Here is a 49157-nt window from a genome sequence, read left to right as displayed (position 1 = left end):
AGATGTGTATAAGAGACAGGTTGTAGCGGGGCTTGCTGCGCCGGCAGCTGCGCCGGGACCTGCTGCGGCAGCGCCTGGACCGGCGCCGAGTCGGCGCCGAGGACGCGGACCATGTACGGCGTCATGCCGTTGGCGCGTACCGGCGAGACCTGCACGACGTCGCCGACCTCGAGCATCTGGTTGTTGCCCAGGTACATCGCCACGCTCTGCGTGCCCTCGGGCCCGTAGAAGATCAGGTCGCCCTTGCGCGCCTGCTGGGGCAGGATTTTCTGGCCGACGCGGTAGATCGCCCCGGACGAACGCGGCAGCTTGATGCCGGCGCCGGCGTAGGCGTACTGCATCAGGCCGGAGGCGTCGAACCCGACGGTGTTGATGCCCGTCCCGGTGCCCCGGGTGGGCCCGTTGATGCCGCCGCCGGCCCAGGAGAACGGCACGCCGCGCTGGGAGAGCCCGCGCGCGATCACCACGTCGGTGGCCTGCTGGTAGTCCATCGGCCGGGTGCCCGGGTCGGCGGACGCGATCAGCGGAGCCGCCACCGGCGCCGCGAGCATCGCCAAACCGATCGCGAAGGCGTAGATGCGTTTCATTGTTCTGGCCTCTCAGGGGCTCACGGGCCTCGGCGCGGTGACTTCACGCCTGGGCCGCCTGTTCATGACCCGGGCGGGACCCCCACGTTGGGGCCGACGCCGCTGCATGACGCTTGCGGATGTGACAGCGGGTCAAAGCCCCTGTTTCACATCAGTCACTAAAGCCACTCTGACAACAGAAGTTATTAGCCGCCAGGCCGCCGGGGGATTTTTTGTCGTACCGTGACCGGACGGTGACTGGGTGACCCAATTCCGTATGCGCCGTTGTGATTTGGGTCTCAGTGAAAGCGGCGAGGCCCGGGCCGCGGCGGCGGTGCGCCTACATCCAATAGCGTTCGCTAAAGGTTGTCAGGATCGAGCCGGCGACGGAGCTGACCATGAGCAGCGTGAGGGCCAGCACCGGCCAGAAGGACATGAACCAGCCCTTCAGGATGGAAACGAGCGGGCCGACGACGGCGGCGGCGATCGCCGCGCCGATGCCGCCCCACACCACCGGGCGGATGTAGTAGTCGACCCCGAACGGCACCGGCCCGCAGGTCTCGTCGGCGCACACGTGCTCGAGGAAGCCGAACAGCCGGGTGGGCCAGGTCGTCGCGGTGGCCAGGACGATGAGCAGGGCCAACAGGGCGACCGTGCAGACGACGTCCCACGCGGCCAGCCGCACCCGAATGACCCGCGGGGCTTCGTCGTCGTAGTCGACCAGCGGGGAATCGGTGTCCGCGGCGGGATTGCCCGGCGGATGCGGCGTAGCCATCGGCTCCCATGCTCCCCGATGGCCGGAATTTGTGCGACTCGGCTGCTTTACCCTCGATCACTATGCCTGCGGCGAGGGCCGGGTTGACGCCCGAGCAGATCAGCGCGATCGACGCTGCGCACGTCTGGCACCCCTACAGCACAATCGGTCGCGAGGCCGTCGCACCGGTGGTGGCGGTCGCCGCCCGGGGCGCCCGGCTGACCCTGATCCGGGACGGCGAGCCGATCGACGCGCTCGACGCGATGAGCTCCTGGTGGACGGCCATCCACGGACACGGCCACCCGGCCCTGGACGCGGCGCTGACCGCCCAGCTGGCCACGATGAACCACGTCATGTTCGGTGGGCTCACCCACGAACCGGCCGCGCGGCTGGCGCAGCTGCTGGTGCAGATCACCCCGCCGGGCCTGGACACGGTGTTCTTCAGCGACTCGGGGTCGGTGTCGGTCGAGGTCGCCGTCAAGATGGCGCTGCAGTATTGGCGCAGCCGCGGCCGGCCCGCCAAGCACCGGCTGATGACCTGGCGGGGCGGCTACCACGGGGACACCTTCACCCCGATGAGCGTCTGCGACCCCGACGGCGGCATGCACTCCCTGTGGACCGACATCCTGGCCCGCCAGGTGTTCGCCCCGCAGGTGCCGCGCGACTACGACCCCGCCTACAGCGCGGCATTCGAACAACAACTGGCGGCGCACGCCGACGAGCTGGCCGCCGTCGTCGTCGAGCCCGTCGTGCAGGGCGCGGGCGGGATGCGCTTCCACGACCCCCGCTACCTGCGCGACCTGCGCGAGTTCTGCCGCCGGCACGGCGTGCTGCTCATCTTCGACGAGATCGCCACCGGCTTCGGCCGCACCGGCGAGCTGTTCGCGGCCGACCACGCCGGGGTGAGCCCGGACATCATGTGCGTCGGCAAGGCGCTGACCGGCGGGTACGTCACGCTCGCGGCCACGCTGTGCACCACCGACATCGCGCACACCATCAGCGCCGGCGAGGCCGGCGCGCTGATGCACGGCCCCACCTTCATGGCCAATCCGCTCGCCTGCGCGGTCTCCGTGGCCAGCGTCGAGCTGCTGCTGGGCCAGGACTGGCGCGCGCGGGTCGGCGAGATCGCCGCCGGGCTGGCCGCCGGGCTCGAACCCGCCCGGGCGCTGCCCGGCGTGACCGACGTGCGGGTGCGCGGGGCGATCGGCGTCATCGAGTGCGACCGCCCGGTCGACCTGGCCGTCGCCACCCCGGCCGCGCTGGATCGCGGCGTCTGGCTGCGTCCGTTCCGCAACCTCGTCTACGCGATGCCGCCCTACATCTGCCCGGCCGCCGAGATCGCCCAGATCACCTCGGCGATGGTCGAGGTGGCCCGGCTCACCGGCTCTCGTAGTCTTTAGGGCGATGAGGGCACCGATCGAGACTTCCCCGCTGGCCTGGCTGGAGGCGGTGGAGCGCCAGCGCCGCGAGGCCGGGCTGCGTCGCTCGCTGCGGCCGCGCCCCGCCGTGGCGACCGAGCTCGACCTGGCGTCCAACGACTACCTCGGCCTGTCCCAGCACCCCGACGTGATCGACGGCGGCATCGCGGCGCTGCGCATGTGGGGCGCCGGGGCCACCGGCTCGCGCCTGGTCACCGGCGACACCGAACTGCACCAGCAATTCGAGTCCGAGCTCGCCGAATACGTCGGCGCCGCTTCGGGATTGCTGTTCTCGTCGGGCTACGCGGCCAACCTCGGCGCGGTCGTCGGTCTGTCCGGCCGGGGTTCGCTACTGGTGTCCGACGCGCTCTCGCACGCGTCCCTGGTCGACGCCTGCCGGCTGTCGCGGGCCCGCGTGGCCGTCACCGGACACCGCGACGTCGACGCCGTGGAGGCGGCCCTCGCCGGACGCGACGAGGAGCGCGCCGTCGTCATCACCGAGTCGGTCTTCAGCGCCGACGGCGCCCTGGCGCCGCTGCGCGAGCTGCACGAGGTGTGCCGCCGCCACCGCGCGCTGCTGCTCGTCGACGAGGCACACGGCCTGGGCGTGCGCGGCGCCGGGCGCGGGCTGCTGCACGAGCTCGGGCTGGCGGGCGCCCCCGACGTGGTGATGACCACGACGCTGTCCAAGGCGCTGGGCAGCCAGGGCGGCGTGGTGCTCGGGCCGGCGGCGGTGCGGGCGCACCTGATCGACGCGGCGCGGACGTTCATCTTCGACACCGGCCTGGCGCCCGCGGCGGTGGGCGCCGCGCGGTCCGCGCTGAACGTGCTGCGGGCCGAACCGTGGCGACCCGAGGCCGTGCTGCGGCACGCCCGCGTCCTGGCCGACGTCTGCGACGTCCCCGAGGCCCCGCAGTCGGCGGTGGTGTCGGTGATCCTGGGGGACCCGGAGGTGGCGCTGGCCGCCGCGACCGCCTGCCTGGACGCCGGCGTGAAGGTGGGCTGCTTCCGGCCCCCGACGGTGCCCGCCGGGACGTCGCGGTTGCGGCTGACCGCGCGCGCGTCGCTGGACGCGGCCGAACTCGACATCGCCCGGCGGGTGTTCGCCGACGTGCTCGCTGTGGCGCGCCCTTGACCGTCCTGGTCATCACGGGGACCGGCACCGGGGTCGGCAAGACCGTCGTCACCGCCGCCCTGGCCTGTCACGCCCGCCGGGCCGGCGTCGACGTGGCGGTGTGCAAGCCGGTCCAGACCGGCACCGCCTCCGGTGACGACGACCTGGCCGAGGTCGCCCGGCTGTCCGGCGTCACCCAACTGGCCGGGCTGGCCCGCTACCCGCAGCCCCTCGCGCCGGCCGCCGCGGCCGAGCAGGCTGGCGCGGCCCTGCCGACCGGCGACGAGTTGCTGCGGCTGGTGGCCGGCCTGGACCGCCCGGGGCGGCTGACGCTGGTCGAGGGCGCCGGCGGGCTGCTGGTCGAGCTCGCCGCCGCGGGTGTCACCCTGCGCGACCTTGCCGTCCAGCTGGGGGCCGCGGCGCTGGTCGCGGTCAGTGCGGAACTGGGCACCCTCAACCACACCGCGCTCACTCTGGAAGCGCTTGCCGCGCACAATGTTTCGTGCGCAGGATTGGTGATCGGGAGCTGGCCGGGCAACCCCGGTCCGGTGGAAACGTCGAATCGCTCCGCCCTGGCCCGGCTGGGTGCGGTGCGGGCCGCGCTGCCGGCGGGCGCCGGATCGATGGGCGCCGCACAGTTCGCGGACATGAGCGCCGCGGCGTTCGACCGCGACTGGGTCACCGCGCTGGTCCGCTGATGGTGCATTCCATCGAGCTGCTCTTCGACGGCGAGACCGAGGCGACCATCCGCGGGCTGTGGGACGCCCTGGCCGACGCCGGGATTCCGAGCCAGGCGCCGGCCGGGCGGCCACACGTCACGCTCGCGGTGGCCGACCGCATCGCCGACGAGGCCGACGCCGCGCTGCGCCCGCTGACCGAGCGGTTGCCGGTGGGCTGCGGGATCGGCGCGTCGTTGCTGCTCGGGCGCTCCAACGCGATCCTGGCCCGGCTCGTCGTGCCGAGCGCCGCGCTGCTCGAGTTCCATGCCGAGGTGCACCGGCTGGCCGGGGAGCACCTGGCCCCCGCGCCGGCGCCCACCAGCCTGCCCGGCCAGTGGACGCCGCACGTCACGCTGGCCCGCCGCGTCGGCGGACCGGCGCTGAGCCGCGCGCTGCGCATCGCGGGGCGCCCCCCGCTCATCGAGGGCAGCTTCGCCGCCCTGCGGCACTGGAACGGGGAAAAGAAGACCGACCACCTGATCGGCTAGCCGCCGAACAGCAGGTACAGCCCGGTGAAGGTGTAGCCCACCATGACCAGCATCATCGTCAACTGCCCGGTGAGCTGATGGCCGCTCGGCAGCAGCCGCAGGGCCTTGTCGTGGGCGGCGATCACCGCGAGGATGTGGCCGGTCACCACGCAGGCCACCTTGATCCCGGCCAGGACCGGCGGATGGGTGGACAGCACGTAGGCCACCTGCTGGTGCGCCAGCCCGCCCCAGCCGCGGCCGAACGGATCGGCCAGCGCGATCACGGCCTGTTGCCCGCGCTCGACGAGGTAGGTCAGGTAGTGGGCGAAGATGTAGCCCACCACGATCGGGATCAGGGAATGCGCCAGCTGGCCCGGCAGCGCGCGGCGCCGCTCGGAGTCGACGCCGCCCGTCGCGCGCGCGGCAAGCGAAAAGGTCACGGCGACAACCGAAATGAAGACGATCAGCCCGAGCGTCCGCAGCAGCGACGACGACGCCGCCGGCGCCAGGCCGATGCCGCGGGAGGCCTTGTCGGCGAAGCCGCGCCACGTCGGCGACGCCGAGAAACTGTCGAACGCCGTGGACCCGAGCAGCACCGCGAGCACCATGACCACGCCGGGGCGCACGGGCAGCGACGGCAGATGGTCGAGGGGGTTCCCGACGACGATGCGCCCGGTTTCGGGGTTGCGGCGAAACGGCGACAGACGCGACACCGCCATGCTGTACACCCCGAACGGGTCGGCGCGGGCCAGCCAGCGCTGGCCGCACAACCAGGCGCCCACCAGCATGACCACGGCGTACCCGGCCAGCCACGCCCGCACCCACGGCAGCGATGCCGGGTTCGGGCTGGCCAATTCCATCCAGACGAACGCGAACAGGCCCAGCGCGGCCGGGCGGTAGCCCCAGCCCTCGGGATAGGACAACCGCGGCGAGTGCAGGCGCTCGGGCGTGGCGCGGCACAGCAGCAGGTACACCGTCCGCATCGGCGAGAGAACCCGCCAGACGGGCCCGAACAGCAGCGACAGCGCCACCAGCCCGACCCACAGCAGCACGTAGAACGCGCCGAGCAGGGCGTTGGTCTCCGATCGCGGACCCCACACCCCGGCCGCCACCGCCCACGCCGCGAACACCAGACCCAGCGCGGCGGCCGTCCACCGCGTCGCCCGGGCGTCGACGACGGCGGTGACCGCCGAAGGCAGCGGGCGGCCCGGCTTGCCCGGATCGAACCGCGGCCGCCGCCACGCGAAGGCGACCAGCGCGAAGGTGAACGTCAGCGCCCACGCCGCGCCGACCATCGCGTACATGTACGGCACTGGAAGGTCGCCGGATCCGCCGAGCCCGTGCGCGAGTACCGCGGTCGCGCCGCCCGCGCTCACGGTTGGACTTGGATGGTCGCGATCGTGCGGTCGAGGTGGTGCAGCTCCACCTCGACGTTGCCGGGTACGTCGACGGCGAACTGGAAGGTTTGGTTGGGCGCCGCGGCCACCGGGAACTTGTGGTCGGGCGTCGAGTGCACGTGCAGTTCGTCGGCGGCGTCACTGGTCACGCGCAGGGTGATCTGCTGGTGCACCTTGGCCTGCAGCGTGGCGTTGGTGGGTGTCACCTGCCCCTTGGCGATCGTGACGTCGACCGTCGGACCCGCGGCCGGGGCCTGCTGCTGCGAACCGCCACAGCCGATCAGCGCCCACGCCAGGATCGCCACCCACGCCGCGGCCAGGGCGCTACGCATTCCCATCGATCACGCCGCCCGGGGCGTATCGGGCACCGGGTGCTTTTGTTCCTCGGGCCGCTTCGGGAGGCTGTCGTAGTTGTTGATCCGGCCCGCGCCCCAGCTCAGGGCGGTGATCACCGCCAGCGTCAGGAACAGCACCACGATCCCGCCGGCGGTGAACAGCCAGGCCGGCGCGCTCTGGTCGCGTTCGCGCTGCAGGATGGTGACCTCCAGGACGAACGGCCGCGTGCTGGACGCGAGCGCGGGGACCTCGGGCGCCGGGATGGCGTCGTCGGCCGGCTCGTAGATCGGCACGGCCGTCATCATCCGGCCGTCCTGCACGCGCAACAGCGTCTTCCAGTCACCCCACACCGGGACCGGCTGGGTGGACCGGTAATGCCCGGGCCCAACCTTGGCGAGCTTGTCGATCATCAGGCCCCGGTGGTTCTGCATCCGCCCCTGCCAGGACAGGATCGTCAGCCAGTCCGGGTTGTCGCTGACCATGGTGGTCGGTGAGATCATCACGTCGGCCGAGACCATGCGCTGCCCGGGCGGGCTCGGCTGGTCCGTCAGGGTCACGGTGGCGGTGTTCTTGCTCGGCACGGTGATGTGCAACCCGTTGGCCACCGCCACGCCGATCACCAGCACCGTCAGCGCGACGACGGAGATGCCGAGCCGGCGGCCCGGCAGGCGCTCGCCGGTGAGGACCATGCCGAACATCGCCCCGCAGGTTCCGGTCAGGACGGCCACCGGCACCGCCATGGCCAGCGCCTCGCCCCACATGCTGGTCGGCCATGGGTAGTTGTAGACCGCCCCGATCCACAGCGACTCCAGCCACAGCCCCACGGTGGCCACCGCGAGGCCGGAGACGGCGCCGAAGGCCAGCGGGCGCTTGATCAGCGGGGTCAGGGCCACCAGCTCGACGACGAGGGCGGGGCCGAGGTACAGCGGGAACCAGTTGATCGGGGCGCCGAGGATGGGCCCGACAATCACCGCAACCGCGCCCCGCAGCGCGATGGCGAACACCGCCGCGATGATCGCGGCGCCGCGGCCCATCGTCAGGCGCGCGGCCACGGCCGCCAGCGCGGACGCCGCCGCGATCAGCATCGGCTGAAACACCAGCCGGAACTGCGGGACCCCGAAGTCGAACTCGATCTGATAGACGGACAGGCCGATGAACAACCCGCCGAAGGACAGGTACCGCAGGAACGTGATGAACGCGCCGTGGAATACCTCCCCGGCTTCGTGCGCCTCGCCTTCACGCTCCAGCATCAGCACCGAGAACAGCGAGAAACACGCCCCGCCGATCATCATCAAATGCGTTGGGCCCCAGAGGGTTACGTCTTGGCCGAAGATCCGGTGCCAGATGTCGTCGAGCGGGAACCCGATCATCGCGTACATGCCGCAGCCGGCCATCAGGATGCCGCCGACGGGCGCGTACCAGTTGCGGGTGATGCGCACCGCCGCGGGCCCCGGCTTGTCGAACGGCAGCACCATCGACACCGCGCCGCCGACGAAGATTCCGAACAGCCCGATGATGATGAAGTAGTGCGCGGGGTTGGCCAGCGGGCCGGGGTCGCGCCCGTTGCCGATGTGCCAGCTGACGTCCCAGATGAACCCGAACAGGGCGCAGATGATGAACGTCGTGAAGATCATGACCGGCAGCGCCACCCAATTGGGCCGGTGGAACTTCTCGCCGAGCTTGTCGGCCACCCGGGTCAGCCACTGGATGCGATGCGTGCGGTGGGCGTAGCCGACCCAGAGCATGACCGCCGCGATCACGACCGCCGCCACTGACAGCCCGATCACCTGGTTGAGGCCGGCGCCGCGCGCCGGCGCCTCGGCAACGAAAGTGAGTTCCGCCGATTTCATCGTCCAACCCTCCCAACAGCGCCCGACCGCCTGGCGAGCTGTGATGCAGCTCGCACGAAGCGGAATGCCCAAATCAGGGGCCGATCAATCACCGATTTTCGTCGGTGCGGCTCTCGGTGTCCTCCGACTCGCCGGGGGAGCGGCGGTCTTTCAGCGCGACGTACAGGATCACGCCGACGACGATGATCGCCGGCAGGAACGCCGGGATCGCCAGCAGGATCATGTGGTGGGCCACATAGGCGACGTGCGGATCGGTCATGGTGGTGAGATACCCCGGCGGACGGCATGTACTGCGGCCGTTACCCTACTTTGAACACTTTTATCCAGGCCACCACGACCGTGGGGCAGGGGGTCGCGCGCGCGGCGCCCGACGATGCAGGGGAGTACTGGTGACTCAAGCGGCAACTCGACCGGTGACCGGCGCCAACGACGCGGACATCCTGGCCGTGGCCCGTGAACAGGTGCTCGAGCGCGGCGAGGGACTGAGTCGGGACCAGGTGCTGCGGGTGCTGCAGCTGCCCGACGACCGGCTCGACGACCTGCTCGAGCTGGCCCACGAGGTGCGGATGCGCTGGTGCGGACCCGAGGTCGAGGTCGAGGGCATCATCAGCCTGAAAACCGGCGGCTGCCCCGAGGACTGCCATTTCTGTTCGCAGTCGGGCCTGTTCGCCTCCCCGGTCCGCAGCGCCCGGCTGGACATCCCGAGCCTGGTCGAGGCCGCCAAACAGACCGCCAAGTCGGGAGCCACCGAGTTCTGCATCGTGGCCGCCGTGCGCGGGCCCGACGAGCGGCTGATGGCCCAGGTCGCGGCCGGCATCGAGGCGATCCGCAACGAGGTCGAGATCAACATCGCCTGCTCGCTGGGGATGCTGACCCCCGAGCAGGTCGAGCAGCTCGCCGAGATGGGCGTGCACCGCTACAACCACAACCTGGAGACCGCCCGCTCGTTCTTCACCAACGTCGTCACCACCCACTCCTGGGAAGAGCGCTGGCAGACCCTGTCGATGGTGCGCGACGCCGGCATGGAGGTGTGCTGCGGCGGCATCCTGGGCATGGGCGAGACGCTCGAGCAGCGCGCGGAGTTCGCCGCCGAGCTGGCCGAGCTGGGCCCCGACGAGGTGCCGTTGAACTTCCTCAACCCGCGCCCCGGCACGCCGTTCGGCGACCTGGAGGTGCTGCCGGTTGCCGAGGCGCTGAAGTCGGTGGCCGCGTTCCGGCTGGCCCTGCCGCGCGCGATGCTGCGCTTCGCCGGGGGCCGCGAGATCACGCTGGGCGACCTGGGTGCCAAGAAGGGCATCCTGGGCGGCATCAACGCCGTGATCGTCGGCAACTACCTCACCACGCTCGGCCGGCCGGCCGAGGCCGATCTGGAACTGCTCGACGACCTGCAGATGCCCATCAAGGCGCTCAACGCCACCCTGTAAGAAGCGTGGAAACCGTGGTTGGGGATCTGGGCGCTCCGGTCAGCGCCGGCGTCTACAACGTCTACACCGGCGAATTGGGGGGCACCGCGGTGCCGACGGCCGCGCAGTTGGGTCTGGAGCCGCCGCGATTCTGTGCCGAATGCGGGCGCCGGATGGTGGTGCAGGTGCGCCCCGACGGCTGGCGGGCGCGGTGCTCGCGGCACGGTGAGGTCGACTCAGTCGACCTGGAGGACCGGCGGTGACCGGGGCCACGGCGGGTAGGCCGCGCTGGCGCGCGATCGCCGGCGCCGGGCTGGGGTCCGCGGCGGCCGGCGCGGTGCTCGGCGGGGTGTGGGGCTGGATCGCCCCGCCGATCCACGCCGTGGTGGCCATGACGCGGGCCGGCGAGCGGGTCCACGACTATCTCGGCACCGAGTCGGAGCACTTCTTCGACGCGCCGAGCCTGATGTTGGGTTTGCTGACCGTGCTGGCGGTGGTGGCGCCGGTGCTGGCGTGGCAGTGGCGCGCGCGCCGCGGGCCGGGGATGGTCGTCGCGCTCACGGCCGGCCTGGTGACCGCCGCCGCGGTCGCGACGGCGGTCGGGGCTGCCGTGGTCCGAATCCGCTTCGGCGCGTTGAACTTCGATGCGGTGCCGCTGGCCAAGGGCCCGTCGGTGGCCTACGTCGTGCAGGCGCCCCCGGTGTTCTTCGCGGACCACCCGCTGCAGGTGGCGCTGACGCTGCTGTGGCCGGCCGCTATCGCGGCGCTGGTGTATGCGGTGTTCGCGGCCGCGGACGCCCGCGACGACCTGGGGGTCCCGCCGGCGGGCGACCGCTCGTCGGCCGCGTTGCCGGTGTCTTCAGGGGGCGCCGCCGAAGCGGCCGTGTCATAGCGGGCGGCGGTGAATGCTGCGGCCGAAGACGACCTTCGCCGCGATCTTGGCCAGCCGGGCCATCCCGACGTAGGTCATCGGATGGAACATCGTGGGCCAGGTGGTGCGGATGAGGTGCTCGGTCAGCGGCCTGCCGTCGAACCGGTCCGTGAGCCAGCGCAGCGTCATCGGCGCCGACAGCGGGTGCAGCAGCATGTGCTCGTTGAACGCGTCCCGGTGGTAGGTGACCCGCGCGCCGCCGGCCGAGTAGGCGTCGGCGAGCACGTCGATGTCGTTGACGTCGATCAGATAGTCGTGGACGGCCTGCACGATCAACACCGGCGGCGTCGGCACGGCGGCGCCCAGCTTGATGCTCTCGAAGACGTGCGTGACCTCGGGCGTCGACAGGATGGTCTCGAGCGGCTCGTCGAGGTAGTCGCCCATGTTCTTGCCGGCCATCTTCACGACCGCCTCCACGGTGGTCATTTTCTCCAGCGACTCGAGCAGGGCGCGGCCCTCCTCGTTGCTGTGCTCCTTGATCACCCGGTCCAGCTCGGGGTAGATGTGGGCGAGCGCGGCGACCACCAGCGCCGGCAGACCCGACAGGAAACTGCCGTTGAGCCTGCGGAAGGTGTTGCCCAGGTCGCCGACGGGCGATCCCAGCACCGCCCCGACGATGTCCAGTTCGGGCGCGTAGTCGGCGCACATCTCGGCCGCCCAGGCGCTGGCCAGGCCGCCGCCGGAGTAGCCCCACAGCCCGATCGGCGCCGCCGGCGACAGCCCGAGGCGTTCCGAGCCCAGGGCGGCCCGGATGCCGTCGAGGACCCGGTAGCCGGGTTCGTACGGCGCGCCCCACAGCCCGCGCAGCCCCTCGTGGTCGGGCACCGAGACGGCCCAGCCCTCGGCCACCGCGGCGGCGATCAGGAACAGCTCGAACTGGCCGATCGATCCGAGGGCCTTCGCCCGGCGTCGCAGCGCGTAGGACGGGAAGCAACGCGACGACACCGCGTCGATCGCGCACTGGTAGGACAGCAGCGGGCAGGGCCGCTCCGGGGCGAGTTCGGCGGGGACGATCACCGTGGTCGCCGCCGCCTCGGGCTCGCCGTGCATGTCCATCGTCCGGTAGAGCAGCTGGACGGCCTTGATCGGCTGCGGGATCAGCCCCAGGAAGGCGAGCTCGACGTCGCGGGAGCGCAGCACCGTCCCGGGCTCGGCGTGCTGGAAGCCGAGCGGCGGCTGGTAGAACGGGTCGTCCGAGGGCAGCAGCGGGCGGATCTTGCGCTGCAGTTCCTCGTGCGGCGGCCGGGCGATCCATTCCGCGCCACGCGTGCCTGCCAGATTGCCGAGCTCAGCCATTGAGGCTCCCTTCTAGGCCATCCGGCATTCTCGCGCACCAACGGCAGGTAACCAAAACGTAATCGCCGTGTGTGAGCGAGTTCGTCTGTGTGCCCGCAGGTAAGACGCGCCACTGATGGCGCCTTAGTAGCGTCCCCCGGAAGACCTTCCGGTCCAGTTTAGTGGAGGCGGCGGCGGGCCCCGGTCGTCAAATCTGGCCCGGCGGCCGCAGCGCGGCGAATTCGTCGGTGACCCGCAGCCTCGAGTCGGTGAAGTGGTAGAGGGCCGCCGGCCGCCCGCCGCTGCGCCCGGACTGCGCGATGGTGCCGGTCGCCGTGATGACCCCGCGGCGGGCCAGCACCCGCTGCAGGTTGGTGGCGTCGACCTGGTAACCCAGCGCGGCGCCGTAGATGTCACGCAGCGTTGAAAGAGCGAATTCCTTTGGCGCCAAAGCGAATCCGATGTTGGTGTACGACATCTTGGCGACCAGCCTGGTGCGGGCGTGCTCCACCATCGGGCCGTGGTCGAACGCCATCGGGGGCAGCGCACTCACCGGGTGCCAGCGGGTGTCCGGCGGCAGTTCCGGGGTGGCGGGGGAGGGCACCAGGCCCAGGAAGGTCGAGGCGATCACCCGGTTGCCCGGCACCCGCTGCGGATCGGAGAACACCGCCAGCTGCTCGAGGTGGGCCAGCTCTTTGAGGTCCACCTTTTCGGCCAGCTGGCGCAGCACCGAGGTGGTCATGTCCTCGTCGTTGCGCAGCCGCCCGCCGGGCAGCGACCAGGCGCCCTTCTGCGGGTCTTTGGCGCGTTGCCACAACAGCACGTTCAGCTGCGGTTTCTGTCTTCGCGGTGCCGCCGTTACCTGGCGAACCTGAAACACGACCGCAAGTACCTCGTGTTCAGTGCTAGTATGGCCCATGTTTTCGATTATAAGTCGAAAACCTGTCGGGCTGAAAGGAGCCGCCGTGACGGTTATCAATCGCATGGACACGCTCGCCGAAGACATGATGGCCGACGTCACCAATTCGCCCACCGGCTACGCCGGCGTGGACGGCGACGCGCAATGGGCCGCCGAGATCCGCCGCCTGGCCAACCTGCGCGGCGCCACCGTGCTCGCGCACAACTACCAGCTGCCCGCCATCCAGGACGTCGCGGACCACGTCGGCGACTCGCTCGCGCTGTCCCGGATCGCCGCCGAGGCGCCCGAGGACACCATCGTGTTCTGCGGCGTGCACTTCATGGCCGAGACCGCCAAGATCCTGAGCCCCGACAAGACGGTCCTCATCCCCGACCAGCGGGCGGGCTGCTCGCTGGCCGACTCGATCACCGCCGACGAACTGCGCGCCTGGAAGGACGAGCACCCCGGCGCCGTCGTCGTCTCCTACGTCAACACCACCGCCGCGGTGAAGGCGCTCACCGACATCTGCTGCACATCGTCCAACGCCGTGGACGTGGTGAACTCGATCGACCCCGACCGTGAGGTCTTGTTCTGCCCGGACCAGTTCCTCGGAGCGCACGTGCGCCGGATGACCGGCCGGACGAACATGCACGTGTGGGCCGGCGAATGCCACGTCCACGCCGGGATCAACGGCGAAGAGCTGTCCGAGCAGGCCCGGGCCAACCCGGACGCCGACCTGTACGTGCACCCCGAATGTGGTTGCGCCACTTCGGCGTTGTACCTCGCCGGCGAAGGCGCCTTCCCGGCCGAGCGGGTCAAGATCCTGTCCACCGGAGGCATGCTGGACGCCGCGCACCACACCCGGGCCCGCAAGGTGCTGGTCGCCACCGAGGTCGGCATGCTGCACCAATTGCGCCGGGCCGCACCGCAAGTCGACTTCCGCGCGGTGAACGACCGCGCGTCGTGCAAGTACATGAAGATGATCACGCCCGCGGCGCTGCTGCGCTGCCTGGTGGAGGGCGCCGACGAGGTCGACGTCGACCCCGAGATTGCCGCCGCGGGCCGGCGCAGCGTGCAGCGCATGATCGCAATCGGTCAACCGGGCGGCGGCGAATGATCGTCCGGCCGGCCTGGACGCACAGCGCCGACGTCGTCGTCATCGGTACCGGCGTCGCGGGTCTGGCCGCGGCGCTGGCCGCCCACCGCGCCGGGCGCAGCGTCGTCGTGCTGAGCAAGGCCGACCAGGCGCGCGGGGTGACCGCCACCCACTACGCCCAGGGCGGCATCGCGGTGGTCCTGCCCGACAACGACGACTCCGTCGAGGCCCACGTCGCCGACACCGTGACCGCGGGCGCGGGCCTCTGCGATCCCGACGCGGTGACCTCGATCGTCGCCGACGGCTACCTCGCGGTGTCCGAATTGGTCGGTGCCGGAGCGCGATTCGACGAGGCGGTGCCCGGCCGCTGGGACGTGACGCGCGAGGGCGGCCACTCGCGCCGGCGGATCGTGCACGCGGGCGGGGACGCCACCGGCGCCGAGGTGCAGCGGGCGCTCGACCACGCCGCCCGGCTGCTCGACATCCGCACCAGCCACGTCGCCCTGTGCGTGTTGCACGACGGCTCCTTGGGCGGAGAAGCCGTGACCGGCGTCGCGGTCGGCAACCCCGACGGGTACGGCATCATCAGCGCGCCCGCGGTGATCCTGGCCTCCGGCGGGCTCGGCCACCTCTACGCCGCGACCACCAACCCCGAAGGCTCTACCGGCGACGGCATCGCCCTGGCGCTGTGGGCCGGCGTCGCGGTCAGCGACCTCGAGTTCATCCAGTTCCACCCGACGATGCTCTACGGTGGCGGGGCCGGCGGGCGGCGCCCGTTGGTCACCGAGGCCATCCGCGGTGAGGGCGCGATACTGGTTGACCGGCAAGGCAATTCGGTCACCGCGGGTGTTCACCCGATGGGCGACCTGGCGCCGCGGGACGTCGTCGCGGCCGCCATCGACGCGCGGCTGAAGGCCACCGGCGACCCGTGCGTCTTCCTGGACGCGCGCGGTATCGGGGGGTTCGCGGCCCGCTTCCCGACCGTGACCGCCGCGTGCCGGGCCGCCGGCATCGACCCGGTCCGCCAACCCATCCCGGTCGTGCCGGGGGCGCATTACAGCTGCGGCGGCGTGGTCACCGACGTGCACGGGCAGACCGAGCTGCCCGGGCTGTTCGCCGCCGGCGAGGTGGCGCGCACCGGCATGCACGGCGCCAATCGGCTGGCGTCCAACAGCCTGCTGGAAGGCCTGGTGGTCGGGGGGCGGGCCGGCAAGGCCGCGGCCGCGCACGCGGTGGCGGCGGGGCGGGTCCGGGCGACCGCGCCCGAGCCGAGCGTGCACACCGCCCCGCGGCGCGCCGAACTGCAGGTCGCGATGAGCCGCGACGTCTCGGTGGTGCGCGACGCCGCAGGACTGAACCGGCTGTCCGACGCGCTGTCCGGGGCGCCCGCCCGGGCCATCGGGGGCCGCCGCGACTTCGAGGACGTCGCGCTGACGGTGGCCGCGCGCGCGGTGACCGCCGCGGCCCTGGCCCGCAGCGAGAGCCGCGGCTGCCACCACCGCGCCGAGTACCCGGACCCGGCCCCGGAACAGGCGCGCAGCAGCGTGCTGCGGCTGGCCGACGACCAGGTGCTGGTGGAGGCGCTGGCGGCGGTGGGCTGATGATGCAGCCCGAGGAACGCAGCGCCGCCCAGGACACCATCCGGCGCGCGCTGGAAGAGGACCTGCGTTACGGCCCTGACGTCACCACGCTGGCGACGGTGCCCGCCGGCGCGGTGGCCACCGCGTCGATGGTGCCCCGGGAGCCGGGCGTGATCGCCGGCGTCGAGGTCGCGCTGCTGGTCCTCGACGCCGTCCTCGCCGGGGGCTACGACGTGCTGCACCGCGTCGACGACGGCGCCCGGTTGCAGCCGGGCGAGCCGGTGCTGACCGTGCGCGCGGACACCCGCGGCCTGTTGACCGCCGAGCGGACCATGCTGAACCTGGTCTGCCACCTGTCCGGCATCGCCACCACGACGGCGGCCTGGGTGGCGGCCGTGGACGGCACCAAGGCCAAGGTCCGCGACACCCGCAAGACCCTGCCCGGGCTGCGCGCCCTGCAGAAGTACGCGGTCCGGGTCGGCGGGGGCGTCAACCACCGGCTGGGGCTGGGCGATGCGGCGCTCATCAAGGACAACCACGTGGTGGCCGCCGGCTCGGTGGTCGACGCGCTGCGGGCGGTGCGCGACGCGGCCCCGGAGCTGCCGTGCGAGGTCGAGGTGGATTCCCTCGAGCAGCTGGACGAGGTGCTGGCCGAAAAGCCGGAACTGGTCCTGCTGGACAACTTCCCGGTGTGGCAGACGCAGATGGCCGTGCAGCGCCGCGACGCCCGCGCCCCCGCCGTCCTGCTGGAGTCCTCCGGCGGGCTAAACCTCGACAACGCCGCCACGTACGCCGCCACCGGGGTGGACTACCTGGCCGTCGGCGCGCTCACGCATTCGGTGCGCGCGCTCGACGTCGGCCTGGATATGTAGGGCTTACCGGACGGTCATCCCCGGGCCATCGCGTCGGCTGCGGAACGTGCCGAAAGTGCGTCGAGCACAGCGTATTCCGCTTCGTAGACCGCGGCCTCGGCGAAGTCGATGGTGTCGAGCGCGTAGCCGATGGCCATGTTCGCGTAGGCGTCCATCTCCTTGGCTTCGTGCTCGGCCTTCGTCTCCGCCATGTCCTTGCGGATCTTCGCGACGTGTGACTTCCATTTCTCGGCGATTTCCTGCCAGTGCTTCGACGCCTCGTCGTGGGCGGCGACTGCCCGGTCTTGAAGGTGATCGGCTGCGTGGTCCGCCTTTTCGCGCGCGCGGGCCGCGTCGGCCTGGACCTGTTCGCGGGCTTGCTGCGCCGCCGCGCGCACCTTGTCGTTCGCCTCCCTGGCGGCGGTGGAGATTTTCTCGAACCGGGCGGTCAGGTCGTTCTCAGCCATTGGGAGATCCCTTCTGCTCAGAGGGGTTGATCGTGCAGTTGTCATCGTCTCGCCGCTCCGGGAAGCGCCGTAGGGTCCTAAGTCCTTGGTCCCCAACAACCTTGACAACCGCCGTCACGGTTTTCACACCCGCACCGCCGCCCCGCCGGACAGCAGCGTGCGCGCCGCCGGCTTGGCCGCGTCCAGCGCGCCCGCGTCACCGGAGGTCCGGGACAGGATCAGTGCCCCCTCGATCAGCGAGATCACCGCCAGCGCAACCCGGTTGGCCTCGTCCCCGGCCCAGCCGTCGGAGCGCAGCCGTTCCTCGACCGCCGCGCACCAGCCGGCGAAGGCGCGCGCCGACGCCTCGCGCACCAGCGGGCTCGCGTTCACCGACTCGGTGGCGATCGGCTCGATCGGGCAGCCGTCGCGCCGGTCACCGGCCAACCCCGCCGCCAGCAGGTCGATCCAGCGATCGACGATGTCGGCCGGCGGCCGGCCGGTCGCCAAGAACCGGCGCAGCAATTGCTCGATGCCCGTCCCCTCGGTCTCGACGACCGCCGCGGCCAACTGCTGCTTGCCCCGCGGGAAGTGGTGATACAGCGAACCGGGCTTGACGCCGGCCTCCCCGAGGATCTGATTCAGGCCGGTCGCCGCGTAGCCCTGCCGGCGAAACAGGGTGGCGGCCTTCTCGATCAACGCGGTGCGGCTGCGATCCGGTCTCGGCATGCTCTTGACTTTACTTGAATGATCACTCAAGAATGCAGAGATGAGGCAGCTGACATACGAAGACACCGGGCGGTACGCGTGGCGGGAGGTGCCCGAACCCCAGCTCGGCGCGCCCGAGCAGGCGCTGGTCCGGCCGCTGGCCGTGGCGTGTTGCGACCTCGATGTCGCGGTGTGCAACGGGCGGCTCCCGCTGCCACCGGGGTACGCGGTGGGGCACGAGGGATTGGCCGAGGTCGTCGCCGTCGGCGACGCCGTCAAGGGCGCCCGGGTCGGCGACCGCGTCGTGGTGCCGTTCCAGATCAACTGCGGGGACTGCCGCGAATGCCGCCGCGGCGTCACCGGTTCCTGCAGCGCCGTGCCGTTCATGGCGGCCTACGGGATGGCGCCGATCGCCGGCCTGGACGGCGGCGGCTTCATGTCCGACCTGGTGCTGGTCCCGTACGCCGACGCGATGCTGATCCCGCTGCCCGACGGCGTCGACCCCGTTTCGGTCGCGTCCCTGTCGGACAACATTCCCGACGGCTGGCGCACCGTCGGGCCGTTCGGTGCCGAACTGGACGCGCTCGACCCGGTCGATCGCCGCGTCCTCGTGCTCGGACGCCTGTCGATCGGCCTGTACTCGGCGGCGATCGCCGCGGCGCTGGGCGCCCACGTCGACTACGTCGACACCGACCCGCAGCGGCTGGCCGCCGCCGAGAAGCTCGGCGCGGTGGCCCACGACGCCGCCAAACCCGACAAGTCGTGGGGCGCTTACCCGGTCACCGTGCACACCACCAGCGATCCGGCGCTGCTGGCGGCGGCGCTGCGGGCGACCTGGCCGGACGGGGTGTGCACCGACACCGGCATCTACCCCGAATACCGGGTCGAGATGCCGTTGCTGCCGATGTACTCGCGCGGCGTGCGGTTCATCACCGGACGCGTCAGCGCGCGCACGGTCATCCCGCGGGTGCTCGAGCTCCTGGCGGGCGGCTTGAACGTGGCGCCGGCCGTCGACCGCGTCGTCGCCTGGGAAGACGCCCCCTCGGCCTGGCCGGCGATGACCGGCAAGACGGTCTTCACCCGGGCGTAGGTGGTCGGGTGTGCGTTTTACGGCCTCGCGCGTGTGCCCAGGGCGGGGAAATCGCGGGAATCCCGCCGTCAGCGCACGCGGAAAGCCGTCAGCGCACGCGGGACGCCGTGAAGAAAGTCAGGCGATGTCGCCGACGAACACGCCGATCCGGCGCAGCTGCATGCGGGCCATCCGCGGCAGGCGCTCGGCGTCGGGACCCTCGGTGCCGGCCGGCAGGATGCGCGGGTTGGTGATGTGCACCACGCGGTTGCGGCCGAACTGGACGTCGGCCTCGCCGGCCGCCAGCACGTTCTTGACCCAGTTGGTCTTGCCGTGGCCCAGCGCGATCGCCAGCACGTTGCCCTTGCGATAGGGGGTGATGATCGTCTCGTACGGCGTGCCGGAGGTGCGGCCGCGGTGCTTGATGGTCGCGGTCCCGGGCAGAAAACGGGCGATCGGCTTGACCGCCGGGTTGAAATACTTGATCTGGAAACGCTCGAACCAAGGCGGGAACACCATGGGGACGCCCGGGGCGTTGTTGGGGTGATCCTTCGCGGACATGACGGCTCCCTGCGTTGTGTGGGCCTTTGATCGGCACTGTACCGGTCGGAAATCGACTTGAGTTGCTCTGGGACAATGGAGGCGATGAGTACCGGTTCCGCGCCCGTGATGGCCCGCATCGACCTGCGGGGCGTCGAGCTGACGGCTGCCCGCCTGCGGGCCGCGCTGCCGCGCGGCGGTGCGGACGTGGAAAGCGTGCTGCCCAAGGTGCGGCCGATCGTGGCGGCCGTGGCCGAGCGGGGCGCCGAGGCGGCGCTGGAGTTCGGGGAGTCGTTCGACGGGGTACGGCCGGCGTCCGTCCGGGTGCCCGAGGCGGCGCTCGAGGCCGCGCTGGCCGGGTTGGACCCCGACGTCGTCGACGCCCTGCGGGTGATGATCGAGCGCGCCCGCGCCGTGCACGCCGACCAGCGCCGCGCCGACGTCACCACCACCCTCGGCCCCGGCGCGACGGTGACCGAGCGGTGGGTCCCGGTCGAGCGGGTCGGCCTCTACGTGCCCGGCGGCAACGCCGTCTACCCGTCCAGCGTGGTGATGAACGTGGTGCCGGCGCAGACCGCCGGCGTCGGCTCGCTGGTGGTGGCCAGCCCGCCGCAGGCCCGCTATGACGGCTTGCCGCACCCCACCATCCTGGCGGCCGCCCGGCTGCTCGGGGTCGACGAGGTGTGGGCCGTCGGCGGCGCGCAGGCGGTGGCGCTGCTGGCCTACGGCGGCACCGACACCGATGGCGCCGAGCTGGCGCCGGTCGACATGATCACCGGACCCGGCAACATCTACGTCACCGCCGCCAAGCGGCTCTGCCGCTCGCGGGTGGGCATCGACGCCGAGGCCGGCCCCACCGAGATCGCCATCCTCGCCGACCACACCGCCGACCCGGCGCACGTGGCCGCCGATTTGATCAGTCAGGCCGAACACGACGAGATGGCGGGCAGCGTGCTGGTCACCCCGAGTGCCGACCTGGCCGACGCCACCGCCGCCGAGGTGGCCGAACAGCTGCGCACCACCGTGCACCGCGACCGTGTGGCCGCCGCGCTCGGCGGCCGCCAGTCGGCGATCATCCTGGTCGACGACCTGGACGCCGGGGTGCGGGTGGTCAACGCCTATGCCGCCGAGCACCTGGAGATCCAGACCGCCGACGCGCCGCGGGTGGCCGCCCGAATCCGTTCGGCCGGAGCGATTTTCGTCGGGCCCTACTCGCCGGTGAGCCTCGGCGACTACTGCGCCGGATCCAACCACGTGCTGCCGACGGCGGGCTCCGCCCGCCACTCCAGCGGCCTGTCCGTGCAGACCTTCCTGCGCGGCATCCACGTCGTCGACTACACCGAGGCCGCGCTCAATGACGTCTCGGGCCACGTGGTCACGCTGGCCAAGGCCGAAGACCTGCCGGCGCACGGCGAGGCGATCCGGCGGAGGTTCGAGCGATGACCGCACCGGAGAACCCCACCCTCGAGGACCTGCCGCTGCGCGACGACCTGCGCGGCAAAACGCCCTACGGCGCACCGCAATTGGCGGTCCCGGTGCGGCTGAACACCAACGAGAACCCGCACCCGCCCAGCCGGGCGCTGGTGGACGACGTGGTGCGGTCGGTGGCCGAGGCGGCCGCGGACCTGCACCGCTACCCCGATCGCGATGCGGTGGACCTGCGTCGCGACCTGGCCGCTTATCTCACCGCGCAGACCGGGGTGCCGATCGGAACGGAAAACGTCTGGGCGGCAAACGGATCCAACGAGATCCTGCAGCAGCTGCTGCAGGCGTTCGGTGGGCCCGGGCGCACCGCGATCGGGTTCGTCCCGTCCTATTCGATGCACCCGATCATCTCCGACGCGACCCGCACGGAATGGCTGGAGGGGGTGCGCGCCGACGACTTCAGCCTCGACGTGGACGCCGCCGTCGCCGCCATCAGCGAGCGCCGACCCGACGTGGTGTTCATCGCCAGCCCCAACAACCCGTCCGGGCAAAGCGTTTCGCTGCCCGATCTGCGCCGGCTGCTCGACGCGGTGCCCGGCATCCTGATCGTCGACGAGGCCTACGGCGAGTTCTCCTCACAGCCCAGCGCCGTGGGGCTGGTGCGGGAGTATCCGACCAAGCTCATCGTCACCCGCACCATGAGCAAGGCGTTCGCCTTCGCCGGCGGGCGGCTCGGGTATCTGATCGCCACGCCCGCGGTGATCGACGCGATGCTGCTGGTGCGGCTCCCGTACCACCTGTCGTCGGTCACCCAGGCGGCGGCGCGGGCCGCGTTGCGGCACGCCGACGACACGCTGAGCAGCGTCGCGGCGCTGATCGCCGAACGCGAACGCGTCTCGAACGCGTTGACGCGCATGGGTTTTCGGGTGATCCCCAGCGACGCGAACTTCGTGCTGTTCGGGCAGTTCGCCGACGCTCCCGCGGCGTGGCGGCGCTATCTGGAGGCCGGCATCTTGATCCGCGACGTCGGGATCCCCGGCTATCTGCGCGCCACGACCGGACTCGCCGAGGAGAACGACGCGTTCCTGCGGGCCAGCGCCCCGATCGCCGCCACCGAACTCGCCCCAGCCACCCCAGTAGGAGCCCCGTGACCACCACCGAAGCAGGAAAAGCGACGCGGCGCGCGCGTATCGAGCGCCGCACCAAGGAATCCGACATCGTCATCGAGCTGGATCTCGACGGGAGCGGCCAGGTCCACGTCGACACCGGCGTGCCCTTCTACGACCACATGCTGACGGCGCTGGGCACCCACGCCAGCTTCGACCTGAGCGTGCGCACCAAGGGCGACGTCGAGATCGAGGGGCATCACACGATCGAGGACACCGCGATCGCGCTGGGCCAGGCGCTGGGGCAGGCCCTCGGCGACAAGAAGGGGATCCGGCGGTTCGGCGACGCCTTCATCCCGATGGACGAGACGCTGGCCCACGCCATCGTCGACGTGTCCGGCCGGCCCTACTGCGTGCACACCGGCGAGCCGGATCACCTGCGGCACACCACCATCGCCGGCAGCTCGGTGCCCTACCACACCGTCATCAACCGGCACGTGTTCGAGTCGCTGGCGATGAACGCCCGTATCGCGCTGCACGTGCGCGTCCTGTACGGGCGCGACCCGCACCACATCACCGAGGCGCAGTACAAGGCCGTGGCCCGCGCGTTGCGGCAGGCCGTCGAGCCCGATCCGCGGGTGTCGGACGTGCCGTCCACCAAAGGTGTTCTGTGACAACACCATCCGTCGTCGTCCTGGATTACGGCTCGGGCAACCTACGGTCGGCCCAGCGCGCGCTGCAGCGGGCGGGCGCGTCGGTCGAGGTGACCGCCGACGCCGACGCCGGCGCGGCCGCCGACGGCCTCGTGGTGCCCGGCGTCGGGGCCTTCGAGGCGTGCATGACCGGCCTGCGCAAGGTCGGGGGAGACCGCATCATCGCCGACCGGGTGGCCGCCGGGCGCCCGGTGCTCGGGGTCTGCGTCGGCATGCAGATCCTGTTCGCCACCGGCGTCGAATTCGGCGTGCGGACAACGGGTTGCGGCCAGTGGCCGGGCGCGGTCACCCGGCTGGACGCCCCGGTCATTCCGCACATGGGCTGGAACGTGGTCGACGCCGGCGCGGGCACCGCCCTGTTCAAGGGGCTGGACGCCGACACCCGGTTCTACTTCGTGCACTCCTACGCGGCGCAGCGCTGGGAGGGATCGCCCGAGGCCGTGCTCACCTGGGCCACCCACCAGGTGCCGTTCCTGGCCGCCGTCGAGCTAGGGCCGTTGTCGGCCACCCAATTTCACCCGGAGAAGAGCGGCGACGCCGGTGCGGCCGTGCTGCGCAACTGGATTGAGGGACTGTCGTAATGCCGCTGATTCTGCTCCCCGCGGTCGACGTGGTCGACGGCCGCGCCGTCCGGCTGGTCCAAGGCAAGGCCGGCAGCGAGACCGAGTACGGCTCGGCGCTGGACGCCGCGCTGGGCTGGCAGCGCGACGGCGCCGAGTGGATCCACCTGGTGGACCTGGACGCGGCGTTCGGGCGCGGCTCCAACCGCGAGCTGCTGGCCGAGGTGGTCGGCAAGCTCGACGTGAACGTGGAGCTGTCCGGCGGCATCCGCGACGACGACTCCCTGGCCGCCGCGCTGGTGACCGGCTGCACCCGGGTCAACCTGGGCACCGCGGCGCTGGAAAACCCGCAGTGGTGCGCGCGGGCGATCGCCGAACACGGCGACAAGGTCGCCGTCGGGCTGGACGTGCAGATCGTCGACGGGCAGCACCGGCTGCGCGGGCGCGGCTGGGAGACCGACGGCGGCGACCTGTGGGAAGTGCTGGAACGCCTTGACGGCGAAGGGTGTTCGCGGTTCGTCGTCACCGACGTCACCAAGGACGGCACGCTCGGCGGCCCCAACCTCGACCTGCTGGCCGCCGTCGCCGACCGCACCGAAGCGCCGGTGATCGCCTCCGGCGGGGTGTCCAGCCTGGACGACCTGCGCGCCATCGCCACCCTCACCGAACACGGGGTGGAAGGCGCCATCGTCGGAAAGGCCCTCTACGCCGGGCGGTTCACGCTGCCGCAGGCGCTGGCCGCGGTGGCCGGGTAGGGCCGCGATGGACCTGGACGCGTTGGTGGCCAAGGCCTCGGCCATCCTCGACGACGCCACCGAGCCGTTCGTCGCCGGCCACCGCGCCGATTCGGCGGTGCAGAAGAAGGGCAACGACTTCGCCACCGACGTCGATCTGGCGATCGAGCGGCAGGTGGTCGGCGCGCTGGAGGAGACCACCGGGATCGGTGTGCACGGCGAGGAATACGGCGGGGCCGACGTCGACTCGGAATGGGTGTGGGTGCTCGATCCGGTGGACGGCACGTTCAACTACGCGGCCGGGTCGCCGATGGCCGGGATATTGCTGGGCCTGCTGCACCACGGCGATCCGGTGGCCGGGCTGACCTGGCTGCCGTTCGTGGACCAGCGCTACACGGCGGTGGTCGGCGGCCCCCTGATGAAAAACGGTGCGGCGCAACCGTCCCTGGCCCCCGTCGACCTGTCCGACGCGCTCGTCGGCGCCGGCTCGTTCAGCGCCGATGCGCGGGGCCGGTTCCCCGGGCGGTACCGGATCGCGGTGCTGGAGAACCTCAGCCGGGTCTCCTCGCGGTTGCGCATGCACGGTTCGACCGGCCTGGACCTGGCCTACGTGGCCGACGGCATCCTCGGCGCCTCGATCAGTTTCGGCGGGCACGTGTGGGATCACGCCGCCGGGGTCGCGCTGGTCCGGGCGGCCGGCGGCGTCGTCACCGACATCCACGGCGAACACTGGACGCCCACGTCCGACTCCGCGCTGGCGGCGGGGCCCGCCGCGCACGCCGAGATACTCGAGTTGCTGCGCGGCACCGGCCGGCCGGAGGACTACTGACATGTCCGCCGCCAGTGGCCTTGCGGTGCGGGTGATCCCGTGCCTGGACGTCGACGCCGGCCGGGTGGTCAAGGGCGTCAACTTCGAAAACCTGCGCGACGCGGGTGATCCCGTCGAGCTCGCCGCGGCCTATGACGCCGAGGGCGCCGACGAGTTGACCTTTCTCGACGTGACCGCGTCGTCGTCCGAGCGATCGACCATGCTGGACGTCGTGCGGCGCACGGCCGAGCAGGTGTTCATCCCGCTGACCGTCGGCGGCGGGGTGCGCACGGTGGCCGACGTCGACGTGTTGCTGCGCGCCGGGGCCGACAAGGTCTCGATCAACACCGCCGCCATCGCCCGGCCCGACCTGCTCGAGGAAATGGCAAGGCAGTTCGGCTCGCAATGCATCGTGCTGTCCGTGGACGCCCGCACGGTGCCGCCCGACTCGCCGCCGACACCGTCGGGCTGGGAGGTCACCACCCACGGTGGGCGCCGTGGGACGGGGATCGACGCCGTCGAATGGGCCTCGCGCGGCGCCGATCTCGGGGTGGGCGAGATCCTGTTGAACTCGATGGACGCCGACGGCACCAAAGCCGGGTTCGATCTGCCGATGCTCAAAGCGGTGCGCTCGGCGGTCACGGTGCCGGTGATCGCGAGCGGCGGCGCAGGCGCCGTCGAGCACTTCGCACCCGCCGTCGCCGCGGGCGCCGATGCGGTGTTGGCGGCCAGCGTCTTTCACTTCCGTGAGTTGACCATCGGGCAGGTGAAGGCGGCCATGGCGGCGGAAGGGATCACCGTGCGATGACGCTCGACCCGCAGATCGCCGCGCGGCTGAAGCGAAACGCCGACGGCCTGTTCACAGCCGTGGTGCAGGAGCGCGGCACCGGTGACGTGCTGATGGTCGCCTGGATGGACGACGCCGCGCTGGAACGGACGCTGGAAACCCGTGAGGCAACCTACTTTTCGCGGTCCCGCGGCCAGCAGTGGGTCAAGGGGGCGACGTCGGGGCACACCCAATACGTGCACGCGGTGCGACTGGACTGCGACGGCGATGCCGTGCTGCTGACGGTCGACCAGGTCGGCGGCGCCTGCCACACCGGCGACCACAGCTGCTTCGACGCCGACGTGCTGCTGCAACCCGAGGCCTAGCCCGGCACCGAGTCCAGCCCGTTGGCCGCGGCGATCGCGGCGCGGGCCCACTCGTGCCGCGCCACGGCGGGCTCGATGCGGCGACGGATCAGTTCGACGTCGATGGCCGTCCTGTTGACCACCGCGTCCGGCACTCGAAACGAGAACGTCGACTCGCCGGTGGCGACGGCCAGGATGGCGTCGCTGTCGGTGAAACCGTTGGCGCGCATGGTGTCTTCGGCCCATCGGAAGGGTTTGCGGCCGCCGAAGTCGTTGACGTAGACCACCCAGAGCCGGGTGCCCCGACCGTCGTAGAGCTTGGTCAGCGCCCGGTTCACCGCGTCGGATTCGAGCGGGCCGAGCACGCCCGCCCGATCGGTGAGTTGCCCCGACAGCTTGAGTGTGGGGGCCGGAGTCGGCCCGCCCGCCGACGTCGGAGGGGGATTGGTGTTCGGCTGGTTGGCGTGGCCGCGAACCAGCAGGATGCCGACCACGGCGGCGATTCCGACCAGCGCGATGGCGATCAGCGCCGCCACCAGTGTCGTCGAGCCCGACCGGCCGCCCCGCGGCGGCGATGGCGCGGTTTCCATTGGTGCGGAAGGGGTTTCGGGCTCGGGGGCGCGGACATCCGGCGTTGACGCGATGACTTCGGTGGGCGCGGCGATCACTTCGGTGCGTCCCGCGCCGTCGAGGCGCCCGGCCAGCGCGGCGGCGAAATCCGCGCAGCTGGCGTACCGCTCGCTCGGGTGCTTGGCGAGGACCTTCGCGATGACCGGGTCGAGCGCGGCCAGGTCGGGCCGCGACTGGCTCAGGCGCGGCGGCGGCGCGGACAGGTGCTGGCTGATGACCACGGCGGGGTTGGAGTGGTGGAACGGCGCCGTGCCGGTCAGCAGGTTGTACGCGGTGCAGCCCAGCGCGTATTGGTCGGTGCCGGCGTCCAGCTCCGCGCCCTGCAATTGCTCGGGGGAGCAGTAGGCGGTGGTGCCCACCAACATGTTCGTCGCGGTGAGCCCGCTGATCTCGTCCAGCTCGCGGGCGATTCCGAAATCGGCGAGCAGGATCCGGCGCCTGCCCGCCTGCGGGGAGCCCAGCAGGATGTTGGCGGGCTTGACGTCACGGTGCAGCAGTCCGCGGGCGTGCGCGTAATCCAGCGCGTCGGCCACCGCGGAGACGATCTCGACGACGTGGGCCGCGGGCATGCCGGACGGATACTGTTCGCGCAGCAGCTGTGCTGCGTCGGTCCCCTCGACGTAGTCCATCGAAATCCACAGTTGCCCTTCGTATTCCCCGCGGTCGTGGATCCCGACGATGTGCTCGTTGTACAGGTTCGCGGCCAGATCGGCCTCGCGGTTGAAGCGCTGGCGGAATTCGTCGTTCTCGGTCAGCTCGCCGGGCAGGACCTTGAGCGCATCGCGGCGGGGCAGCCTCGGGTGCTGCGCCAGATACACCTGCCCCATGCCGCCGACCCCCAGGCGCCGCACGATCGTGTAACCGGCGAACACATCTCCTTCGGCGAGGCCTTCGGTCGTCGGCATGTGAGCATGCTACTGAGGCCACCGTTGCACGGGCCGGTAATTCAGGACCGTGATCGGGCGGGGAGAAGTCGACCGATCGGGTGCCTTCGATGAGAATGGCGGTCGATGTTGAGACGGGTGTCGTGGACCGCGGTCGTGCCGCTGCTTGCCGTCGCCGTGCTGGCCGTGATCTGGGGCGAGAAGCTGGGCCCGACGCTGGTCGCGCTGGCGGCGGCATTGCTCATCGGCGCCGTCCTGGCCGCCGTGCATCACGCGGAGGTGGTCGCGGCCCGGGTCGGGGAGCCGTTCGGCTCGCTGGTGCTCGCGGCGGCGGTGACGGTGATCGAGGTGGCCCTGATCGTCTCGCTGATGGCGTCCGGGGGCAACGAGGCCGCGACGCTGGCCAGGGACACCGTGTTCGCGGCGGCGATGATCACCACCAACGGCATCGCGGGGTTGTCGCTGCTGCTCGGCTCCCGGCGCTACGGCGTCACGCTGTTCAACGCCGAGGGCAGTGGCGCCGCGCTGGCCACGGTCACCACGCTGGCGACGCTGAGCCTGGTGCTGCCCGCGTTCACCACCAGCCAAGTGGGCAAGGAGTTCTCGCCCGGCCAGCTGGCGTTCGCGGCGGTCGCGTCGCTGCTGGTGTACCTGGTGTTCGTCTTCACCCAGACGGTGCGCCACCGCGACTTTTTCCTGCCGATCGCCCAGAAGGGCCAGCGCAAGCGGCTGTTCGAGGACGAGAGCCACGCCGAACCGCCGAGCCGCGGCGCCGCCCTGGGCAGCCTGGGGCTGCTGCTGGTGGCGCTCGTCGCGGTGGTGGGGCTGGCCGAGGAGGAATCGCCGGCCGTCGAGCGCGCGGTGACCGCGGTCGGGTTTCCGCAGTCCTTCGTCGGCGTGGTGATCGCCGCGCTGGTGCTGCTGCCGGAGACCCTGGCGGCCGCGCGCGCCGCGCGCCAGGGTCGCATCCAGACCAGCCTGAACTTGGCGTACGGCTCGGCGATGGCCAGCATCGGGCTCACCATCCCGGTGATCGCGCTGGCGTCCATCTGGCTCAAGGGGCCCCTGGTGCTCGGCCTGGGCCCCATTCAGCTGGTGCTGCTGGCGCTGACCGTCGTGATCAGCATGCTGACGGTCGTGCCCGGGCGCGCCACCCGGCTGCAGGGCGAGCTGCATCTGGTGCTGCTCGCCGCGTACGTGTTCCTGGCGATCAGCCCGTAGGCGCCGACCGGCCGCGCAGCGTCTCGAGCGCCTTGTCGGCGTGCGTGTCCATGCTGAACTCGCTGGAAATCACGTTGAGCACGGTGCGATCGGTGTCGATGACGAAGGTGGTGCGCTTGACCGGCAGCAGCTTGCCGAGCAGGCCGCGCTTGACGCCGAACTGCGTGGCGACGGTGCCCTCGGTGTCCGACAGCAGCGGGTAGTCGAACTTCTGCAGGTCGGCGAACTTGGCCTGCTTCTGCACCGGATCGGCGCTGATGCCCACCCGGTTGGCGCCCACGGCGGCGAATTCGGCGGCCAGGTCCCGGAAGTGGCAGGCCTCCTTCGTGCAGCCGGGCGTCATCGCGGCGGGGTAGAAGAACAGCACCACCGGCCCGCCGGAAAGCAGGTCGCTGAGCTTGCGGGGCGTTCCCGTCTGGTCGGGAAGTTCGAAGTCCGCGACGGTGTCACCAGTTTTCATGGGCGTCAGGCTACGCCCGGGCTGGGCAAATGCATCTGCGAGGATGGTTCGGTGCACGCCCACCTCGCCGCGACGACCTCACGAGAGGACTTCCGCCAGCTCGCCGCCGAGCATCGGGTGGTTCCGGTGACCCGCAAGGTGCTGGCCGACAGCGAGACGCCGCTGTCGGCCTACCGCAAGCTCGCCGCCAATCGCCCGGGCACGTTCCTGCTGGAATCCGCCGAGCACGGCCGATCCTGGTCGCGTTGGTCGTTCATCGGCGCCGGGGCGCCGTCGGCGCTGACCGTCCGCGACGGCGAGGCGGTCTGGCTCGGCGCGGCGCCGCAGGACGCGCCCACCGGCGGCGACCCGCTGCACGCGCTGCGGGCCACCCTGGAGCTGCTGGCCACCGCGGCGCTGCCCGGGCTGCCGCCGCTGTCGGGGGGCATGGTCGGGTTGTTCGCCTACGACATGGTGCGGCGCCTGGAGCGCCTGCCCGAGCTGGCCGTCGACGACCTGCACCTGCCGGACATGCTGCTGCTGCTCGCCACCGACGTGGCCGCCGTCGACCACCACGAGGGCACCATCACGCTGATCGCCAACGCGGTGAACTGGAACGGCACCGACGAGCGGGTCGACGAGGCCTACGACGACGCGGTCGCCCGCCTGGACGTGATGACCGCGGCGCTCGGCCAGCCGCTGCCGTCCACGGTCGGCACGTTCGACCGGCCCGAGCCGCGCTATCGCGCGCAGCGCAGCGTCGAGGAGTACGGCAAGATCGTCGACTACCTCGTCGAGCAGATCGCCGCAGGCGAGGCCTTCCAGGTGGTGCCGTCCCAGCGCTTCGAGATGGACACCGACGTCGACCCGATCGACGTGTACCGGATGCTGCGCGTCACCAACCCCAGCCCCTACATGTACCTGATGCATGTCCCGAACGGCGCTGGGGGAATCGACTTTTCGGTGGTCGGCTCCAGCCCGGAGGCGCTGGTCACCGTGCACGACGGCTGGGCGATGACGCATCCGATCGCCGGAACCCGGTGGCGCGGGCAGACCGACGAGGAGGACCAGCTGCTGGAGAAGGAGCTGCTGGCCGACGAGAAGGAACGGGCCGAGCACCTGATGCTGGTTGACTTGGGCCGCAACGACCTTGGCCGGGTCTGCGCGCCGGGCACCGTGCGCGTCGAGGACTACAGCCACATCGAGCGCTACAGCCACGTGATGCACCTGGTGTCGACGGTGACGGGGATGCTCGCCGAGGGCCGGACCGCCTTGGACGCCGTGACGGCCTGCTTCCCGGCCGGCACGCTGTCGGGCGCGCCGAAGGTGCGCGCCATGGAGCTGATCGAGGAGGTGGAGAAGACGCGCCGCGGCCTCTACGGCGGCGTGGTCGGCTACCTCGACTTCGCCGGCAACGCCGACTTCGCGATCGCCATCCGCACCGCGCTGATGCGCGACGGCACCGCCTATGTGCAGGCCGGCGGCGGGGTGGTGGCCGACTCCAACGGTCCGTACGAGTACACCGAGGCTTCCAACAAGGCGCGTGCCGTGCTCAACGCGATCGCCGCCGCCGAGACCCTGACCGCGCCCGACACCGGTCACCATGACTGAGGCGCGGCCGAATCGGCGGGCCCGGCTGGCCGTCCGGGTGGCCCAGGTGTTGCTGGTGGCATCCGCGGCGGCGTTATGGGCGGCGTCACGGCTGCCGTGGGTGGTGATCCGGTCGTTCGACGGGCTGGGTCCGCCGCGCGAGGTGACGCTGTCCGGTGCGGCCTGGTCGACGGCGCTGGTGCCGCTGGCGGTGCTCATGCTCGCGACGGCCGTGGCGGCGATCGCGGTGCGCGGCTGGCAGCTGCGGGTGCTGGCCGGGCTGCTGGCGCTGGCCAGCCTGGCGGTCGGATATCTCGGGGTCAGTTTGTGGGCGCTGCCCGACGTCGCGGTGCGCGGGGCGGATCTGGCGCACGTCGCGGTGATGTCGCTGGTCGGCAGCGAACGCCGGTACTGGGGCGCGGGCATCGCGGTGGCCGCCGCGGTGTGCACCCTGGTCGCGGCGGTGCTGCTGTTGCGGTCGGCCGGAGACTCCGGGTCGGCCCGGTTGAGCGCGGAAAAGTATGCGGCGCCGGCGACGCGCCGCTCGAATGTGCTACGCGACGGGGGTGACGGCGCGATGCTGGAGCAGCCGGAGACGCCGGAAATGTCGGAGCGGATGATCTGGGACGCGCTTGACGAGGGCGCCGACCCGACGGGGGACCCGACCGATCGCAAGTCGGACACCGAGGGTCGGTGACGGGCCGCGAGCCGAGTGCCGCTACCCTTCATTCACGTCGTCGCAATCGGCTACCAGATTGGCGATGGGTGACCGCGCGAAGGGAAGCAACAGGCATGAGTCCGGCTACCGTGCTTGACTCCATCCTCGAGGGAGTCCGGGCCGACGTCGCCGCGCGCGAAGCGCTCATCAGCCTGTCCGAAATCAAGGCCGCCGCCGCCGCGGCGCCGCCGCCGCGCGACGTGATGGCCGCCCTGCGCGAGCCGGGCATCGGTGTCATCGCCGAAGTCAAGCGGGCCAGCCCGTCCGCGGGTTCCCTGGCGACCATTGCCGATCCGGCGAAATTGGCTCGCGCGTACGAGGATGGCGGGGCCCGCATCATCAGCGTCCTGACCGAGGAGCGGCGATTCCACGGATCGCTCGACGACCTCGACGCGGTTCGCGCCGCGGTCTCGATACCGGTGTTGCGCAAGGACTTTGTGGTCCAGCCGTATCAGATCCACGAGGCCCGCGCGCACGGCGCCGACATGTTGTTGCTGATCGTCGCCGCGCTGGACCAGTCGGCCCTGGTGTCGATGCTGGACCGCACCGAATCACTGGGCATGACGGCCCTTGTCGAGGTGCACACCGAGGAAGAGGCCGACCGGGCGCTGAAGGCCGGGGCCAACGTAATCGGTGTCAACGCGCGCGATCTCGCCACCTTGGAGGTGGACCGGGATTGCTTTGCGCGCATCGCTCCGGGCCTGCCCAGCAACGTGATCAGGATCGCCGAGTCCGGTGTCCGCGGCACCGGGGATCTGTTGGCCTACGCCGGCGCCGGCGCGGACGCGGTTCTGGTCGGCGAGGGTCTGGTCAAAAGCGGTGACCCGCGCGCCGCCGTCGCCGATCTGGTGACCGCGGGCACCCACCCGTCCTGTCCGAAACCCTCACGCTAGTCGTCGAGTCTTGAGCAGCGCCGGCGCCGAAACGTTGAACCCCATGAGCCGTATCCGCGTAGAGCATTGGTGATGGTCAATCTGTCCCGCCCGGACCTTCCCCTTCCGAGTGCAGCCGTCGCCGAACCCACCCCCCATGAACCTGACCCGGGTGGTCATTTCGGCGTGTACGGCGGCCGTTACGTCGCGGAGGCGTTGATGGCGGTGATCGAAGAGGTCACCGCCGCCTACGAGAAGGAACGCATCAACCCCGATTTCCTGGACACGCTGGACGACCTGCAGGCCAACTATGCCGGCCGGCCGTCGCCGCTGTACGAGGCCACCCGGCTGTCCGAGCACGCCGGTTCGGCGCGCATCTTCCTCAAACGAGAAGACTTGAACCACACCGGTTCTCACAAGATCAACAACGTCCTCGGTCAGGCGTTGCTGGCCAAGCGGATGGGCAAGAACCGGGTCATCGCCGAGACGGGCGCCGGGCAGCACGGCGTCGCCACCGCCACCGCGTGCGCCCTGCTGGGGCTGGAATGCGTCATCTACATGGGCGCCGTCGACACCGCGCGTCAGGCGCTCAACGTGGCGCGGATGCGGCTGCTGGGCGCCGAGGTCGTGTCGGTGCAGAGCGGCTCGAAAACGCTTAAAGACGCCATCAACGAGGCGTTTCGCGACTGGGTGACCAACGCCGACAACACCTATTACTGCTTCGGCACCGCGGCGGGCCCGCACCCCTTTCCGGCGATGGTGCGCGATTTCCAGCGCATCATCGGCCTGGAGGCACGCGTGCAGATCCAGGCTCAGGCGGGCCGGTTGCCCGACGCGGTGGTGGCCTGCGTCGGCGGCGGATCCAACGCCATCGGCATCTTCCACCCGTTCATCGACGATCCGGGAGTGCGCCTGGTCGGCTTCGAGGCGGCCGGTGACGGGGTCGAAACCGGAAGGCACGCGGCGACTTTCGCCGGTGGTTCGCCCGGCGCGTTCCAGGGCTCGTTCTCGTACCTGCTGCAGGACGAGGACGGCCAGACCATCGAATCCCATTCCATCTCAGCGGGTCTGGACTATCCCGGGGTGGGGCCCGAGCACGCGTATCTCAAAGAGATCGGGCGCGCCGAGTACCGGCCGATCACCGACGCGGAGGCGATGGACGCGTTCGCGCTGCTGTGCCGCACCGAGGGCATCATCCCGGCCATCGAATCGGCACACGCGGTGGCCGGCGCGGTGCAGTTGGGCTTGGAGTTGGGGCGGGGCGCGATCATCGTGGTGAACCTCTCGGGGCGGGGGGACAAGGACGTCGAGACGGCCGCGAAATGGTTCGGCCTGATGGGGCCGGGCGAGCGGTGACCGTGGAACAAAAACATGCCAGCAGGCTCGGGCCGGTCTTCGAGGCGTGCCGCAACGACAATCGCGCGGCCCTGATCGGCTACCTGCCCACCGGTTACCCCGACGTGCCGACCTCGGTGGACGGGATGCGCGCCCTGGTGGAATCCGGTTGTGACCTCATCGAAGTCGGGGTGCCCTATTCGGATCCGGGCATGGACGGGCCGACCATCGCCCGCGCCACCGAGGCCGCGCTGCAAGGGGGGGTGCGGGTGCGGGACACGCTCGCCGCGGTCGAGGCGATCAGCGCGGCCGGCGGGCGCGCCGTGGTGATGACCTACTGGAATCCCGTGTTGCGTTACGGGGTCGACGCGTTCGCGCGGGATCTCGCGTCGGCCGGCGGACACGGCCTGATCACCCCGGACCTCATCCCCGACGAAGCCGGACGGTGGCTGGCGGCAGCTGAGGAGCATCGGTTGGATCGCATTTTTCTGGTGGCGCCGTCGTCGACGCCGCAGCGCCTGGCGATGACGGTCGAGGCGTCGCGCGGATTCGTCTACGCTGCTTCCACGATGGGGGTAACCGGAGCGCGCGACGCCGTGTCGCACGCTGCGCCGGAATTGGTGCAGCGGGTCAAGGCGGTGTCGGACATACCGGTCGGCGTCGGCCTGGGGGTGCGGTCGCGGGAGCAGGCCGCCCAGATCGGCAGCTACGCCGACGGTGTCATCGTCGGTTCGGCGCTGGTGTCGGCGCTCCGAGACGGCGGGTTGCCCGCGTTGCGTGCGCTGACCGAGGAACTGGCCGCCGGCGTCCGGCAGCGGGCGGCGACCTGATGACGATGCCGCCGACGTACTTCCCCAGCCCGCCCCAGGGGGTGTGGCACCTCGGGCCGCTGCCCATCCGCGCCTACGCGTTGTTCATCATCATCGGCATCGTGGTGGCGCTGCTGATCGGCGACCGCCGGTGGGAGGTCCGCGGCGGCCAGCGCGGCGTCATCTATGACATCGCGTTGTGGGTCGTGCCGTTCGGGTTGGTGGGCGGCCGGCTGTATCACCTGGCCACCGACTGGCGAACGTACTGGGGCCCGGGCGGCGCCGGCATCGGTGCGGCCGTGCGCATTTGGGACGGCGGGCTGGGCATCTGGGGCGCGGTGGCGCTCGGTTGCGTGGGCGCGTGGATCGCCTGCCGGCGGCGCGGCATCCCGCTGCCCGCCTTCACCGACGCGGTGGCCCCCGGCCTCGTCCTGGCGCAGGCCATCGGACGGCTGGGCAACTACTTCAACCAGGAGCTCTACGGCCGCGAAACCACGCTGCCGTGGGGGCTGGAGATCTTCTATCGCCGAGACCCCTCGGGATACGTCGACCCGCACTCGTTGGACGGCGTCTCGACCGGGCAGGTGGCGCTCGTCGTGCAGCCGACGTTCCTGTACGAATTGATTTGGAACGTCCTGGTTTTCGCCATTCTGATCTACGCGGACCGGCGATTCACGCTCGGCCACGGGCGGCTGTTCGCGCTGTACGTGGCCAGCTATTGCATCGGGCGGTTCGGCGTCGAATTGCTGCGCGATGACACCGCCACGCACATCGCGGGCATCCGGATCAATTCGTTCACATCGACTTTCGTGTTCATCGGGGCCGTGGTGTACATCATGGTCGCGCCCAAGGGCCGAGAGGACCCCGAGAGCCTGCGTGGTAACGAGGAGGCCGCGGAGGAACCGGCGCGTGAGCTCGCGACGGTTGCCGCGGCCGGCACGTCGACCGCGACGGTTGCGGCGGCCGCCGAGGACGATGACGGCAAGGCGGACGAGGCCGAAGGCGCCGACGAACCCGAAGTCGCCGACGAGCACGAGGCCGAAGAGCCCGAAGCCGAAGAGCCCGAAGTCGCCGGCGAAGACGCCGACGAGGACGAGGCCGAAGAGCCCGAAGCTGAAGAGCCCGAAGCTAAAGAGACTGCGGCGGAAGAGCCCGAGGCAGAAGCGGAAGAGGCGGACGAGGCCGAACCCGAAGGGCCCGAAGAAGCCGAAGAACCCGAAGCCGAGGCCGAAGAGCCCGACGAAGCCGAAGCCGAAACCGAAGAAGCCGCAGAGCCCGAAGCCGACGAGCCCGAGCCAAAGCCGGCACATGACTCCGCCGAACCCGCCGCGACCGCCGAGCCGTACAAGGCAACCCGCAGCCGCTGGCGGCTGCGCAGGAACCGGCCGTAGCACCGCTGGCGGCCGGCGCGGTCTGGCATGCTGAGAGCGTGACGCAAACCGATTCCGCCGGACAACCGGTGGAACAGCGGCGTCAGCGCCGATACATCGCCGCGGGTACCGCGGTGGTGCTGGGCGGCGCGCTCGGCTACGTCGCCCTGGTAGACCCGCACAACACGAATTCGGTGTATCCGCAGTGCCCCTTCAAATGGCTCACCGGCTGGAATTGCCCGTTCTGCGGTGGCCTGCGCATGACGCACGACCTGCTGCACGGCGACCTGATCGCCGCCGTCAACGACAACATCTTCCTGCTGGTCGGCATCCCGATGCTGGCCGGATGGCTGCTGGTGCGCCGGCGCCGCGGCCAACCGGCGCTGTCAACGCCGGCCTGGCTGGCGATGGCGGTCGCCGTCATCGCGTGGACGGTGCTGCGTAACCTGCCCGGCTTTCCGCTGTTTCCCGCGGTTTAGCGTGGCCGATCGCTCACCTGGCAACACCCCGTTCCGTCGGACCGTGGGGGGCCCACCCGACTATGCTGGTTCGGCGTGAGTAGACGCGGGAAGATCGTCTGCACCCTTGGCCCTGCGACGAATTCGGACGAGCTGATTCTGGCGCTGGTCGAGGCGGGAATGGACGTCGCCCGGTTGAACTTCAGTCATGGCGACTACTCCGACCACAAGGCCGCCTACGAGCGGGTGCGGGCCGCGTCCGACACCACCGGGCGCGCGGTCGGTGTGCTCGCCGATCTGCAGGGACCCAAGATCCGGCTGGGGCGATTCGCCACCGGTTCCACGTACTGGGCCGACGGCGAAACCGTGTGCATCACCGTCGCGGATTGCGAGGGCACGCACGACCGGGTGTCGACCACCTACAAGAGGCTGGCCGAGGATGCGGTCGTCGGTGACCGGGTGCTGGTCGATGACGGCAACGTCGGTCTGGTCGTCGATGCGATCGACGGCGACGACGTTTTCTGCACCGTCGTCGAGGGCGGCCCGGTCAGCAACAACAAGGGCATGTCGCTGCCCGGCATGAACGTGTCCGCACCGGCCTTGTCGGAGAAGGACATCGAGGATCTCACGTTCGCGCTCGACCTCGGGGTCGACCTGGTCGCGCTGTCCTTCGTGCGCTCGCCGTCGGACGTCGAGCTGGTCCATGAGGTGATGGACCGGGTCGGCCGGCGGGTGCCGGTGATCGCCAAGCTGGAGAAGCCGGAGGCCGTCGACAATCTGGAAGCGATCGTGCTCGCGTTCGACGCCATCATGGTGGCGCGCGGCGACCTGGGCGTCGAGCTGCCGCTCGAGGAGGTGCCGCTGGTGCAGAAGCGGGCCATCCAGATGGCCCGGGAGAACGCCAAACCCGTCATCGTGGCGACCCAGATGCTCGAGTCGATGATCGAGAATTCCCGGCCGACGCGCGCCGAGGCCTCCGACGTCGCCAACGCCGTGCTCGACGGCGCGGACGCGGTGATGCTGTCCGGGGAGACGTCGGTGGGCAAGTACCCGCTGGCGGCCGTCCGCACCATGTCGCGCATCATCTGCGCCGTCGAGGACAACTCCACCGCCGCCCCGCCGCTGACGCACGTGCCGCGCACCAAGCGCGGGGTGATCTCCTACGCCGCCCGCGACATCGGCGAGCGCCTCGACGCCAAGGCGCTGGTCGCCTTCACCCAATCCGGGGACACCGTCAAGCGGCTGGCGCGCCTGCACACCCCATTGCCGCTGCTGGCCTTCACCGCCTGGCCCGAGGTGCGCAGCCAACTCGCCATGACCTGGGGCACCGAGACGTTCATCGTCCCGATGATGACCTCCACCGACGGCATGATCCGCCAGGTCGACAAGTCGTTGCTGGAACTCGGTCGCTACAAGCGCGGTGACCTGGTGGTGATCGTGGCCGGCGCGCCACCTGGCACAGTAGGGTCGACCAACCTCATCCACGTGCACCGGATCGGGGAGGACGACGTCTAGCCCGACGACGATGCGGTCCGTGTAGCGGACCGAGGAGGAGTCGGGCAATGAAGCTAGCCCGACCCGAAGGAGAGGCCGCGATCAGCACCAATTCTGATTTCGAGGAATTGCTGGCCATTCTCGACCTCAACCGGGTCGCCGACGACCGGTTCGTCGGGTCTCATCCCAGCAAGAACCCGATGCGGACATTCGGTGGTCAGCTGATGGCCCAATCGTTCGTGGCGAGCAGCCGCACGCTGGTTCGGGAGGACCTGCCGCCCAGCGCGCTGTCCGTGCACTTCATCAACGGCGGCGACACCGGCAAGGACCTCGAATTCCACGTCACCCGCCTGCGCGACGAGCGGCGCTTCGCCAATCGGCGCGTCGACGCCGTGCAGGACGGCATGCTGCTGTCGTCGGCGATGATCTCCTACATGGCGGGCGGCCGCGGCCTCGAACACGGCGTCGACCCGCCGCAGGTGGGGGAGCCCGAAACGCAGCCGCCGATCGGCGAGCTGCTGCGCGGTTACGAGGAGACCGTCCCGCACTTCGTCAACGCGCTGCAGCCGATCGAATGGCGCTACACCAACGACCCGGCCTGGGTGATGCGCGAGAAGGGCGATCGGCTCCCGCACAATCGCGTGTGGATGAAGGCCGGCGGCCCGCTGCCCGGTGACCCGGTCCTGCACACCGCCACCATGGTGTACTCCTCGGACACCACGGTGCTGGACTCCGTGATCACCACCCACGGGCTGTCCTGGGGGTTCGACCGCATCTTCGCCGCATCCGCCAACCATTCCGTCTGGTTTCACCGGCCGGTCAACTTCGACGACTGGGTGCTGTATTCGACGTCGTCGCCGGTGGCCGCGGACTCGCGCGGGCTGGGCACCGGTCACTTCTTCGATCGTTCCGGACAGCTGCTGGCGACGGTGGTGCAAGAAGGGGTGTTGAAATACTTTCCGCCGTCGGGCCGATAGACAGGGCGGAATACCCGCAGGACATCGGCGTGAATCGGGCCCGGCAGGGCCGGGATCGGGCGTAAGTTCGTAGCAGCCGGGTATTCGGTGCAGCGGCGGCAACCAGCCGCCCAGCTGGAGCGTCAGCGCATCGGGAGGTGAGTGTGAGCGGGCCGGTGGTCGACGTCTCAGCGAAGGCCCGCGCGCGCGAACGCGTGGTCGTCTCCGTCGATTCGCGGGCGGCCCGGCTGATCGGCGCGCTGGCCCTGTTGAGCGCCACCTGCTGGCTGGCCGAAATCCTGGTCCGCCACCACCACCAGCCGGCGTGGCACTACACCGATCGGTTGGCCTGGTCGCTGACGGTGCTGGTCGCGGTGGCGTGGATCGCCCGCGGCATTTTCCTCGGCCGTCCCGTGACGGCGTTGCACGCCGTCGCGGCGGCCCTGTTCGTGCTGGCGGGCCTCGGCCTGCACGTGCTGTCCTTCGACCTGCTTGGCGACCTGGTGATCGCCAGTTCGGGCATGGTGCTGATGTGGCCGACGTCGTCGCACCCGCGCCCCGAGGACCTGCCGCGGGTCTGGAAATTGATCCAGGCCACCAGGGACGACCCGCTCGCCCCGTTCACGATGCAGACCGGCAAGAGCTACCACTTCACCGCCGACGGCAACGCGGCGCTGGCCTACCGGACGCGCCTGGGCATCGCGGTGGTGAGCGGTGACCCGATCGGCGATGAGACGCGATTCCCCGAGCTGGTCGCCGACTTCGCCGCCATGTGCCACACCCACGGCTGGCGCATCGCGGTGGTCGGCTGCGGCGAGCGGCGGCTCGCCTTGTGGAACGACACCGCGGTGATCGGACAGTCGCTGCGCGCCGTGCCGATCGGGCGCGACGTGGTCGTCGACGTCACCCGGTTCGACATGGTGGGCCGCAAGTTCCGCAACCTGCGTCAGGCCGTCAAGCGTTCCCACAATTGCGGCGTCACCACCGAGATCGTCGCCGAACAGGAACTCGACGACAGGCGGCTCGCCGAGCTGACCGAGGTGGTGCGGTCGTCGAGCAAGGCGGCCCACGCCGACCGCGGCTTCCACATGAACCTGGACGGCGTGCTGGAGGGCCGGTTCCCGGGCATCCAGCTGATCATCGCCAGGGACGCCTCGGGCAAGGTGCAGGGATTTCACCGGTACGCGACGGCCGGCGGCGGCAGCGACATCACCCTCGACGTGCCGTGGCGCCGGCGCGGGGCGCCCAACGGCATCGACGAACGGCTCAGCATCGACATGATCATGGCCGGCAAAGCGAGTGGGGCACAACGGCTTTCGCTCGCGTTCGCGGCCTTCCCGGAGATCTTCGACGAAAAGAACCGCAGCCGCCTGCAGCGGGTCTTTTATCGGTTGATCCATGTCCTCGACCCGTTGATCGCGCTCGAGTCGCTGTACCGGTACGTGCGCAAGTTCCACGCGCTGGATGCCCGGCGCTACGCGCTGGTCTCGATGACTCAGATCGTCCAGCTGTTGATCGTGCTGCTGTCGCTGGAGTTCATGCCGCGCCGGCGGCATCTCTGAGCGCATCGATGTGCAGCCGGCGACAGCCGATGTCGTCGGGCAAGTGATGAGTCGCCACCACCACGGTCCGATCGGCCGGCAACAGGGCGGCCGCCGGCCCCAGCAGCTCGCGCAGGATCGGTTCCGCGTCGGCGGCGTCCAGATGCTCGGTCGGCTCGTCGAGCAACACGATTCGGGCGGGTGAGAGCACGGCCCGCGCCAGCAGCAGGCGCCGGCGCTGACCGCCCGAAAGCCCTTGTACGCCACCGGTCAACACCGTCGACAGGCCGTCGGGCAAACCGGCGAGCCAGCCCCCCAGCCCGACGGCGTCCAGCGCGGCCGCCAACTCGTCGTCGCGGCAGTCGCCGCGGGCGACCAGCAGGTTGTCCCGGACGGTGGTGGCGAACAGGTGCGCGTCCTCGGCGAAAAAGCTGACGGCGCGGCGCAAGTCGTCCTCGTCGAACTCGGTCAGGTCGGTGCCGTCGAGCGTCACCCGCCCCTGCAGCGGCGGCAGCAGGCCGGCGAGGGTCATCAACAGCGTGGTCTTGCCGGATCCGCTGGGGCCGGTGACGGCCAGCCGCGAACCCGGCGGCAGGTCCAGCGTGACGCGGTTCGACCAAGCCGCGGCGTGGCCGGACCGGATGTCGGCGGACAGCACGGCGGCGGGCCCGGGCGGGGCCGCGGTGGGCTTTCCGGGTTCCGGGGGGTCGGTCGCGGTCAGGTCGAGCAGCCGGCGCGCGGCGATGCGCGAGCGCGTCAGCTGGACCGCGGCGGCCGGCAGGGGGGTCATCGCCTCGAACGCGGACAGCGGCAACAACATCAGGACGGCCAGCGTGGTGGGCGCGACCGAGGGTGCCAAAGCGATCCCGGCCAGCACCGCGCCCAGCACGCTGGCCCCGATCGCGGCCGTCGGCACGGCTTCGGCGACGGCGGCCGGCCTCGCGGCCGCGTCGAGGGCCGCACCCCAGGCCCGTTGGCCGCGTTGAGATTCGGCGATCACGTGGGGCAGCAGCCCCGCGACGCGAAGCTCGGGCGCGTGTTCCAGAGCTATCATCGCCGAGGTGTCACGCTCGGAATGATGCTGCCGGGCAACGATTTCCTGCCTGGCCGCCGCGTTGGCGGCCAGCCGCGGGGCGACGACGCCCGCGATGAGCAGGCAGACCGCCAGCACCGCCGCGGCGGGCGGCGAGATCACCGCGGCCACCGCGGTCGCCGCCAGCGCCAGCACCGCCGCGACCCCGATCGGCACCACGGCGCGCACCAACACGTTGGCCAGCTCTTCGACGTCGGAGCCCACCCGGGTGACCAGTTCGCCGCTGTGCAGCCGGACGGTGGCCGCCGCCGGTCCGTGGGCCAGCCGGTGATAGATCCCCGTGCGGGCGCTACCGGCCGCGCGCAGCGCGGCGTCGTGGGTCACCAATCGCTCGCAGTAGTGCAGCACGCCCCGCGAAATCGCGAACGCGCGCACCGCGACGGCCGCGATCGACAGGTCCAGCACGGGCGGCATCTGCCAGGCCCGCGTGATGAGCCAGGCCGACACGCCGGCCAGCGCCAGCGCGCTGCCCAGCGACAGCGCGCCCAGCGCGACCGCCGCCAGCATGCGGGGGAGCCGCGGGCGCAGCAGCGGCAGGGCGGACAACAGCGGATCAGACCGGGGCATAACGCGCCCCCCTGCCGGCGGCCACCTCCACCACCCGGTCACCGATGGCCAGCACCGGTGCGCGGTGCCCGACGACCACCACGGTGGCGCCGGAACGGGCGCGGTCCACGATGGCCCGCAGCACCCGTTCCTCGGCGCGGGCGTCCAGGTGCGCGGTGGGCTCGTCGAGCAACAGCACGGCCGCGGACGACCCGAGCACCCGGGCCAGGCCGAGCCGCTGTCGCTGACCCAGCGACAGGCCGACGCCGCCGCGGCCGAGCGCGGTGTCCAGCCCGTCGGGCAGGTCGGCCAGTACCGCATCGAAATCCGCTGCAGCGCAGGCACTTTCGAGATCACGGAGGTCGCCGAAGAGCGCGAGGTTGTCCCGGACGGTGCCCGGGATCAGCGCCGGGCGTTGCGGCAGCCAGGACAGCTGGCGCCACCACGCGCCCGGCTCGAGATCGGCCACGTCGATGCCGCCCACCGTGACCCGGCCCGATGACGGCGCGGTGATACCGATGATCGCCTGCACCGCCGTGCTTTTGCCGGCGCCGTTGCGCCCGGTCAGCACCGTCACCGAGCCCGGCTCGATGAGCGCGGTGAGCCCGCACGGCGCGTCGCCGTCGCGCCCGGCCACGCCGAGCGCCTCGAGGCGGATCTCGGCGCCGCGGGCGGTCACCGTCCGATGTGGCGTCGTCGTTCGGGCCGGCTCGCCGATGAGCGCGAAGGCCCGGTCGGCGGCGGTCCTGCCGTCCTGCGCGGCATGGAATTCCACGCCGATCCGGCGCAACGGCCAATAGACATCGGGTGCCAGCAACAGCACCGTAAGGCCGGTCGCCAGCGTCATCTCGCCGAACACCAGCCGCAGCCCGATCCCCACCGCGATCAGCGCGACCCCGAGTGTCGCCAGAAGTTCCAGCACCAGCGCCGACAGGAAGGCGATCCGCAGCGTCGCCATGGCCGAGCGGCGATGCGCCGCAGCGAGTTCGGCGATGCGGCGCTCCGGGCCCCGGCCGCGGCCGAGGGCCCGCAGCGTGGGGATCCCGGCGATGAGATCGAGCAACCGCCCCTGCAGCGTCGTCATGGCGGCCAGGGCCGCCGCGGACCGGTCGGCCGTCGCCAGGCCGATCAGCACCATGAAGATCGGGATGAGCGGCAGGGTGATCGCCACGATGGCCGCCGACTTGAGGTCGTACACCGCGATCACGGCGACCGTCGCCGGGGTCAGGATCGCGGCGAGCAGCAACGTCGGCAGGTACCCGGTGAAGTAGGGCCGCAGGCCGTCGAGACCCCGGGTGACCACCACCGCGGCGGCATCCCGTTGGGCGGCGAGCTCACCGGGCTGGCGGGCGGTCACCGCCGTCAGCACCTGACCGGACAGGTCGGCGATGACGGCGCTGGCGCCCCGCTGGCCCAACCGCGCTTGCAGCCAGTGCGCGACCGTGCGAATGGTCCACAGCAGCACCAGAATCGACAACGGGCCGAGCCAGGCCCGCAGACCGGGCGCCCCGTGATCGCTCACCGCGCGGGCGACCACGCGCGCCAGCACGATCGCCGAGCCGATCGCGCAGCCGGAGATCACCACGCCGCAACAGACCGTGGCGCTCAGGTAGCGGCGCAAGGCCGTCGATGCCCGCCAGAGCCGCGGGTCCACGGGGCCCCGCGCTCGCGAGCCGGGTGCGCTCAGGACGCGCGCCTCGCCAGCCCGATGGACGGCGGTATCCGATCCGCGGAAATCCGTTGCCGGAACACCCAATACGACCATGCCTGGTAGACCACCGTCAGCGGGGCCATGAACGCGGTCACCCACGTCATCACCTTGAGGGTGTACGGCGTCGACGAGGCGTTGTAGATCGTCAGGCTCCATTGCTTGTTCAGCGTGGAGGGCACCAGGTTGGGGTAGAGCGCGCCGAACAACAGGATCACCACCGCCACAACGACCATCGCGGTGCTCGCGAACGCCCAGCCGTCGGAGGCGCGCCGCCAGACCAGCAGCACGGCGGTCAGCTGCGCCACCACCGCGACCGCCAGCACCAGCCAGGTCCACTGCTTGCCGTAGGCCAGCTGCGTCCAGATCCCGAATCCCGCCACCAGTGCGGTCGCCGGGACCGACAGCCACACCGCCAGCCGGTGGGCGTCGTCGCGGATGGAGCCGGAGGTCTTCAGCGAGATGAACACCGCGCCGTAGAACAGAAACAGCCCGGCCGTCGCCAAGCCGCCCAACAGGGTGTAGGCGTTGAGCACGTCGGTGACCGACAGGTGGACGTGGCCGGTCGCGTCCACGGGGAGGCCGCGGACCAGGATGGCGAACGCCACGCCCCACAGGATGGCGGGCAGCCAGGAACCGGCGGCGATGCCGAAATCGGCCCAGCCCCGCCACTTCGTGTCGTCGACCTTGCCGCGCCACTCGATCGCCACCGCGCGCAAGATCATGCCGAACAGGATGGCCAGCAGCGGAAGATACAGCGTGGAGAACACCGTGGCGTACCAGCCGGGGAACGCGGCGAACATCGCTGCGCCGCCGACGATCAGCCACACCTCGTTGCCGTCCCACACCGGACCGATCGTGTTGAGCGCCGTGCGCCGGATGGGTTCGGCCTCGCCGACGCCGACCCGGGCGAGCGGTTCCATCAGCATGCCCACGCCGAAGTCGAAGCCCTCCAGGACGAAGAAACCGAGGAACAGCAACCCGATGATGCCGAACCACAACTGCTGCAGTCCCATCGGTCAGCTCCTTTCCGTGCTCGGGCCTAGTAGGCGAACGAAAGCGGCGCCACCTCGTCGTCGCCGGGTGCCGGCGCGGGGGCCGGTTCGGCGTCGTGTTCCCGCGGGCCCTCGGTGATGTACCGCTTGAGCAACCAGAACCACAGGACCGCGAGCACCGCGTAGACGAGGGTGAAGGTGACCAGCGAGGTGATGACCATGCCGGGAGCCAGGTGTGAGACGGCCTCCCGGACGGTGAACCGAACCTGTTGGTCCCCGGTCGGATTCGGCGCGACGATCCATGGCTGCCTGCCCATCTCGGTGAACACCCACCCGGAGATGTTCGCCAGGAACGGCGTGGGAATGGTCACCAGCGTCAGCCACGACAGCCATCGCTGGTTGGGCACCCGGCCGCCGCGGGTGAGCCACAGCGCCGCCAGCGCGAACAACACCGGGACGGCGAGGAACCCGATCATCGCGCGGAACGACCAGTAGGTGACGAACAGGTTGGGCCGGTAGTCATTTGGGCCGAACCGACCCTCGAAGTCCTGCTGGATGTTCCGGACGCCCTGCAGCGTCACGTCGCTGGTCCGGCCCTCGGCGAGGAACGGCAACACGTAGGGCACCTCGATCACGCGGGTGATGCTGTCGCAGTTGTTGTGCGTGCCGACGGTGAGGATGGAGAAGTCCGGATCGGTTGCGGTGCTGCACAACGACTCCGCCGACGCCATCTTCATCGGTTGCTGCACGAACATCAGCTTGCCCTGGCGGTCGCCGGTGAAGAACAGGCCGGCCGCGGCGAGCAGCACCACCCAGCAGCCGAGGATCGCCGTCGGGCGGAACATGGTGCGCGCATCCGATTCACCGGCAGGGGTCGCCGTCGCCGGGCGCCGTGACCGGACCAGGAACCACGCGCTGACCGCCGCGACGAACGTCCCGGCGGTCAGCAGCGCGCCGGTGACGGTGTGCGTAAACGCCCACCGCGCAGTGTTATTGCCAAGCAGCGCGGTGATGCTGTCCAGCTCGGCGCGATGCGTCGCCGGGTTGTAGTGCGCGCCGACCGGGTGCTGCATGAACGAGTTCGCCACGATGATGAAGAAGGCGGACACGTTCACACCGATCGCGACGATCCAGATGCAGGCGAGGTGGATCAGCTTCGGCAGCCGGCCCCACCCGAAGATCCACAACCCGATGAACGTCGACTCGAAGAAGAAGGCGAACAGGCCTTCCATCGCCAGCGGCGCGCCGAAGATGTCGCCGACGAACCGCGAATACTCGCTCCAGTTCATCCCGAACTGGAATTCCTGGACGATCCCCGTCGCCACGCCGATGGCGAAGTTGATCAGGAACACCTTGCCGAAGAACTTCGTGAGGCGGTACCACGCGGTGTTGCCGGTGGCCACCCACACCGTCTGCATGACGGCCAGCAGCGGCGCCAAACCGATGGTGAGCGGCACGAAGATGAAGTGGTAGACGGTAGTGATACCGAACTGCCACCGCGAAATATCGACGACATTCATCTGCCATCTCCCGAAACTGCGGAGCCGTACGCACGGCTACTACGAAGTGTAGTAGAAGTGCCGGGGCCGGCGCTACCGGTCGCCCCTCAACCGGTCAGCGTCTGCGAAGCCTTGCGGATGCCGAAGGAGGAAATGATCTCGAAAATGCCGATCACCACGAACCACACGCCGACCACGAGCGCCAGCGTCACAATCGATTCCAGCGGCGAAGCGAGGACCACGATGCCGGCGAGCAGACTGATCACGCCGATGAAAATCGTCCAGCCCCGGCCGGGTAGGAGCGGGTCCTGGATGGCCGAGATCGTCGTGCCGACGCCGCGGAAGATGAACCCGATGCCAATCCAGATGGCCAGCAACAGGATTGCGTAGCCCTGACCGAAATGGCGAAACGCCAACAGCGCCAGGATGAGTGAGGCGGCACCGCTGATGAACAACAGGATCCGGCTGCCCGCCGAGACATGCAGGCTGAAGGCGAAGAACACCTGTGCGGCGCCGGTGATCAGCAGGTAGACGCCGAAGGCGGTCGCGGCCACGACGATGGATATTCCGGGCCACGCCAGCACCAGGACGCCGAGGGTCAGCGACAGAATTCCCGACAACAGGGCCGATTTCCACAGGTGCGGCAACAGACTTGGAGCGGGGGGAGGTCCAGGTGTGGTTTGCATGGCCGCAGTGTGACACAAACGCCGCCCCCGGTATAGGGCACTTGGGTTACACGTTGGCGGTGCGCGAATCCGCGGCCAGCAGATCGGTGGTCACGTCGGTGGTTTCGCTGGGCGCCTTGCGCCCGATCAGGTACCAGGTGCGCATCAGGCCTTTGCCTTTGACGTCGATGTGGCCGCGCTCCTGCAGCACGAACTCGTCCCGCAGGCGCTCGTACATGGCCTCGGGCACCTGAATTCGGCCTGCCGAGTCGGTGGATTCCATCCGGGACGCGACGTTGACCGCGTCGCCCCACACGTCATAGAAGAAGCGGCGGGACCCCACGACACCGGCGACCACCGGCCCGCACGCCATCCCCACCCGCAGCGGAACCGGGTTGCCGTGCGGATCCTGAAGTCCGGCCACAACATTGGCCATGTCGAGCGCGAAGTCCGCGAGCGCCTGGGCATGGTCGGGCCGGGGGCGGGGAACGCCGCTGACCACCATGTAGGAATCGCCGCTGACTTTGATCTTCTCGAGCCCGTGCTTGTCGACGAGTGCGTCGAAGGCGCTGTAGAGGTGGTCGAGGAAGCGCACCAGCTCCGCCGGTGCCGTGCCGCTGGCCCGCTCCGTGAAGCCGACGATGTCGGCGAACAACACGGAGGCTTCGTCGTACTTGTCGGCGATGATGCCGCGGCCGGGCTCCTTGAGCCGCTCGGCGATGCTGGCCGGCAACATGTTGGCCAGCAGCGCCTCCGAGCGCTCGTACTGCGCCTCCATCACGGCCTCGGCGCGCGCGGTGTCGCGCAGGGCGAACCACACGGTGACGACGACCATCACCACGCTGGACACCGTCGTGACGACGAACCCGGCCGCCTGGACCCAGGCCGGCTGCAGCCCGGTGTCGCGGGGGATCAGGAACTCGACGGCGATGATCAGGCCGGCGGCGACCGCGGCGAGCGCGGACGCCAACACGATGTGTTCGATTCCCAGCAGCAGCACGACGATGCACGCGCCCACCAGGAAGAAGAACTCGGCCCCCGAACCGGTGCCGACGTCGACACAGCTGGCAAACACCGACACGTAGGCCGCGCCCAGGAAGGTAAGCGGCGCAACCAGTTCGCCGAACCGCTGCAGCCACGGGACCATCGCGAAGACCATGGCGCCGAGGACGTTGATCGAACTGACCTGCCACAGCCACGTGCCGCTGAGGATCTGCACCAGCACGAAGCTCACGCTCACCATGACGGCGAGCCACGCGGTGATGGTCAGGATCCGGGCCCGGCGGGCGGCGCTGGCCGCGTAGTGCTGATTGCGGTCGCGCGTCTGCGCCCGCACCGCTGCCACGCAGTCGGGGCGGCTCGTTGAGCCATCTGCCACCGGTGGGGCGCCGCACTTCTTAGCCGCCACGCTGACAGCGTAACGCTGACCTCGGTGTTTGTCGGCCCCTGGACCGAGGAAACGCGGCCGCGGCGCCGGGGCGGAGGCCGCTTTGGCGCCCGGCCGTATCGGGTGCAAAAAAATTCCCAAAAAAATTTGCGTTTGGGGGGTTTCAAAATTTGTCCGAAGTGTTATTAAACATATGTCGGGCTGTGAAGTGGGTCACGTGTTCCTCTAACCAAAGGGGCGCATCATGGGGATTCTCAGCAGGAAGATCGGGCTCGTGCTGGTCCTGGCGGGAATTGCGATGGCGACCCCCGCGTGCGGGGTGGGATGTGGCGGCGCGGCCTCGTTGTTGCGAGTGGCAACCGACTCCATGCAGAGTGATCCGATGCAGGTCAACGTGGTGCACTCCGAAGAACAGGTGTGCATCAGCCGCTGACGAGGCGGCTCGCCTGGGCCCCTGGGAAAGGGCCCGCGGCGACGGTCGAGTTCCGGATCTTTTGCCCGCGGGGTGGGGTCGGTCGCCAATAAATTCGGCCCGCGGGTGCCGCCGCCGCGAAATAAATTGAATTCATCGCGCGCGCCGAATTTCGCGCCCGGTGGTAAATGCGCGGAGTATTCAAATTCGCGGAAGTCCATACCTTTGGCACGCATTTGGCGGTATTTACCGCATCCACGCTTTGGCGTGGCTGGAGAGCCGGGACTTGAGTACCGGAAAGCGGCCGGCTAGCCACGAGCCGGTTTGCCGGGTGCGGGGGCGGGGAGGCGCCGATTGCGAACGAGCGGCGAGTGCCGTCGTGGTGCCCTCGGTGAGATTCGAACTCACACTGGACGGGTTTTGAATCCGTTTCCTCTGCCAGTTGGGATACGAGGGCTGGCCGGCCTCCTACCTTAGAGGCAGCCTCCCACCATAGAGGATCGGGCGCGGGCGGCCGCCTGACCGCCCCCGAGGTCGCTGGTTCGAGGCGTTCACGACACAATGTCCGTCATGACAGGCCCCACGACCGACACCGACGCCGCCGTGCCGCGCCGGGTCCTGATCCTGTCTCTTATACACA

Annotated in this window: 49 protein-coding genes, 1 tRNA gene and 1 pseudogene; 31 read left to right on the top strand and 20 right to left on the bottom strand. The window is 70.5% G+C overall.

What is annotated here, in order from left to right:
• The coding region (gene ripD, locus WU80_RS10105) for an NlpC/P60 family peptidoglycan-binding protein RipD (RefSeq protein ID WP_156371785.1) at nt 1-587 on the bottom strand (587 nt) is incomplete at its 3' end.
• 319 nt (nt 588-906) lie between these two features.
• Nucleotides 907-1341, bottom strand: a complete 435-nt coding sequence (locus tag WU80_RS10100; protein WP_055404183.1) for a hypothetical protein — start codon at nt 1339-1341, stop codon at nt 907-909.
• A 62-nt stretch (nt 1342-1403) separates the two neighbouring features.
• On the opposite strand from WU80_RS10100, the gene WU80_RS10095 reads away from it, so the two are divergent.
• The 4 genes from WU80_RS10095 to WU80_RS10080 are packed head-to-tail and all read left to right on the top strand — an operon-like array spanning nt 1404 to nt 5059.
• Entirely contained in the window at nt 1404-2720 is a 1317-nt protein-coding gene (locus WU80_RS10095; RefSeq protein WP_055404184.1) for an adenosylmethionine--8-amino-7-oxononanoate transaminase, read from the top strand.
• Nucleotides 2721-2724: 4 nt separating this feature from the next.
• Nucleotides 2725-3873: an 8-amino-7-oxononanoate synthase gene (locus WU80_RS10090; protein WP_055404185.1), complete on the top strand. Its 1149-nt coding sequence runs from the start codon at nt 2725-2727 to the stop codon at nt 3871-3873.
• The gene (gene bioD, locus WU80_RS10085; protein WP_055404186.1) at nt 3870-4550 is read left to right on the top strand and encodes a dethiobiotin synthase; all 681 of its coding nucleotides are present in this window, start codon (nt 3870-3872) and stop codon (nt 4548-4550) included. Before WU80_RS10090 ends, bioD begins: the two co-directional genes overlap by 4 nt.
• On the top strand, nt 4550-5059 hold the full coding sequence (locus tag WU80_RS10080; protein ID WP_055404187.1) for a 2'-5' RNA ligase family protein: 510 nt from the start codon (nt 4550-4552) through the stop codon (nt 5057-5059). The genes bioD and WU80_RS10080 overlap by 1 nt, the downstream gene beginning before the upstream one ends.
• Here WU80_RS10080 and WU80_RS10075 read toward each other — a convergent pair.
• The 4 genes from WU80_RS10075 to WU80_RS26095 form a co-directional block, all read right to left on the bottom strand.
• Nucleotides 5056-6342, bottom strand: a complete 1287-nt coding sequence (locus WU80_RS10075; RefSeq protein ID WP_369808507.1) for a hypothetical protein — start codon at nt 6340-6342, stop codon at nt 5056-5058. The two genes, WU80_RS10080 and WU80_RS10075, sit on opposite strands and share 4 nt — an antisense overlap.
• Nucleotides 6343-6410: 68 nt before the next feature.
• Complete coding sequence (locus tag WU80_RS10070) at nt 6411-6767, bottom strand: hypothetical protein (RefSeq protein ID WP_369808506.1); 357 nt, start codon at nt 6765-6767, stop codon at nt 6411-6413.
• 9 nt (nt 6768-6776) lie between these two features.
• Nucleotides 6777-8621, bottom strand: a complete 1845-nt coding sequence (locus WU80_RS10065) for a hypothetical protein (protein ID WP_055404191.1) — start codon at nt 8619-8621, stop codon at nt 6777-6779.
• Nucleotides 8622-8709: 88 nt separating this feature from the next.
• Nucleotides 8710-8880: a hypothetical protein gene (locus tag WU80_RS26095; RefSeq protein WP_197281283.1), complete on the bottom strand. Its 171-nt coding sequence runs from the start codon at nt 8878-8880 to the stop codon at nt 8710-8712.
• A gap of 130 nt (nt 8881-9010) precedes the next feature.
• Between WU80_RS26095 and bioB the strand changes: the two genes are divergently transcribed.
• The 3 genes from bioB to WU80_RS10050 are packed head-to-tail and all read left to right on the top strand — an operon-like array spanning nt 9011 to nt 10916.
• Complete coding sequence (gene bioB, locus WU80_RS10060; RefSeq protein ID WP_055404192.1) at nt 9011-10045, top strand: biotin synthase BioB; 1035 nt, start codon at nt 9011-9013, stop codon at nt 10043-10045.
• Nucleotides 10046-10059: 14 nt separating this feature from the next.
• On the top strand, nt 10060-10287 hold the full coding sequence (locus WU80_RS10055) for a hypothetical protein (protein WP_055404217.1): 228 nt from the start codon (nt 10060-10062) through the stop codon (nt 10285-10287).
• On the top strand, nt 10284-10916 hold the full coding sequence (locus WU80_RS10050; protein WP_055404193.1) for a DUF2567 domain-containing protein: 633 nt from the start codon (nt 10284-10286) through the stop codon (nt 10914-10916). The genes WU80_RS10055 and WU80_RS10050 overlap by 4 nt, the downstream gene beginning before the upstream one ends.
• On the opposite strand, the gene WU80_RS10045 is transcribed toward WU80_RS10050, so the two are convergent.
• Nucleotides 10911-12251, bottom strand: a complete 1341-nt coding sequence (locus WU80_RS10045) for a lipase family protein (protein WP_055404194.1) — start codon at nt 12249-12251, stop codon at nt 10911-10913. The genes WU80_RS10050 and WU80_RS10045 overlap by 6 nt on opposite strands.
• Before the next feature lie 187 nt (nt 12252-12438).
• Complete coding sequence (locus tag WU80_RS10040; protein WP_055404195.1) at nt 12439-13149, bottom strand: NUDIX domain-containing protein; 711 nt, start codon at nt 13147-13149, stop codon at nt 12439-12441.
• A gap of 46 nt (nt 13150-13195) precedes the next feature.
• Between WU80_RS10040 and nadA the strand changes: the two genes are divergently transcribed.
• From nadA to nadC, 3 genes are read left to right on the top strand one after another with little or no spacing between them, the layout of a single operon-like run.
• A complete protein-coding gene (gene nadA / locus WU80_RS10035) occupies nt 13196-14245 on the top strand; it encodes a quinolinate synthase NadA (protein WP_055404196.1) in 1050 nt (349 codons plus the stop codon).
• Nucleotides 14242-15825 (top strand): L-aspartate oxidase, encoded by a 1584-nt coding sequence (locus WU80_RS10030; RefSeq protein ID WP_055404197.1) that lies wholly within the window; start codon nt 14242-14244, stop codon nt 15823-15825. Before nadA ends, WU80_RS10030 begins: the two co-directional genes overlap by 4 nt.
• A complete protein-coding gene (gene nadC, locus WU80_RS10025) occupies nt 15825-16676 on the top strand; it encodes a carboxylating nicotinate-nucleotide diphosphorylase (protein ID WP_055404198.1) in 852 nt (283 codons plus the stop codon). Before WU80_RS10030 ends, nadC begins: the two co-directional genes overlap by 1 nt.
• A 14-nt stretch (nt 16677-16690) precedes the next feature.
• Here nadC and WU80_RS10020 read toward each other — a convergent pair whose 3' ends face one another.
• Both WU80_RS10020 and WU80_RS10015 read right to left on the bottom strand, forming a co-directional pair.
• Nucleotides 16691-17122, bottom strand: a complete 432-nt coding sequence (locus WU80_RS10020; protein ID WP_055404204.1) for a hypothetical protein — start codon at nt 17120-17122, stop codon at nt 16691-16693.
• Nucleotides 17123-17245: 123 nt separating this feature from the next.
• Nucleotides 17246-17830 carry a TetR/AcrR family transcriptional regulator gene (locus WU80_RS10015; protein WP_055404205.1) on the bottom strand — a complete coding sequence of 195 codons (585 nt, stop codon included), beginning with the start codon at nt 17828-17830 and terminating at the stop codon, nt 17246-17248.
• Between the two features lie 40 nt (nt 17831-17870).
• Here WU80_RS10015 and WU80_RS10010 point away from each other — a divergent pair, with 40 nt between their 5' ends.
• Nucleotides 17871-18899 (top strand): alcohol dehydrogenase catalytic domain-containing protein, encoded by a 1029-nt coding sequence (locus WU80_RS10010; protein WP_055404206.1) that lies wholly within the window; start codon nt 17871-17873, stop codon nt 18897-18899.
• 117 nt (nt 18900-19016) lie between these two features.
• Here WU80_RS10010 and WU80_RS10005 read toward each other — a convergent pair whose 3' ends face one another.
• A complete protein-coding gene (locus WU80_RS10005; protein WP_055404207.1) occupies nt 19017-19439 on the bottom strand; it encodes a nitroreductase family deazaflavin-dependent oxidoreductase in 423 nt (140 codons plus the stop codon).
• Nucleotides 19440-19544: 105 nt separating this feature from the next.
• On the opposite strand from WU80_RS10005, the gene hisD reads away from it, so the two are divergent.
• The 8 genes from hisD to hisI are packed head-to-tail and all read left to right on the top strand — an operon-like array spanning nt 19545 to nt 25916.
• A complete protein-coding gene (gene hisD / locus WU80_RS10000; RefSeq protein WP_156349631.1) occupies nt 19545-20861 on the top strand; it encodes a histidinol dehydrogenase in 1317 nt (438 codons plus the stop codon).
• Entirely contained in the window at nt 20858-21994 is a 1137-nt protein-coding gene (locus WU80_RS09995) for a histidinol-phosphate transaminase (protein ID WP_055404209.1), read from the top strand. Before hisD ends, WU80_RS09995 begins: the two co-directional genes overlap by 4 nt.
• On the top strand, nt 21991-22623 hold the full coding sequence (gene hisB, locus WU80_RS09990) for an imidazoleglycerol-phosphate dehydratase HisB (protein WP_055404211.1): 633 nt from the start codon (nt 21991-21993) through the stop codon (nt 22621-22623). Before WU80_RS09995 ends, hisB begins: the two co-directional genes overlap by 4 nt.
• Nucleotides 22620-23243 (top strand): imidazole glycerol phosphate synthase subunit HisH, encoded by a 624-nt coding sequence (hisH, locus tag WU80_RS09985; RefSeq protein WP_055404213.1) that lies wholly within the window; start codon nt 22620-22622, stop codon nt 23241-23243. The genes hisB and hisH overlap by 4 nt, the downstream gene beginning before the upstream one ends.
• Nucleotides 23243-23977, top strand: a complete 735-nt coding sequence (priA, locus tag WU80_RS09980; protein WP_055404215.1) for a bifunctional 1-(5-phosphoribosyl)-5-((5-phosphoribosylamino)methylideneamino)imidazole-4-carboxamide isomerase/phosphoribosylanthranilate isomerase PriA — start codon at nt 23243-23245, stop codon at nt 23975-23977. The genes hisH and priA overlap by 1 nt, the downstream gene beginning before the upstream one ends.
• Before the next feature lie 7 nt (nt 23978-23984).
• Nucleotides 23985-24785, top strand: a complete 801-nt coding sequence (locus WU80_RS09975; RefSeq protein ID WP_055405754.1) for an inositol monophosphatase family protein — start codon at nt 23985-23987, stop codon at nt 24783-24785.
• Between the two features lies 1 nt (nt 24786).
• Nucleotides 24787-25572 carry an imidazole glycerol phosphate synthase subunit HisF gene (gene hisF, locus WU80_RS09970; RefSeq protein WP_055404119.1) on the top strand — a complete coding sequence of 262 codons (786 nt, stop codon included), beginning with the start codon at nt 24787-24789 and terminating at the stop codon, nt 25570-25572.
• Nucleotides 25569-25916, top strand: coding sequence for a phosphoribosyl-AMP cyclohydrolase (gene hisI, locus WU80_RS09965; RefSeq protein ID WP_055404120.1), 348 nt, complete (start codon nt 25569-25571; stop codon nt 25914-25916). Before hisF ends, hisI begins: the two co-directional genes overlap by 4 nt.
• Here hisI and WU80_RS09960 read toward each other — a convergent pair.
• A complete protein-coding gene (locus WU80_RS09960) occupies nt 25913-27430 on the bottom strand; it encodes a serine/threonine-protein kinase (protein WP_055404121.1) in 1518 nt (505 codons plus the stop codon). The two genes, hisI and WU80_RS09960, sit on opposite strands and share 4 nt — an antisense overlap.
• A gap of 105 nt (nt 27431-27535) precedes the next feature.
• Between WU80_RS09960 and WU80_RS09955 the strand changes: the two genes are divergently transcribed.
• Entirely contained in the window at nt 27536-28630 is a 1095-nt protein-coding gene (locus tag WU80_RS09955; RefSeq protein ID WP_055404122.1) for a calcium:proton antiporter, read from the top strand.
• Here the strand turns inward: WU80_RS09955 and WU80_RS09950 are convergent.
• Nucleotides 28620-29090: a peroxiredoxin gene (locus tag WU80_RS09950; protein ID WP_055404123.1), complete on the bottom strand. Its 471-nt coding sequence runs from the start codon at nt 29088-29090 to the stop codon at nt 28620-28622. The two genes, WU80_RS09955 and WU80_RS09950, sit on opposite strands and share 11 nt — an antisense overlap.
• 51 nt (nt 29091-29141) lie before the next feature.
• Here WU80_RS09950 and WU80_RS09945 point away from each other — a divergent pair, with 51 nt between their 5' ends.
• The 10 genes from WU80_RS09945 to WU80_RS09900 all read left to right on the top strand — a co-directional run bounded on the left by WU80_RS09945 (nt 29142) and on the right by WU80_RS09900 (nt 40233).
• Nucleotides 29142-30680 (top strand): anthranilate synthase component I, encoded by a 1539-nt coding sequence (locus WU80_RS09945; protein ID WP_055404124.1) that lies wholly within the window; start codon nt 29142-29144, stop codon nt 30678-30680.
• On the top strand, nt 30673-31356 hold the full coding sequence (locus tag WU80_RS09940) for a TIGR02234 family membrane protein (protein WP_055404125.1): 684 nt from the start codon (nt 30673-30675) through the stop codon (nt 31354-31356). The genes WU80_RS09945 and WU80_RS09940 overlap by 8 nt, the downstream gene beginning before the upstream one ends.
• A gap of 95 nt (nt 31357-31451) precedes the next feature.
• The gene (gene trpC, locus WU80_RS09935) at nt 31452-32270 is read left to right on the top strand and encodes an indole-3-glycerol phosphate synthase TrpC (RefSeq protein ID WP_055404126.1); all 819 of its coding nucleotides are present in this window, start codon (nt 31452-31454) and stop codon (nt 32268-32270) included.
• Nucleotides 32271-32342: 72 nt separating this feature from the next.
• Complete coding sequence (trpB, locus tag WU80_RS09930; protein ID WP_055404127.1) at nt 32343-33605, top strand: tryptophan synthase subunit beta; 1263 nt, start codon at nt 32343-32345, stop codon at nt 33603-33605.
• On the top strand, nt 33602-34414 hold the full coding sequence (gene trpA / locus WU80_RS09925; protein WP_055404128.1) for a tryptophan synthase subunit alpha: 813 nt from the start codon (nt 33602-33604) through the stop codon (nt 34412-34414). The genes trpB and trpA overlap by 4 nt, the downstream gene beginning before the upstream one ends.
• Nucleotides 34414-35784, top strand: a complete 1371-nt coding sequence (locus WU80_RS09920; RefSeq protein WP_055404129.1) for a prolipoprotein diacylglyceryl transferase — start codon at nt 34414-34416, stop codon at nt 35782-35784. Before trpA ends, WU80_RS09920 begins: the two co-directional genes overlap by 1 nt.
• A 38-nt stretch (nt 35785-35822) precedes the next feature.
• Nucleotides 35823-36242, top strand: coding sequence for a DUF2752 domain-containing protein (locus WU80_RS09915; RefSeq protein WP_055404130.1), 420 nt, complete (start codon nt 35823-35825; stop codon nt 36240-36242).
• Between the two features lie 75 nt (nt 36243-36317).
• Nucleotides 36318-37736 carry a pyruvate kinase gene (pyk, locus tag WU80_RS09910; RefSeq protein ID WP_055404131.1) on the top strand — a complete coding sequence of 473 codons (1419 nt, stop codon included), beginning with the start codon at nt 36318-36320 and terminating at the stop codon, nt 37734-37736.
• Nucleotides 37737-37783: 47 nt separating this feature from the next.
• Nucleotides 37784-38692 (top strand): acyl-CoA thioesterase II, encoded by a 909-nt coding sequence (locus tag WU80_RS09905; RefSeq protein WP_055404132.1) that lies wholly within the window; start codon nt 37784-37786, stop codon nt 38690-38692.
• Nucleotides 38693-38835: 143 nt separating this feature from the next.
• On the top strand, nt 38836-40233 hold the full coding sequence (locus tag WU80_RS09900; RefSeq protein ID WP_055404133.1) for a bifunctional lysylphosphatidylglycerol flippase/synthetase MprF: 1398 nt from the start codon (nt 38836-38838) through the stop codon (nt 40231-40233).
• Here the strand turns inward: WU80_RS09900 and cydC are convergent.
• From cydC to WU80_RS09870, 6 genes and pseudogenes are all read right to left on the bottom strand, one after another.
• Nucleotides 40167-41872 (bottom strand): annotated as a pseudogene (cydC, locus tag WU80_RS09895) (thiol reductant ABC exporter subunit CydC). The gene WU80_RS09900 and the pseudogene cydC overlap by 67 nt on opposite strands.
• Complete coding sequence (gene cydD / locus WU80_RS09890) at nt 41859-43472, bottom strand: thiol reductant ABC exporter subunit CydD (RefSeq protein WP_055404135.1); 1614 nt, start codon at nt 43470-43472, stop codon at nt 41859-41861. The pseudogene cydC and the gene cydD overlap by 14 nt, the downstream one beginning before the upstream one ends.
• Nucleotides 43473-43534: 62 nt before the next feature.
• A complete protein-coding gene (gene cydB / locus WU80_RS09885; RefSeq protein ID WP_055404136.1) occupies nt 43535-44575 on the bottom strand; it encodes a cytochrome d ubiquinol oxidase subunit II in 1041 nt (346 codons plus the stop codon).
• A 26-nt stretch (nt 44576-44601) separates the two neighbouring features.
• Nucleotides 44602-46074, bottom strand: coding sequence for a cytochrome ubiquinol oxidase subunit I (locus WU80_RS09880; RefSeq protein WP_055404137.1), 1473 nt, complete (start codon nt 46072-46074; stop codon nt 44602-44604).
• An 86-nt stretch (nt 46075-46160) separates the two neighbouring features.
• Entirely contained in the window at nt 46161-46757 is a 597-nt protein-coding gene (locus WU80_RS09875) for an HdeD family acid-resistance protein (protein ID WP_156349627.1), read from the bottom strand.
• A gap of 28 nt (nt 46758-46785) precedes the next feature.
• The gene (locus tag WU80_RS09870) at nt 46786-48126 is read right to left on the bottom strand and encodes an adenylate/guanylate cyclase domain-containing protein (RefSeq protein ID WP_055404138.1); all 1341 of its coding nucleotides are present in this window, start codon (nt 48124-48126) and stop codon (nt 46786-46788) included.
• Nucleotides 48127-48349: 223 nt separating this feature from the next.
• On the opposite strand from WU80_RS09870, the gene WU80_RS09865 reads away from it, so the two are divergent.
• The gene (locus WU80_RS09865) at nt 48350-48538 is read left to right on the top strand and encodes a hypothetical protein (protein ID WP_055404139.1); all 189 of its coding nucleotides are present in this window, start codon (nt 48350-48352) and stop codon (nt 48536-48538) included.
• Nucleotides 48539-48897: 359 nt separating this feature from the next.
• Here WU80_RS09865 and WU80_RS09860 read toward each other — a convergent pair.
• Nucleotides 48898-48974: transfer RNA gene (locus WU80_RS09860), tRNA-Leu, on the bottom strand.
• Nucleotides 48975-49157 lie beyond the last annotated feature (183 nt).

It is taken from the genome of Mycobacterium sp. UM_11 (genome assembly GCF_001414075.1).
In the GTDB taxonomy this organism is placed as follows: domain Bacteria; phylum Actinomycetota; class Actinomycetes; order Mycobacteriales; family Mycobacteriaceae; genus Mycobacterium.
Note: the sequence above shows the minus strand (reverse complement) of the source record. Positions and strands in the feature narration are given on the sequence as shown.

What these genes read in the sequence shown, in the direction of transcription:
- WU80_RS09955 (WP_055404122.1), top strand. Translation starts at nt 27,536, where the DNA reads ATGTTGAGACGGGTGTCGTGGACCGCGGTCGTGCCGCTGCTTGCCGTC.
- WU80_RS09865 (WP_055404139.1), top strand. Translation starts at nt 48,350, where the DNA reads ATGGGGATTCTCAGCAGGAAGATCGGGCTCGTGCTGGTCCTGGCGGGA.
- trpC (WP_055404126.1), top strand. Translation starts at nt 31,452, where the DNA reads ATGAGTCCGGCTACCGTGCTTGACTCCATCCTCGAGGGAGTCCGGGCC.
- WU80_RS09950 (WP_055404123.1), bottom strand. Translation starts at nt 29,090, where the DNA reads ATGAAAACTGGTGACACCGTCGCGGACTTCGAACTTCCCGACCAGACG.
- cydB (WP_055404136.1), bottom strand. Translation starts at nt 44,575, where the DNA reads ATGGGACTGCAGCAGTTGTGGTTCGGCATCATCGGGTTGCTGTTCCTC.
- WU80_RS10040 (WP_055404195.1), bottom strand. Translation starts at nt 13,149, where the DNA reads ATGGGCCATACTAGCACTGAACACGAGGTACTTGCGGTCGTGTTTCAG.
- priA (WP_055404215.1), top strand. Translation starts at nt 23,243, where the DNA reads ATGCCGCTGATTCTGCTCCCCGCGGTCGACGTGGTCGACGGCCGCGCC.
- WU80_RS10010 (WP_055404206.1), top strand. Translation starts at nt 17,871, where the DNA reads ATGAGGCAGCTGACATACGAAGACACCGGGCGGTACGCGTGGCGGGAG.
- WU80_RS10005 (WP_055404207.1), bottom strand. Translation starts at nt 19,439, where the DNA reads ATGTCCGCGAAGGATCACCCCAACAACGCCCCGGGCGTCCCCATGGTG.
- WU80_RS09880 (WP_055404137.1), bottom strand. Translation starts at nt 46,074, where the DNA reads ATGAATGTCGTCGATATTTCGCGGTGGCAGTTCGGTATCACTACCGTC.
- WU80_RS10045 (WP_055404194.1), bottom strand. Translation starts at nt 12,251, where the DNA reads ATGGCTGAGCTCGGCAATCTGGCAGGCACGCGTGGCGCGGAATGGATC.
- hisF (WP_055404119.1), top strand. Translation starts at nt 24,787, where the DNA reads ATGTCCGCCGCCAGTGGCCTTGCGGTGCGGGTGATCCCGTGCCTGGAC.
- WU80_RS10015 (WP_055404205.1), bottom strand. Translation starts at nt 17,830, where the DNA reads ATGCCGAGACCGGATCGCAGCCGCACCGCGTTGATCGAGAAGGCCGCC.
- hisI (WP_055404120.1), top strand. Translation starts at nt 25,569, where the DNA reads ATGACGCTCGACCCGCAGATCGCCGCGCGGCTGAAGCGAAACGCCGAC.
- WU80_RS10020 (WP_055404204.1), bottom strand. Translation starts at nt 17,122, where the DNA reads ATGGCTGAGAACGACCTGACCGCCCGGTTCGAGAAAATCTCCACCGCC.
- WU80_RS10080 (WP_055404187.1), top strand. Translation starts at nt 4,550, where the DNA reads ATGGTGCATTCCATCGAGCTGCTCTTCGACGGCGAGACCGAGGCGACC.
- WU80_RS10070 (WP_369808506.1), bottom strand. Translation starts at nt 6,767, where the DNA reads ATGCGTAGCGCCCTGGCCGCGGCGTGGGTGGCGATCCTGGCGTGGGCG.
- WU80_RS09995 (WP_055404209.1), top strand. Translation starts at nt 20,858, where the DNA reads ATGACCGCACCGGAGAACCCCACCCTCGAGGACCTGCCGCTGCGCGAC.
- WU80_RS09960 (WP_055404121.1), bottom strand. Translation starts at nt 27,430, where the DNA reads ATGCCGACGACCGAAGGCCTCGCCGAAGGAGATGTGTTCGCCGGTTAC.
- WU80_RS26095 (WP_197281283.1), bottom strand. Translation starts at nt 8,880, where the DNA reads ATGACCGATCCGCACGTCGCCTATGTGGCCCACCACATGATCCTGCTG.
- WU80_RS09905 (WP_055404132.1), top strand. Translation starts at nt 37,784, where the DNA reads ATGAAGCTAGCCCGACCCGAAGGAGAGGCCGCGATCAGCACCAATTCT.
- WU80_RS10030 (WP_055404197.1), top strand. Translation starts at nt 14,242, where the DNA reads ATGATCGTCCGGCCGGCCTGGACGCACAGCGCCGACGTCGTCGTCATC.
- trpB (WP_055404127.1), top strand. Translation starts at nt 32,343, where the DNA reads ATGGTCAATCTGTCCCGCCCGGACCTTCCCCTTCCGAGTGCAGCCGTC.
- WU80_RS10075 (WP_369808507.1), bottom strand. Translation starts at nt 6,342, where the DNA reads ATGTACGCGATGGTCGGCGCGGCGTGGGCGCTGACGTTCACCTTCGCG.
- WU80_RS09920 (WP_055404129.1), top strand. Translation starts at nt 34,414, where the DNA reads ATGACGATGCCGCCGACGTACTTCCCCAGCCCGCCCCAGGGGGTGTGG.
- WU80_RS10095 (WP_055404184.1), top strand. Translation starts at nt 1,404, where the DNA reads ATGCCTGCGGCGAGGGCCGGGTTGACGCCCGAGCAGATCAGCGCGATC.
- WU80_RS09940 (WP_055404125.1), top strand. Translation starts at nt 30,673, where the DNA reads ATGACTGAGGCGCGGCCGAATCGGCGGGCCCGGCTGGCCGTCCGGGTG.
- WU80_RS10100 (WP_055404183.1), bottom strand. Translation starts at nt 1,341, where the DNA reads ATGGCTACGCCGCATCCGCCGGGCAATCCCGCCGCGGACACCGATTCC.
- WU80_RS10090 (WP_055404185.1), top strand. Translation starts at nt 2,725, where the DNA reads ATGAGGGCACCGATCGAGACTTCCCCGCTGGCCTGGCTGGAGGCGGTG.
- WU80_RS09975 (WP_055405754.1), top strand. Translation starts at nt 23,985, where the DNA reads ATGGACCTGGACGCGTTGGTGGCCAAGGCCTCGGCCATCCTCGACGAC.
- WU80_RS10065 (WP_055404191.1), bottom strand. Translation starts at nt 8,621, where the DNA reads ATGAAATCGGCGGAACTCACTTTCGTTGCCGAGGCGCCGGCGCGCGGC.
- nadC (WP_055404198.1), top strand. Translation starts at nt 15,825, where the DNA reads ATGATGCAGCCCGAGGAACGCAGCGCCGCCCAGGACACCATCCGGCGC.